The organism is Azoarcus sp. DN11 (assembly GCF_003628555.1).
Classification (GTDB): domain Bacteria; phylum Pseudomonadota; class Gammaproteobacteria; order Burkholderiales; family Rhodocyclaceae; genus Aromatoleum.
Map to the genome: position 1 here is coordinate 3976084 of NZ_CP021731.1, position 56457 is coordinate 4032540.

General features: G+C 61.9%; 52 protein-coding genes, 2 pseudogenes and 2 riboswitches (2 of these 56 cut by a window edge). Of the genes and pseudogenes, 16 read left to right on the top strand and 38 right to left on the bottom strand.

The features are described 5' to 3' along the window. The 20 genes from CDA09_RS18405 to CDA09_RS18490 form a co-directional block, all read right to left on the bottom strand. Positions 1 to 1324, bottom strand: the 5' portion of a protein-coding gene (locus tag CDA09_RS18405) for a flippase (RefSeq protein WP_121429976.1). The gene continues 182 nt to the left of window position 1, outside the view; 1324 of the gene's 1506 nt are visible here — the first part of the coding sequence; it begins with the start codon at positions 1322 to 1324; its stop codon lies beyond the left edge, outside the window. Positions 1325 to 1525: 201 nt separating this feature from the next. Continuing rightward, on the bottom strand, positions 1526 to 2647 hold the full coding sequence (locus CDA09_RS18410) for a glycosyltransferase (RefSeq protein WP_121429977.1): 1122 nt from the start codon (positions 2645 to 2647) through the stop codon (positions 1526 to 1528). A 19-nt stretch (positions 2648 to 2666) separates the two neighbouring features. Beyond that, positions 2667 to 3818, bottom strand: a complete 1152-nt coding sequence (locus CDA09_RS18415; RefSeq protein ID WP_286164493.1) for a glycosyltransferase family 4 protein — start codon at positions 3816 to 3818, stop codon at positions 2667 to 2669. A gap of 2 nt (positions 3819 to 3820) precedes the next feature. Beyond that, positions 3821 to 4714, bottom strand: coding sequence for a GDP-mannose 4,6-dehydratase (locus CDA09_RS18420; protein WP_121429979.1), 894 nt, complete (start codon positions 4712 to 4714; stop codon positions 3821 to 3823). An 11-nt stretch (positions 4715 to 4725) separates the two neighbouring features. After that, positions 4726 to 5760 (bottom strand): GDP-mannose 4,6-dehydratase, encoded by a 1035-nt coding sequence (gene gmd / locus CDA09_RS18425; RefSeq protein WP_121429980.1) that lies wholly within the window; start codon positions 5758 to 5760, stop codon positions 4726 to 4728. Between the two features lie 138 nt (positions 5761 to 5898). Then, positions 5899 to 7983 carry a DUF7024 domain-containing protein gene (locus tag CDA09_RS23205; RefSeq protein WP_128106583.1) on the bottom strand — a complete coding sequence of 695 codons (2085 nt, stop codon included), beginning with the start codon at positions 7981 to 7983 and terminating at the stop codon, positions 5899 to 5901. Positions 7984 to 8002: 19 nt separating this feature from the next. Next, complete coding sequence (locus CDA09_RS18430; RefSeq protein ID WP_174718459.1) at positions 8003 to 8344, bottom strand: DMT family transporter; 342 nt, start codon at positions 8342 to 8344, stop codon at positions 8003 to 8005. After that, positions 8341 to 9051 carry a class I SAM-dependent methyltransferase gene (locus CDA09_RS18435; RefSeq protein WP_121429981.1) on the bottom strand — a complete coding sequence of 237 codons (711 nt, stop codon included), beginning with the start codon at positions 9049 to 9051 and terminating at the stop codon, positions 8341 to 8343. Before CDA09_RS18435 ends, CDA09_RS18430 begins: the two co-directional genes overlap by 4 nt. Beyond that, positions 9041 to 10033: a glycosyltransferase family 2 protein gene (locus CDA09_RS18440; RefSeq protein WP_121429982.1), complete on the bottom strand. Its 993-nt coding sequence runs from the start codon at positions 10031 to 10033 to the stop codon at positions 9041 to 9043. Before CDA09_RS18440 ends, CDA09_RS18435 begins: the two co-directional genes overlap by 11 nt. Positions 10034 to 10484: 451 nt before the next feature. Continuing rightward, positions 10485 to 11039: a dTDP-4-dehydrorhamnose 3,5-epimerase gene (gene rfbC / locus CDA09_RS18445; RefSeq protein ID WP_121429983.1), complete on the bottom strand. Its 555-nt coding sequence runs from the start codon at positions 11037 to 11039 to the stop codon at positions 10485 to 10487. Positions 11040 to 11049: 10 nt separating this feature from the next. After that, complete coding sequence (rfbA, locus tag CDA09_RS18450; protein ID WP_286164494.1) at positions 11050 to 11934, bottom strand: glucose-1-phosphate thymidylyltransferase RfbA; 885 nt, start codon at positions 11932 to 11934, stop codon at positions 11050 to 11052. 301 nt (positions 11935 to 12235) lie between these two features. Further along, the gene (gene rfbB, locus CDA09_RS18455; RefSeq protein WP_121429984.1) at positions 12236 to 13291 is read right to left on the bottom strand and encodes a dTDP-glucose 4,6-dehydratase; all 1056 of its coding nucleotides are present in this window, start codon (positions 13289 to 13291) and stop codon (positions 12236 to 12238) included. A 164-nt stretch (positions 13292 to 13455) separates the two neighbouring features. After that, positions 13456 to 13905, bottom strand: coding sequence for an Ig-like domain-containing protein (locus tag CDA09_RS18460; protein ID WP_121429985.1), 450 nt, complete (start codon positions 13903 to 13905; stop codon positions 13456 to 13458). Between the two features lie 21 nt (positions 13906 to 13926). Then, positions 13927 to 17016 carry a glycosyltransferase gene (locus CDA09_RS18465; RefSeq protein ID WP_121429986.1) on the bottom strand — a complete coding sequence of 1030 codons (3090 nt, stop codon included), beginning with the start codon at positions 17014 to 17016 and terminating at the stop codon, positions 13927 to 13929. Between the two features lie 57 nt (positions 17017 to 17073). Beyond that, on the bottom strand, positions 17074 to 18423 hold the full coding sequence (locus tag CDA09_RS18470) for a class I SAM-dependent methyltransferase (RefSeq protein WP_121429987.1): 1350 nt from the start codon (positions 18421 to 18423) through the stop codon (positions 17074 to 17076). Position 18424: 1 nt separating this feature from the next. Then, positions 18425 to 18577 (bottom strand): hypothetical protein, encoded by a 153-nt coding sequence (locus CDA09_RS23400; protein ID WP_164844439.1) that lies wholly within the window; start codon positions 18575 to 18577, stop codon positions 18425 to 18427. Between the two features lie 285 nt (positions 18578 to 18862). Beyond that, entirely contained in the window at positions 18863 to 20083 is a 1221-nt protein-coding gene (locus CDA09_RS18475; RefSeq protein ID WP_121429988.1) for an ABC transporter ATP-binding protein, read from the bottom strand. Next, positions 20061 to 20876, bottom strand: coding sequence for an ABC transporter permease (locus CDA09_RS18480; RefSeq protein WP_286164231.1), 816 nt, complete (start codon positions 20874 to 20876; stop codon positions 20061 to 20063). The genes CDA09_RS18475 and CDA09_RS18480 overlap by 23 nt, the downstream gene beginning before the upstream one ends. After that, on the bottom strand, positions 20873 to 22336 hold the full coding sequence (locus CDA09_RS18485) for a mannose-1-phosphate guanylyltransferase/mannose-6-phosphate isomerase (protein WP_121429989.1): 1464 nt from the start codon (positions 22334 to 22336) through the stop codon (positions 20873 to 20875). The genes CDA09_RS18480 and CDA09_RS18485 overlap by 4 nt, the downstream gene beginning before the upstream one ends. Before the next feature lie 192 nt (positions 22337 to 22528). Beyond that, positions 22529 to 23536: an NAD-dependent epimerase gene (locus tag CDA09_RS18490; RefSeq protein ID WP_121429990.1), complete on the bottom strand. Its 1008-nt coding sequence runs from the start codon at positions 23534 to 23536 to the stop codon at positions 22529 to 22531. A 263-nt stretch (positions 23537 to 23799) separates the two neighbouring features. Between CDA09_RS18490 and waaA the strand changes: the two genes are divergently transcribed. Both waaA and CDA09_RS23405 read left to right on the top strand, forming a co-directional pair. Further along, positions 23800 to 25065, top strand: a complete 1266-nt coding sequence (waaA, locus tag CDA09_RS18495) for a lipid IV(A) 3-deoxy-D-manno-octulosonic acid transferase (protein ID WP_121429991.1) — start codon at positions 23800 to 23802, stop codon at positions 25063 to 25065. 280 nt (positions 25066 to 25345) lie between these two features. Next, positions 25346 to 25495, top strand: a complete 150-nt coding sequence (locus CDA09_RS23405) for a hypothetical protein (protein WP_164844440.1) — start codon at positions 25346 to 25348, stop codon at positions 25493 to 25495. Positions 25496 to 25783: 288 nt separating this feature from the next. Here the strand turns inward: CDA09_RS23405 and CDA09_RS18505 are convergent, their stop codons facing one another. From CDA09_RS18505 to CDA09_RS18540, 8 genes are all read right to left on the bottom strand, one after another. After that, positions 25784 to 26020, bottom strand: coding sequence for a DUF1902 domain-containing protein (locus CDA09_RS18505; protein WP_121429993.1), 237 nt, complete (start codon positions 26018 to 26020; stop codon positions 25784 to 25786). A gap of 47 nt (positions 26021 to 26067) precedes the next feature. After that, entirely contained in the window at positions 26068 to 27381 is a 1314-nt protein-coding gene (locus CDA09_RS18510; protein WP_121429994.1) for a TolC family outer membrane protein, read from the bottom strand. Between the two features lie 29 nt (positions 27382 to 27410). Further along, positions 27411 to 27734 (bottom strand): rhodanese-like domain-containing protein, encoded by a 324-nt coding sequence (locus tag CDA09_RS18515; protein WP_121429995.1) that lies wholly within the window; start codon positions 27732 to 27734, stop codon positions 27411 to 27413. Positions 27735 to 27745: 11 nt separating this feature from the next. Continuing rightward, the gene (locus CDA09_RS18520; protein WP_121429996.1) at positions 27746 to 28399 is read right to left on the bottom strand and encodes a protein-L-isoaspartate O-methyltransferase family protein; all 654 of its coding nucleotides are present in this window, start codon (positions 28397 to 28399) and stop codon (positions 27746 to 27748) included. 67 nt (positions 28400 to 28466) lie between these two features. Continuing rightward, the gene (locus tag CDA09_RS18525) at positions 28467 to 31688 is read right to left on the bottom strand and encodes an efflux RND transporter permease subunit (protein ID WP_121429997.1); all 3222 of its coding nucleotides are present in this window, start codon (positions 31686 to 31688) and stop codon (positions 28467 to 28469) included. After that, entirely contained in the window at positions 31685 to 32773 is a 1089-nt protein-coding gene (locus CDA09_RS18530) for an efflux RND transporter periplasmic adaptor subunit (protein ID WP_121429998.1), read from the bottom strand. The genes CDA09_RS18525 and CDA09_RS18530 overlap by 4 nt, the downstream gene beginning before the upstream one ends. Further along, positions 32770 to 33417 (bottom strand): TetR/AcrR family transcriptional regulator, encoded by a 648-nt coding sequence (locus CDA09_RS18535; protein ID WP_121429999.1) that lies wholly within the window; start codon positions 33415 to 33417, stop codon positions 32770 to 32772. The genes CDA09_RS18530 and CDA09_RS18535 overlap by 4 nt, the downstream gene beginning before the upstream one ends. A gap of 242 nt (positions 33418 to 33659) precedes the next feature. After that, complete coding sequence (locus CDA09_RS18540) at positions 33660 to 35018, bottom strand: carbonic anhydrase (RefSeq protein ID WP_121430930.1); 1359 nt, start codon at positions 35016 to 35018, stop codon at positions 33660 to 33662. 162 nt (positions 35019 to 35180) lie between these two features. Then, positions 35181 to 35362, top strand: a riboswitch (yybP-ykoY riboswitch). A gap of 1 nt (position 35363) precedes the next feature. Between CDA09_RS18540 and CDA09_RS18545 the strand changes: the two genes are divergently transcribed. The 3 genes from CDA09_RS18545 to thiC all read left to right on the top strand — a co-directional run bounded on the left by CDA09_RS18545 (position 35364) and on the right by thiC (position 39083). Then, positions 35364 to 35942, top strand: a complete 579-nt coding sequence (locus CDA09_RS18545) for a TMEM165/GDT1 family protein (RefSeq protein ID WP_121430000.1) — start codon at positions 35364 to 35366, stop codon at positions 35940 to 35942. Positions 35943 to 36052: 110 nt separating this feature from the next. Further along, a riboswitch (TPP riboswitch) is annotated at positions 36053 to 36156 on the top strand. 69 nt (positions 36157 to 36225) lie between these two features. After that, complete coding sequence (gene thiD, locus CDA09_RS18550) at positions 36226 to 37062, top strand: bifunctional hydroxymethylpyrimidine kinase/phosphomethylpyrimidine kinase (protein ID WP_121430931.1); 837 nt, start codon at positions 36226 to 36228, stop codon at positions 37060 to 37062. A 104-nt stretch (positions 37063 to 37166) separates the two neighbouring features. Further along, entirely contained in the window at positions 37167 to 39083 is a 1917-nt protein-coding gene (thiC, locus tag CDA09_RS18555) for a phosphomethylpyrimidine synthase ThiC (protein ID WP_121430001.1), read from the top strand. Positions 39084 to 39145: 62 nt separating this feature from the next. Here the strand turns inward: thiC and CDA09_RS18560 are convergent, their stop codons facing one another. Then, positions 39146 to 39619: a metallophosphoesterase family protein gene (locus CDA09_RS18560; RefSeq protein ID WP_121430002.1), complete on the bottom strand. Its 474-nt coding sequence runs from the start codon at positions 39617 to 39619 to the stop codon at positions 39146 to 39148. Positions 39620 to 40067: 448 nt separating this feature from the next. Here CDA09_RS18560 and CDA09_RS23770 point away from each other — a divergent pair. From CDA09_RS23770 to CDA09_RS23410, 3 genes and pseudogenes are all read left to right on the top strand, one after another. After that, positions 40068 to 40124 (top strand): annotated as a pseudogene (locus tag CDA09_RS23770) (hypothetical protein); the annotation flags it as partial. A gap of 46 nt (positions 40125 to 40170) precedes the next feature. Beyond that, positions 40171 to 40788 (top strand): c-type cytochrome, encoded by a 618-nt coding sequence (locus tag CDA09_RS23700; protein ID WP_286164236.1) that lies wholly within the window; start codon positions 40171 to 40173, stop codon positions 40786 to 40788. 133 nt (positions 40789 to 40921) lie between these two features. Next, positions 40922 to 41062, top strand: a complete 141-nt coding sequence (locus CDA09_RS23410; RefSeq protein WP_164844441.1) for a hypothetical protein — start codon at positions 40922 to 40924, stop codon at positions 41060 to 41062. Between the two features lie 71 nt (positions 41063 to 41133). Here CDA09_RS23410 and CDA09_RS18570 read toward each other — a convergent pair whose 3' ends face one another. The 6 genes from CDA09_RS18570 to CDA09_RS18595 all read right to left on the bottom strand — a co-directional run bounded on the left by CDA09_RS18570 (position 41134) and on the right by CDA09_RS18595 (position 46470). Beyond that, positions 41134 to 41934, bottom strand: a complete 801-nt coding sequence (locus CDA09_RS18570; protein WP_121430003.1) for a thiazole synthase — start codon at positions 41932 to 41934, stop codon at positions 41134 to 41136. A gap of 157 nt (positions 41935 to 42091) precedes the next feature. Next, a complete protein-coding gene (thiS, locus tag CDA09_RS18575; protein ID WP_121430004.1) occupies positions 42092 to 42295 on the bottom strand; it encodes a sulfur carrier protein ThiS in 204 nt (67 codons plus the stop codon). Further along, entirely contained in the window at positions 42292 to 43266 is a 975-nt protein-coding gene (gene lipA / locus CDA09_RS18580; RefSeq protein ID WP_121430005.1) for a lipoyl synthase, read from the bottom strand. Before lipA ends, thiS begins: the two co-directional genes overlap by 4 nt. 71 nt (positions 43267 to 43337) lie before the next feature. Beyond that, complete coding sequence (locus tag CDA09_RS18585; RefSeq protein WP_121430006.1) at positions 43338 to 44453, bottom strand: acetoin dehydrogenase dihydrolipoyllysine-residue acetyltransferase subunit; 1116 nt, start codon at positions 44451 to 44453, stop codon at positions 43338 to 43340. After that, positions 44453 to 45463, bottom strand: a complete 1011-nt coding sequence (locus CDA09_RS18590) for an alpha-ketoacid dehydrogenase subunit beta (protein WP_121430007.1) — start codon at positions 45461 to 45463, stop codon at positions 44453 to 44455. The genes CDA09_RS18585 and CDA09_RS18590 overlap by 1 nt, the downstream gene beginning before the upstream one ends. A gap of 32 nt (positions 45464 to 45495) precedes the next feature. Next, the gene (locus CDA09_RS18595) at positions 45496 to 46470 is read right to left on the bottom strand and encodes a thiamine pyrophosphate-dependent dehydrogenase E1 component subunit alpha (RefSeq protein ID WP_121430008.1); all 975 of its coding nucleotides are present in this window, start codon (positions 46468 to 46470) and stop codon (positions 45496 to 45498) included. A gap of 425 nt (positions 46471 to 46895) precedes the next feature. Here CDA09_RS18595 and CDA09_RS23840 point away from each other — a divergent pair. From CDA09_RS23840 to CDA09_RS18610, 4 genes and pseudogenes are all read left to right on the top strand, one after another. Then, a pseudogene (locus tag CDA09_RS23840) lies at positions 46896 to 48626 on the top strand (sigma-54-dependent Fis family transcriptional regulator); the annotation flags it as partial. 176 nt (positions 48627 to 48802) lie between these two features. Continuing rightward, positions 48803 to 48940, top strand: coding sequence for a helix-turn-helix domain-containing protein (locus tag CDA09_RS23710; protein ID WP_286164495.1), 138 nt, complete (start codon positions 48803 to 48805; stop codon positions 48938 to 48940). 105 nt (positions 48941 to 49045) lie between these two features. Next, positions 49046 to 49285 carry a DUF4160 domain-containing protein gene (locus tag CDA09_RS18605; RefSeq protein ID WP_121430009.1) on the top strand — a complete coding sequence of 80 codons (240 nt, stop codon included), beginning with the start codon at positions 49046 to 49048 and terminating at the stop codon, positions 49283 to 49285. Further along, positions 49257 to 49514 (top strand): DUF2442 domain-containing protein, encoded by a 258-nt coding sequence (locus CDA09_RS18610; RefSeq protein WP_121430010.1) that lies wholly within the window; start codon positions 49257 to 49259, stop codon positions 49512 to 49514. The genes CDA09_RS18605 and CDA09_RS18610 overlap by 29 nt, the downstream gene beginning before the upstream one ends. Positions 49515 to 49531: 17 nt before the next feature. Here CDA09_RS18610 and CDA09_RS18615 read toward each other — a convergent pair whose 3' ends face one another. Further along, positions 49532 to 50437, bottom strand: coding sequence for a LysR family transcriptional regulator (locus CDA09_RS18615; protein WP_121430011.1), 906 nt, complete (start codon positions 50435 to 50437; stop codon positions 49532 to 49534). Between the two features lie 176 nt (positions 50438 to 50613). Between CDA09_RS18615 and aliA the strand changes: the two genes are divergently transcribed. Genes aliA through CDA09_RS18635 form a run of 4 tightly spaced genes read left to right on the top strand, consistent with a single transcriptional unit; the run spans position 50614 to position 54656 of the window. Then, positions 50614 to 52257 (top strand): cyclohexanecarboxylate-CoA ligase, encoded by a 1644-nt coding sequence (aliA, locus tag CDA09_RS18620; protein WP_121430012.1) that lies wholly within the window; start codon positions 50614 to 50616, stop codon positions 52255 to 52257. Between the two features lies 1 nt (position 52258). Beyond that, entirely contained in the window at positions 52259 to 52702 is a 444-nt protein-coding gene (locus tag CDA09_RS18625) for a MaoC/PaaZ C-terminal domain-containing protein (protein ID WP_121430013.1), read from the top strand. 37 nt (positions 52703 to 52739) lie between these two features. Continuing rightward, positions 52740 to 53207, top strand: a complete 468-nt coding sequence (locus CDA09_RS18630) for a CBS domain-containing protein (protein ID WP_121430014.1) — start codon at positions 52740 to 52742, stop codon at positions 53205 to 53207. A gap of 54 nt (positions 53208 to 53261) precedes the next feature. Next, the gene (locus tag CDA09_RS18635; protein ID WP_121430015.1) at positions 53262 to 54656 is read left to right on the top strand and encodes a GntP family permease; all 1395 of its coding nucleotides are present in this window, start codon (positions 53262 to 53264) and stop codon (positions 54654 to 54656) included. 41 nt (positions 54657 to 54697) lie between these two features. Here the strand turns inward: CDA09_RS18635 and CDA09_RS18640 are convergent, their stop codons facing one another. Together CDA09_RS18640 and CDA09_RS18645 are read right to left on the bottom strand one after the other, a co-directional pair. Then, complete coding sequence (locus tag CDA09_RS18640) at positions 54698 to 55138, bottom strand: c-type cytochrome (protein ID WP_286164237.1); 441 nt, start codon at positions 55136 to 55138, stop codon at positions 54698 to 54700. A 95-nt stretch (positions 55139 to 55233) separates the two neighbouring features. Then, positions 55234 to 56457, bottom strand: partial view of a pyrroloquinoline quinone-dependent dehydrogenase gene (locus CDA09_RS18645; RefSeq protein ID WP_121430016.1) — the 3' portion only. 438 nt of this gene lie beyond the right edge of the window; the window shows 1224 of its 1662 coding nt (coding positions 439-1662); the start codon falls outside the window, past its right edge; its stop codon occupies positions 55234 to 55236.

Below are 56457 nucleotides of genomic sequence, written 5' to 3' on the forward strand. Positions count from 1 at the left end.
GCTGGGATCGGTGCACCTGGCCCTTCAGCACTGGCAATTGCCGCGCGACAAGGGCATTGAGAATCACCGTATCAGCGAGCGCGCGCAGCGTCCAGGCGGCTCCCACGCCCGCAATGCCATAGGCTCCAGCCATCCACCACAAAAGAACCAGATAGAAGACTAGTTCCACGAAGTGGGCCTTGGCAACCAGATCAGGGCGGCCCGACGCCTGAAGCACCGCAAAGGCGGGCTGCGCCATGACATTGATCAAGCACCCAGCTGCGAGCCATCGCACTACAGGTGTCGCTGCGTCGCGAAAATCCGCCCCAAGCCATATCAGGAGAACTTCCGGCGCCAACAAGAATGCGCCGGCCGTTAATGGCAACATCGCCCAGAAAGCAGCGCGACCGGCAGCAGCGAAAAGAACGGTCAGTCGCCGCGACTCTCCGCCATGGGCGGCCGACATCGCGGGGAAGGTCACACCCATGATGGCTTGCGGAAGCACCTGCATCCGCATAAGAATTTCATAGGGTGTCACGTAGTAGGTCACGGCCGAAAGCCCCAGGATGGCGCTCACAAAAAACCGATCCAGGTAGGTCATCAGTGGCCCGACGATATTGGTTACTGTCAGCCACCCACCAAAGCTTAACAAAGGGCGTATCTGATTTTTGTCAAGCAACACAGGTCTGCGCAACTCCGCGCACACATTCGCCGCGGCCAAAAAGTAGAAAAACATTGCCACAACGCGGCCGATTAGCAGCGCCACGGTAGCCCAGACAATGCTCGGCGAAAACAGCGGCGTAACCAGGGGCCCTGCGAAGGTAAGCACGCCTAACGGGACCCGGATCGCGGCAATAGCCTTGAAGCGCTGATGGGCTTCCAGAAGCCCCGCCAGCGCTGCCGTGAGAATGACAAACGGAATTCCGACTGCGAGGATACGAAACGCCCCAGTCGCTTCGTTACTAAGCACCTCCGGCACCTGCAGTAAGTTCACCAGAAACGGACTGAAGATAATCAGCAACGCTGCGCCGCACATCCCGAGCACAGCAAGCAGTGCAAACGCGGTCCAGATCAGAGGGCCAAGGCCAGTCAGTTCATTTCGTCCCAAGCGTTCGGAAACCACTTTGGTGAGTGCGCGCCCAAGTCCCAGATCGAAAAGACTGAAGTACCCTACCCCCATCCAGACAATCGCGAGCAGCCCAAAACGCTCCTTGCCCATGCCGTCGATCAGCAAAGGAATGGCAAACACGGCCGCGAGCATTGGCGCAGCCATACCAACGAGATTCCAGAACGCGCTGCGGGCGAGAAGGCGCCCCGAGGTCAGATCGCCGACGGACAAGGTCATTCAATTGCTCGGATCATGCAGGGGGCGAACTCATTAAATCAGGTGGCGGCAGGCAACCAGTCCACGTAGCACCAAACTCGGGGCTATGAAACGCGTTGAACATATTCGCTGGGCAGAACTTCCGATACGCCGCTGACACCCACCAACCACGCAGAAACGAGGAAGCCGTGCGTCACGCTGCCATGAGTCAGAGCGCATCGCTCATCGCGCAACATCCCGAAATAGCCGAGAATACCCTAAGCCCAGCGTCGCCCCGGAAAACATTCGCTCATACCGCGACCTCGCGGCACGACCCATCTTCGCTGTCAGTTCATCATCGGCCAGCAGACCATTCATAGCCTCAGACAACGCTTGCGGAGAATTTGGAGGCACAACGAGGCCGGTTTCGGCGTGCACGTTGACAAAGGAAGTCCCGGTACCTAACTCACACGAGATCATCGGCTTACCATGCATCGCTGCCTCGACGAGCACCATGCCGAAGGCCTCGGAACGCAGGTGCGACGGCAACACCAACCCGCGGCAGCGCCGTATCAAGGCCACCTTCTCCTCGTCCGACACTTGCCCGGCAAACACGACGTTTCCCGCGCCTACGCACGCGACGAGATTGCGCAACGCGTGCTCCTCTGGCCCGGATCCGGCGATGACGATCTTGGCACCGACACCGCCGGCCGCCTGTACCAAGCTAGGCAGCCCTTTGTAATATCGCAGTACACCCACAAAAAGGAAGTAAGGCTCAGCTTCCTGAAGCTTCAAGCGGTTGAAAACCGCATCATCGCCGCACTGCGAACAGGACCGTTCATCGATGCCAGGGGGGATGACTCGGACCCGGTCACGGATCACCGCACTAGACAGCACTGGGCTGGTTTGAACATACGCAGGTGCGTTCGCCACAATGGCCCGCATGTCATGCAGGGTTCTCCACATCAAAGGCGAATAGAATTTGCCCATCCACTGCTGACGTACGATGTCTGAAATGTAGGTCAGAACCGCCGGCTTTCCCCGAGGCACGACGCAGTGAAGCAGGTCTGCAAACGGCCACGGGAAGAGGTAGTGAATGACATCCGCCTCGCAAGCGAGCCGCCGAAAGCGTGCGAACGCCGCGATACTGCCTAGATCACACGACGCCGGAGCCGCCCACGAGCGCTGCCGCACGACCCGCGCCTCGGGCCGGGCAAGCTCGGCAGGATCCGGCGCGGGAGAAAGAGTAAAAATCGTATTTTCCACCCCGAAAGGCTGCACCGACAGACAAATTTGTCGGATGGCCTCCTGAAGCCCGCCTGGCGGATCCGGGAAATAGGTGCGATAGACGTGCAGAACCTTCATCGATTGATCCGGGCAACAATCAAAGTTCGACGGCTGCACGATATGCGGCAACCGTTTCCTGGGCGCATCTTTTCCAACTGAATTGCTGCGCCCTATCCAGCCCCTTCCGGATCGCCTCGCCACGCCATACCTCATCCTCCAACCCGCGCGCAATCAGATAACCCAAGGCGTCCACGTCCTCGGCCGGACACATGGCCGCGGCGTCACCTACCACCTCAGGCAGAGAGGACGAATCCGAGCACACAACAGGCACGCCCGACGCCATTGCTTCCAGCACCGGCAGGCCAAAGCCTTCGTACAAGGACGGAAATGCGAACAGCCGCGCGCCGGCATACAGCAGCGGCAAATGCTCTGCCGGCACGAAACCGAGATAACGCGCCCAACCGGCCCGCTCCGCTTCCCTGATACGCGCGTGAATTCCGTCGCTGCGCCACCCCTCGTACCCGGAAAGCACAAGAGGCCACCGCTGGCGCGCACACTCGGGGAGCAATCCATACGCATCAAGCAACGCATCGAGATTCTTCCTCGGCTCGATCGTGCCTGCGTAAAGACTATATCCGCCGCCCGCCAAACCGTATGTCCCCAAGGTATGCGCCAGCTCCGCCGCACTGCGCCGCCGGAAGTCCGCCGAGCACGCGAGCGGCACGGCACGAATACGCTCGATCGGCCATCCGAAATAGGCTGCGAGTTCGCGACGTGTGAACTCCGAATCGGTAATCAGCACGGCGGCCCGTTTCAGGGACTGTCCGATTTCTGCCTGCATGTATCGTACCCTCTCGGGAGGGTGACAATGGCCCCATGTAAACGGCGAGAGGTCGTGCATCGTCACGACCCCTCGGCCGCGAAACGGCGGTAAGTAGAAATTCGGGCCATGAAACACATGGTCCTCCAATCCTCGCAGGGCGCGCGCCTTGAGCTTTGGAGCGAAAAACCGATAGAGCTCGACGATCGCTCGGCTCTTCAACGCAGCCCTGCGAACACCCACTCCCGATTGAGGCGAGATGCCAACCGGTGACGGTGACGGTGACGGCAATGCTTCCGCAAACCGCCTACCGAAAAAAAACCGGAGATCCGTGACCTCCGGCAGCTGTTGCAGATGACTCGCGAGTTCGTAAGTGTAGCGGCCGATTCCGGTCAGCGGATACCGGATCGCGTCGATGGAAAGAATCACCTTCAAACAGAGGCCCCTTCGAGCATCCACCGCAGCGTCTCTTCAAGTGGTGGGCTATCCCACTCGCCGATCAGCTTCCGGAGCTTCGCAGGATCCCCGCCAAGCCTCCGAACCTCATTCGCACGAACAAACGCCGGATTCACTTCCACGCGCATCGACTGCCCGGTGATCGCCTCCGCCATCGCCAAGGCCTCTCGCAGTGAATGGGTGCGGCCGGAACACACGTTCACCGTTTCACCCACCGGGCACACCTCCAGGAGCCTACGGTAAGCGCTTGCCACGGCCCGCACATCAGAAAAATCGCGCGAGACGTCCAGGTTGCCGAGCTCGATCACCTCCGCCCTGCGCTGGAAGTGCGCGACAATCTTCGGCAACAGAAACGAATCGGCCTGCCCGACGCCCGTGTAGTTGAACGGTCGCGCGATGACGATTGGCAGCCGATCCATCCACAAGCGCGCCATATTCTCCATCGCGAGCTTGCTGACAGCATAGTCATTGGCGGGGCTCGGCGGCGTCGACTCACGGAGCACCCCCTCGTTAGCGTTGCCATACACATTGGCGCTGCTGGCGAGCAGCACGCACTCTGGCGGCTGCTCCGCAGGCGCGAGCACGGACAACAGGTTGCGCGTGCCGATCAGGTTGACACGATAAAACGCGTCCGCGTCACCATGCCCGACGAACGCAAGCGCAGCCAGGTGCACCACCGCGTCGGGCCGCACCTCCTCGACCACGCGCCTCAGACTAGCAGCGTCAACCAGATCCGCACGTCGATATCTGGCATCACCGACCGCCTCATGCGCACCTGTGCCCCAGACCTCCCAACCATGTGCGGCAAGTTCGGCGGCAACATACCGGCCGGTGAAGCCCTTGACCCCCGTGACCAGCACACGCTTCATTACGCCTCCGGTCAGAACGAGAACCCGCGTTCGTTGCGGCGAATATCGCCTTCGACCATCATCTGGCACAACTGCTCCAAGGTCGTCTTCGGCTCCCACCCGAGCTCACGCTTCGCCTTTTCAGGATTGCCGATCAGCAGGTCCACTTCCGCGGGGCGATAGAACTTCGGATTCACTTGCACCAGCGTACGGCCCGAAATGCGATCGATACCCACCTCCTTGTCCTCCTTACCCTCCCAGTACAGATCGTAACCCACGGCCCTTCCGGCCATCGTCACGAAATCGCGCACCGTTTCGGTCCGGTTGGTCGCAAGGACATAAGTATCAGGTTTATCGGTCTGCAGCATACGCCACATACCTTCGACGTACTCCTTCGCGAATCCCCAGTCGCGCTTAGCATCGAGGTTGCCCAACTCGAGTCCATCCAACTTCCCGAGCTTGATCTTCGCGATGCTGTCGGACACCTTGCGCGTCAGGAACTCCCGTCCGCGCAGCGGCGACTCGTGGTTGAACAGGATGCCGCTGGCTCCAAAGATGCCGTAGCTCTCGCGGTAGTTAACCGTCATCCAATGCGCGTAGAGTTTGGCTACGCCATACGGGCTACGCGGATAGAACGGCGTCGACTCGACCTGCGGGATCGCCTGGACCTTGCCGAACATCTCGGAGGTGCTCGCTTGGTAGAAGCGGATCTCCGGATTTACGATGCGAATCGCTTCAAGCAGATTAAGGGGACCGATACCGGTAATCTCCGCCGTCGTGACTGGCTGTTCAAACGAAACCCCGACGAAACTCTGCGCCGCCAGGTTATAAATTTCAGTAGCCCCCGTAGTTTTCAGCAGCCGAATGCTAGAGGAAAGATCGGTAAGATCGTGTTCGATCAGATGCAGATTCGGGTGTTGCTCGATTCCCAACTCCTCGATACGCCAGAAATTTACTGAACTGGTCCGACGGTACGTACCGTGAACCGCATAACCCTTCTCAAGGAGCAGCTGGGCCAAATACGCCCCATCCTGACCAGTAATTCCAGTGATTAGTGCCTTCTTCATGGTTCCAACCCGCCGTAATCAAAATTTACAATCTTCAGTTTATTCAAACACGACTTGACCGGAGATAGATCATCCCCGAATTCTCGCCCCAGCCACTACCCCTTATGGCTAGGGATGGTCTGATATTTCGTGGCGCGCTCAGTTTTTGACAGGCACGATCTTCATTTCAACAAATCCGATACCTAAATTCCGATCATCGGGACTCTGTCCTTGCGAAAATACTTTCGGAGAGATGGGATTAGGTACACTTATTGTTAACAGATTTGATCGCGTTGGATTATCAACTGGAATAATATTTCGCGCGTCACCTACGCCAGTTATTCTAAATTTAGTGGAATCGTCACCAACACGAGCCTCAAAATCTTTACCAATATTGGAACCAAAAGCGCGCGCTGTCAAATGAAGATTAAAACTCTCTGGAAGCGGAATGTTAAATTCAAAAACGACCGTTTTTGCTATAGACCAAGTTCCCCAACTTTCAAAACTTGACAAACCTTGCGCATCCAAAATACGACCACTCCAATTCGTTTCATTCAGGAATGGGACATGCATGTACGCCATATCGATATCACCATCTCTAACAAAACTCCAAATTTTGGAGTTTAAATCAAGCTTGCAAAGATTTGAAATACGATGCCGTTTTGCATAATTATATATGCGTTGTTCATAGTCCGATGCATTGGGTCTGGAGAAATTAACGCCCGGCGGGTTAAAAGACGCAAAGCCGTTTACCGTCGGAATTCCAGCAAATTGAGCGATTAACATGGCGGAAACATTGTGAGCATAAATATCAGCAAAACCACCTAAATTTTCCTGCCCGCTCCACCCTGAAACATAGAAGGCACGACAATCTTTATGGGGCAGACTAGGCAATGAAATACGCTCTAGTTCCGCAACTCGATCCAGAAACAATGGTGGCTTATTAAATTCCTCGGCAATCAGCAGGGCGCATAATGGCAGCATAGCAATCAGACCGATGCGGCGCGTAGCAAGGAATTTTATTGCTATTATTACGACAGGAAGCGCCAATAAAATTAGGAAAGCAGAAACAACACGAAGTGCTTTAGCGCCAGGAAAAAAATGAAAAATAAAATACCAGGCACTTTTTCCTGAAATATTTATAGTCAACAACAGAGAAATAATTGTAGCAATCGCGAGCGACCAAAGAATTGCATTATTTGCGCTGGCATGGCGATCCTGGTTATTCCTAATAACCTGAAAACACCCCAGAAGAAACAATGAAAATATTACTAGGGGAAAACCAGTGTTGTAATATTCATCAGCTGGAGAATAACTAGGCGAAACATATGTTAATAAATAATTATATAGCCTGCCCCACAAAAAATTTTCCGTACCGACCTGCAGAACCCCTTCAAAGGGAACGGTCCAATGCAGCGCTTCTGCGTATGTTCGAACACCAGTTTCGATAGATTTTAGAGCAAAAACATAAATGAATGGCAACAACGAAATGACTGCGGCCGCAAAAACAAAAAAAACGGAACCCCAGTCACTAATCAATTTCTCTTTAAAAGCCCGGCAGTCGCCAACAGTAAAAAAAATCACACAAGCAAATACTGCAATATAGAGTAGAAAAAACCAAGCCATATAGAAGCATGTCAAACACCACGCCCCATAAAGAACGCCTGCGAGTACGCCATTCGTCCTGAATCTTCTCAAGTTACCAGAATCGAATGCGATGTACATACTCCAAAGCATCAATGTCATTATGGGAAAAAGAGCCACGGTGGCTAACTGGATCCTCGAGCTATGGACGGTCATCCCATTGCTTAATGTGAACAAGACGGCCGCAAGCAGCGACCAGTAAACCCCAAAAGAAAATACTCTTTTGCAAAGCAGGTAAGCACCAATAAAGCCGACAGATTTAATAACCAAATTTGATAATTCGAAAGAAATAAATGGATCCAACCCTGCTAGCCGAAAGGGAAGATACATCAGCCCATTTATTAAATATGCATCGGTATAAGCAATCGAATTTTTGTACGGAAAGTAATATCCAACATCGGTCCAATCAATATCACCCAGGAAGAAGCGATACCAGTGCTCTAAGATTGTCGTAGATATAACTGTGTCAAATCGCTCGCCGGACAGTATGCTGAATCCGTTATGTATTTGGTATCTTATCAAAACAAAAAGACAAAATGCCAAAGATGCAAAGATCAAGAAAAAGCTTTTGCGAGAGCCTGGATTGATCCAATCGTTCATATACTCGCCGGCTCCGATTTCAGGCTTTAACAGTAATGAATATACCAACCATGATTATGGCAACACCAATAAAGTATTGAGGTTGGAACCGCTCACCAAATACAAGATGACTTCCTAACGGCACCAAAACAAATGCCAAAGCCATCAACGGATATACTCGGCCCAATTCAACCTTCTGTAGAACCCAGACCCACGCGACTGATGTGGCTCCGTACAAGCACATTGCAGCAAAAAGTATTGCTGCAGGTTTAATGGCGAAAAAAGTGCCGCTTTCCGATAGCGCGGTTGCGCTTACCTTGAATAAAATCTGACCAACTGCCAAGCCAACCACACAAAGAGTTGCGGCCACGTAGATAATCATTGGCCTTCTTCCCGCTTATCAAGCGTCGCATGAAAAGAAAAAAATAAATTCAAATCGATCGACGGAATCGGGAATGGCCACCACGCCTCTCTTGACCCAGGAAAATAATGACGCAGAATCGCAATAAGATTGTTACAGGAGTTGACGTGCTCTCTTGCCATCACATAATCATATGCAATCCCCCGTGCTACTGCATTCTTTCGCGGTCCAAAGTGTCGCCCTAGCCTCCAAGTCATTCCCGGGTCGGTGGGAATCAGAATTGATATAATTGCGCTATGCTTGAGAACCCTGCGCCACTCTTTTAGCGCCAAGTGAGGTTGGTAGATGTGTTCAAGAACATGGGTAGCGACAAGCCTGTCGAATGTGTTGTCAGGATAAGCAAGCTCACTTCCTGTTTGAACTTCAATAGTTACGTTTCCGTTATGAATGCCGGCAAGTTTCCTCTTGGCAACTTCTAGTGTTTTTGGATCGAGATCAGTGAGCGTGTACTGGTCAAAGCTGTGACGAACAAACGGTAAATGTTCTCCAGTACCAGCACCCACTTCAAGTACGCGGCCAAAATGCGCGTGATCGTCAAATGCCTTTTCTACTAACTTGTGGCTTGCACGCATTACTGAAGATTGCAGCGGACTTGAATAATTCGATTCGTCGTACACTTCGGAAAATTTTTCCCGATATTCACTCCAGGCTTTATCTTCATTTAGCATTAAATTCTCCAGATATTTCTGCGCGCATCTTTCCGGTGCTCCCATGAACAGGCCGAACGGGCACCGAAGACACGTCGTATCCAATAAAGCCTAACAGGAACTGAATGCCAGCGAGAATAGGCAATGCAGACAGCATCACCGTACCGGCTGGCGTGGGAAAGCCGGCCTGGGCAGAATGCATCCAATGATAGCCACCATAAATTGAGCCAAAGCCAAGTAGAACAAGGCCAACCGGCAACTCGATTGAAGCAAGGGACATGTCTCGGAGGTAGTAGTTATAAAAAATCCGCTTCGAAAAATTCCGCACGTGCTTCGCAAAAAACTCACCGATAATCTTGGATACCTTCAGGTTACTTACTTCGTCGCCGTACTTTGCATCCATTGGCACATCAACAACCACTGCGCGAAGCGCATTTAGCCTAAAGAGAATGTCCGTCTCGAAGAAGTAACGTCGACTAATTTTACTGAACGGCAGATGACGAGCAACGTCAGCATGAATGGCCGTGTAGCCGTTTGTCGGATCGAAAAGGTTCCAATAACCTGACGACAGCTTGCACATTAGCGAAAGCACCGCGTTGCCGAAGAGGCGTAAACTTGGCATTGAGCGCACGTTATCGAGATCGAAAAAGCGATTACCTTTTGTGTAATCTGCTTCGCCGTTAGCAATTGGAGCCACAAAATTCATGATCAATGCTGGATCCATTTGTCCATCGCTGTCGATCTTGACCAGAAAGCTCATACCATCTTTAATGGCGGCCTTGTAACCGGTCATAACAGCCCCGCCTACACCCTGGTTCTCGGAATGCTTGATTACGGAGACACGATTATCTTTACAGTTAGCGGTCACAAAATCACCTGAGCTATCTGGGCAGCAATCGTCAACGACGTAAATCCGATCCACTTCGGGGCCAATCTCATCTATCACACCCAAGATGTGATTACGCGCCTTGTAAGTTGGGATAACGACTGCAATTTCTTGCATAATGCCAGTCCGCTTATTAGTATCAACCAAGCCAATGGTCCTTGATCTGTAATATCGGTCAGCGTGCGTGGAAGGCACTCCCAAAACCGGCTCAGTGCCGTTTCCCGTGGAAATTGACTTCTCACAACAAACATGACGATCGGTGGTACAACCCCTTGAAGTGCCCGTCTTGACGAACTTCTGAATCGCATGAGCATCAACGCAAATGAGGATCTCGGCGAAGTTCCGCAGCATCATCTGTCGCAGCAACTAGTGGTCTGCTTCGTAAATCAAGGGACTAGACGAAAGCGATGGATTGGGGCTTGTGGCAAGGCGCAAACCGCAGCAATAGCTAGGATGAGCAACGCCGTCACGGGCCGCAAGACGCGCTTTCGTGTCCCGGGATTTGCGAAGCAGACTACTAGATGCAAAAAACACCGCTACGACGCGCAAGACGGCGTCCCCATCCACCTTACTCAAATACAAATATATCGGCTTCGAACAACCCTACCCCCTCCTGATCCTTGCCAGACAACACTGGACTACCGTTGATCGGCCAATCTACGCCAATCGTCGGATCATTCCACTGGATGCACCGATCGTGTTGCGGAGAGTAAAAATCTGTGGTTTTGTAGAGAAATTCGACGTCATCGGAGAGGCTCACAAAACCGTGCGCGAAACCGGGCGGAATCCAAAGCTGCATCTTGTTTTGCGCCGAGAGGGTCGCACCGACCCACTTGCCGAAGGTAGGCGAGTTCCTTCGAATATCGACCGCGACATCGAAAACTTCACCGACGACAACGCGCACGAGCTTGCCCTGCGCCTTTGGCGGCAACTGGTAATGCAGACCGCGCAGGACGTTCTTTTGTGAGCGGGAGTGGTTGTCCTGGACGAAGTCCGGATCCATTCCAGTTGCTTCGCGAAATTTCTCCCGGTTATAGCTCTCGTAGAAGAAGCCTCGGTCGTCGCCAAAGACCTGGGGTTCCAGAATGAGGACGTCGGGAATCGCTAGCGCAGTTACCTTCATCGTCGGCTCCTTAATGCAGGGGTTCGCCGAGCAGGCGCAACAAATACTGGCCGTAGCCGTTCTTGGCTAATGGAGCGGCTAGCTTTTCAAGCTGCGCGCGGTCTATCCAGTTCTGGCGCAGGGCGATCTCCTCGGGGCAGGCCACTTTCAGGCCCTGCCGTTTTTCGAGCGTGGCTATGAACTGGCTAGCCTCGAGCATCGACTCATGAGTACCTGTATCAAGCCATGCATAGCCGCGGCCCATGATTTCGACCGATAGAGAACCCTGCTCAAGGTAGCACCGGTTAAGGTCGGTGATCTCCAGTTCGCCGCGTGCCGAGGGCGTAAGGGCTTTCGCCAATTCCACCACCTGTCGGTCGTAAAAATAGAGGCCGGTGACCGCGTAGTTCGATTTCGGCGCCCCAGGCTTCTCCTCAAGACTGACCGCTTTGCCGGCCGCATTGAATTCGACCACTCCGTAGCGCTCCGGGTCATGCACGTGGTAGGCGAAGACAGACGCGCCGTCTGTGCGTGCCGTAGCACTGCCGAGCAGCTTGTGAAAGTCGTGGCCATAAAAGACGTTGTCGCCGAGGACAAGGGCGGAGATATCGTCGCCGATGAACCGCTCGCCAATGATGAAAGCCTGCGCGAGGCCGTCCGGCGAGGGCTGCACTGCGTAGCTCAAGTTAAGCCCCCACTGGGCGCCATCGCCGAGAAGCTGGGCGAAGCGCGGGGTATCCTGCGGAGTTGAGATGATCAGGATGTCCCGGATGCCCGCCAGCATAAGCGTGCTCAACGGGTAGTAGATCATCGGTTTATCGAAGACCGGCAGTAACTGCTTCGAAACCGCGAGGGTCGCCGGATGCAGGCGAGTTCCGGCGCCGCCGGCGAGAATAATGCCTTTACGTTTCATGATCATGACTTTTCTATATCTAATAGTTCAGGCGTCGCAGTGGGTGCCGGCCCACGCGCCAGACAGCGCACATAGATCGTGAGGAGAAGGAGATCTAGGCCGGGGGAACTGCGGAGCGTACTTCTATCGAACCGCGAGCAGACTTGGCGCGTGACCTGAGTCGAACGACTCGCGAACGGAATCGTCAAGGTCGTTTCGAGCGGCAAACGCAGCGACCGACCCAGTGCAACGAGTACGCCGGGCGGCATCGACACGCTCAGCTCTGCATTGCAGACCTCGGCGTCCTTTCCAAGCAAAAGACTCTTCATTCGTATTGCTTGCTCACCCAGTCGCGGTAGGCGCCGCTGGTCACCCCGGCAACCCAGTCGGAGTTCTCTAGGTACCATCGCACGGTTTTTTCGATGCCCGTTTCGAAGGTTTCGGCGGGCCTCCAACCCAGTTCGCGCTCGAGCTTGCTCGCGTCGATCGCGTAGCGCCGATCGTGACCCGGCCGGTCCTTCACGAAGGTGATCTGCGTCCGGTAGCTCACCCCGTCGGCGCGCGGGCGCAGCCGGTCGAGGATATCGCACAGCGTTTGGACGACCTCAATATTGGGCTTCTCGTTCCAGCCGCCGACGTTGTAGGTTTCTCCCACGCGGCCGTGCGCAAGCACCTCACGAATGGCGCCGCAGTGGTCCTTGACGTACAGCCAGTCGCGAATCTGCCGGCCGTCGCCGTAGATCGGCAGGGCCTTGCCAGCCAGCGCGTTGTGGATGACCAGCGGGATCAGCTTTTCCGGGAAGTGGTAAGGGCCGTAGTTGTTCGAGCAGTTCGTACTTAGCACCGGCAGTCCGTAGGTGTGGTGGTACGCGCGCGCAATGTGATCCGACGCGGCCTTGGACGCCGAGTACGGGCTGTTCGGCTCGTAGCGGTTGGTCTCGGTGAAGGCCGGTTCGGTGGGCGTCAGTGAGCCGTAGACCTCGTCAGTCGACACGTGCAGGAAGCGGAAAGCGGACTTGTCTGCGTCATCGCGACCGTTCCAGTAGGCGCGCACCGCCTCGAGCAAGCGGAAGGTGCCAACAATGTTGGTCTGGATGAAGTCTTCCGGCCCATGAATCGAACGGTCGACATGCGACTCGGCGGCAAAGTTCACAACGGCGCGAGGCCGGTACTCCGCGAGCAGGCGCGAGATCAGGTTGAAGTCGCCGAAGTCGCCGCGCACGAAGACGTGGCGCGCATTACCCTGGAGGCTCGCCAGGTTCTGCAGGTTGCCGGCGTAAGTCAGCTTATCGAGGTTGAGCACGGGCTCGCTGTGCGTCATGCACCAGTCGAGCACGAAGTTGGCGCCGATGAAGCCGGCGCCGCCGGTAACCAAAATCATGTTAGAACCTTCTGCTATAAATTATCTTCAGCGATAAACGTCAGGAACTGCGGTCACAGAATCCGCGTATCCCGCGACGAGCAGCGCCACGCCTAACGCTGTGCACTCAGATCGCCGATCCGACCTGAAGCGACTCGGCGGTGGCGTTACAGAACTGCCGCGAGTCAATTCACGACCTGGACGACCGAAGGCGTCTGGCAGAACAAGATCCGATTCTCGTCCTTTTGGGCAACCGCCACGCTGTAAGTCCCCTCGGGTAGGTCACCCAGCGTGACGTCGACCGAATAGCCAGCCGCTTCGAGCGTGGGATTCTTAAATATCGAGGCGACGTCGGGACGCTTGAGGTCGCGCTCCGCCTTAACTGATTTGCTCGTTCGCCCATCCTGCGTCGTGAAAATGATTTCGACTTCCTTCGGTACGGTCTGCGACAAGGTATTAAAGGCCCAGCCCTCGATACGAACAGCCTGGGCCTTGCTCACGCCCGCGCCGGCTGCCGGGACATCCAGGCTACAGGCGCCAGGCAGCGGCCTAACCACGACCGGAGGTGGTTCCTTGACACATCCGGCTGCGACGACGACGACGGCTGCGAGTAGGAAGAAGTGGCAATTTTTCATGAATATGTCCAATGACCGAGATTACAGACCATATCGTTGCGCCAAGAGGATCAGGCGGGAACGATATTGTCTTCCGATTTCTTGCGCGGAAAGTTGGGCACGGATCGATTGCTCCGCGCGTTTTCCGACTTCCTGCACCAGGGTAGGTTGGTCCAGCAGGCGCGTCAAAGCCGATGCTGCGTGCTCGATGTCCGCCTCTGCCCATAACTGCCCAGGCTCATAGACCCCCACTGCTTGCTCAAGAGTCTTTAGCTCGTAATTGATAGGGAAAGAGTTCATCGGAGTCATGAACTCCATATTGGCAGACCACCCCGTTGCAATAACCGGCTTCCCGAGATACATCATCTCGGCCGGCCCAAGCCCGAACCCTTCGGCTCGATGCAGAGAGATCAAGCAATCACAAACACTTTCCAGATCGTACACCTCCTGCCGCGTAAGAAACCGGTCAACAAAAACCACATTCTTTATGTCGGCGACGCTCTGCTTCAGCGCGGCGTACTTTTCAGGGTACTTATCAGCATTGATCGTCTTTACGACGAGAAAGGCGTCTTGGCGATTCGCTGCGGCCAGCCGAAAAGCGGCGAGTGACGCCTCGGGATTTTTTCGATACTGGTACGAATGAAAATCGTACATGAGCAACACGGCAAAACCATTCGCGGGCAAACCGAAGTCTTTCCTGGTCACGCCCGTGGTCGTTTTGAAATCAATGACATGCGGGACCTTGAAGACAGGAACTGGCGAAATCTTGGCGACGGCATCCTGCACAAAGGCCGACGGAACCCAGACCTCCGCTAATTCCTCAAAAGCATTCAAATAGCTCAAAGGTAATTCCGGCTGCTCCCAATGCCAGTAACCAATCCGCAATGAGCTTTTGTGGCCTACTCGCCTGAGATAGTCAAGTGTGCGCGGAGTCTGATCCGCATTTACATATACGATATCAATCGGAAACTTGTCGCTGACAGCAGCATCAAGCGCCGACTTGTCGCGCTGCATATTCTCGCTCTGGTAGCCAACGTCGATCACGGAATACGGGATGCCTCCCCCAACGGCACCTCTTGCAAAGGATCGCGCGCCCTCGCCTACTCCGAGTTCTGCCGCAATGTACCCGACGATATTCACTCCGGGCGGACGACGGTATTCGGCAGGAGACAGGTAGGACTTTGGGCGGGAACAGTCAAATAATTTGACGTCACCGATATTCAGTCCTTTCAGGCGCCACGCCAACTGTCGATCATCTCCATTCAGACCGATCTGGCTAGGAATAAATGACTTATCTGATTCGACTCGAAGCGCAACGGCACGACCTTTCTGAGCTGCCGGCAAAAAGAACTGAATTTCAAAATCGCCAGCAGCATCTAACACACATTGATGTAACAATTCCTCGCCGACCATGAATTGCAGTTGCATCGATGCGCCGCTGGACGCCTTGGCAATGAACTCTGGAAAGTATGCGCCGGTAACTACAACCCGGTCTCCTGGCTCCCCGCAAAGCGGAACCGCCACACTCTCTGAAACCCAAAACCCACCTTCTTTTGCATCAGAGTCAGGCGGGTAAATTCCAGTGAACGCAGGTATCGCGACACGCCCAGATTGAACTGAAACAGATTTCGCTTCGTGCAAAATCGGACCACGCAAGACGGAAGTGCGATCTCCACTTGCTCGGAGGATCCTCGAGACGAGCCTTGGGTGCTGCTTGCTCTCCGAAGACAATCCAATTGACACCAGCGCACGAACAAGCCCAATCCGAGATCGGCAAAGACGTGCGTAGTGCCTAAGTGCGCTCGCGTCAGGCTCGCGTCCAAGCATGTTTCTAAATAACCTCTCAGCCCTATAAACACCAACGTGGTCCACATGCTCCGTACTCGTTCTGCCTACTAAAGCGGATCCCGCCTCAGCCTGATCCCACTTCGATACGACTCCCCTGTGAAAACCGATGACTGAAGGCGGAAAATAAGTTTCCCCTTCCACTGCGAACCAACGGTAGAAATCCTTGATGCTCGAAGCGGCATTTAGTGAGAATGCCCGTTGAAGATCGGGGCGACTCTTCCACGTAGCCAACATCGCATATGTTGGCTGAACGGACGTACCGGCAGCGGTGGGAGTCTGCACCATGGCATCCGCGCGCTCGAAGGGATGATCGCCCATCAAACCTCGAAGTCCATCGTCCTCCCTGTAGAGTCGTCGAAAGATTTCGGGTACAGGGGTGCCATCGGCGAACCGACCATACGCGTAAGGAAACCTTGCATACTTTTTTGCACCATTCTCAAGCACACGCGAGGCATATGCTTCAGCCAACTCCCTTGCCGGACCGAGTGTAAAGAGTGTAAAACGGTTCTGATGCTTAGAAAAACGTTCCGGCTTCTCCGGATTGAATCCGCTGTAATGAAAAAATACGAGGGATTCTCCATCGACCTCCCACTGGCCTTTCGCAGTCTTTACTACGTTACGCTGGGCCAAGTTCCAATATGCAACGTTGTAGCCCGGATGACGCAAGATCGCAACCCGATCAAAGAGACCTGGCACAAGATCAATCCAGCTTTGGTCGACAAAGATTCCGCGATCGTGGTCCACCACGCATTCACGCAAGAGCTTTCCTTGCCACCAACTGACAAAAGCATGACTATTTTGCGAATTTTTTAGCGAGCAAAAGCCGAAATTATAAGTTCCCGCTCTCCGGATATCGAGCTCAGAGGGGCTCTTATCGTCGCAAATTGGGGCCAAAAGGTGAGGAGTTACAACTATGTCCGCGCCTGCTTCGTGGAACTCGGATACCTCTATCAAAGGTCTATACAGCAAGATATCCGGATCGATGTACGTAACCGAGCCATACTCCTTCCGGAGAAGGAACTCAAACGCCCAAGGTTTAACTGCAGTATTCAGCTCGAGTATCGAATACTGAAAAATAAACCGTTCCCGATCGGGCAGATCAATATTTTCGAGCGAAATTGATGCAAATTCGTTTTGCAAATTCTCTGCCGGTGCCATATCGCGATCGACAATCACGCAGAAGAGATCAGCATTTGGCTCGTTTACTCGAACGCTCTGCAGCAAAGTCCGCGCAAAATGCAGGTAGTTATTCGAAACGATCGTAAAGATGGCTTTTCTTGTCATCGAATTTGTCAACAGTATTTATATAATCACTCAATCCATCGGGGTCGAAATAGCACGTCAGCTATTCTGCCCCCCCCTTCCACTCCCTTCCACAACTGGCGGTCGAAGCACCCTGAATAACCAAAACTTGGCATATTTTTCAATTTTGGCGGTCAATGACTCGATTTCGGCACTAAGCCGACGAATCTCCTTGCCCTGCGAAATTGCTTCTTCTTCCCGAACACGTACGATCGTCTCTAGCTCTTGACGTACCAATTTAAGCTCATCGCTTTGCGCACTCGCGCGCACCTCACTCTCACGCGCCGAACCTGTCAGTCTTGCGACCTCTTCTGCATGCGCTTGCTTCGTCGCTTCTAGCTCTTCGCGCGCACGCGATAGCTCATCCTCATGCGCACGTGCGTACGCCTCTGACTCACGCGCCCAAGCGGTCAACCGAACAATCTCATCCTGATGCGCGTGCTTTGTCGTCTCTAGCTCTTCGCGCACACGCGAAAGTTCGACGCCTTGCGCAAGCGCAAACTTCTCAGACTCGCGTGCCAAGTTTGTTAGCGCTGCAAGTTCATCCGCCGCAGCCGCAAACCTGTCTATCACGCGCGCCACGTGATCCGTCACACTCGCTGCGCTGGAAAATCTCTGCTCCAACATCTCGAACCGCCGCTCCAACTTTGCATCGAACCGATTCGCCAGTTGGTCGAGTTCGATTCCGTACGATTGCGCAAAGGGTTCGTCGAAGTCAGCCATGATCGGCGGCGCAGCGGATTTCTGTGCCACGATCGCATAATCCGGGCTTGCACCGCAGAACACGTCAATGAGGTCTACGCTTTCCTTGCCGACCAACGCAGGTTGTTCCTGAAGACGCACAATTTTGATTCGCGCAAAGCCGTAATGCTCGGGCAGGAATTTAAGCAATAGGGGAGGTATCGGCCGCTCATGGGTAGGATCAAGGTAAAAGTTTGTCGTCCCCACTGCGACATTTTCTGGATTCGGCGTCTCAAGTATCAAAAGCCCGCCGGGTTTCAGGACACGCAGAGCCTCTTCGACCAAGACCTGGAGATCGGCAAACGGTAGGTGTTCAACAAAATGAAAGCCAGAAACGACGCACTGCGATTCGCCAGCGAGCGTTCTTAGGAAGGCGATCGCGTCCTGTTTGACCGTCTTCAAGCCTAGACCGGAACACGCGGACAGCATACCTTCTTCGATATCGACGCCGACGGCATCAAAACCCTTTTGCTTCATCAATTGGAGCCACTCGCCGCGCCCGCAACCAAGATCAACGGCGGCCGACTCGGGATAAACTGCGCGGAGAGGCTCAACAAACGGGAGATAAACTTCAAGTCGATCTATGATGGACTCGCGAGAACCACGATACCGGTCTTCAAAGGCGCGATAGAAACCGTTTTCACTCATCTCAGGCTCTCAGTTCGTCGAATATCTTGATGTCGAGAATCTGCCCCTCCTCGGGCAGCTGGATCTCGGAAATGAACTTCCAGCAATCGTGGAAAGCCGCAATTCGCGCCGTCGCGAGATCCCGCACCTTACGCTCCACCAGAAAATTCCCCATTGTGGCAATCGGTTAGCCGCGAAGATCTGCTGTAAACCACTCACAAGCGCAACCGTCGGACTCCATATCATCGCACAGTGAATTCCGGCCGACAGCACCGCAAGGGGTAGACGCGAGCAAAAAGCAAATTCTGTGTGGAGTAATGCCGCGCGAACCGACGGCGCATCAATTGCCCACAATATTTGCCTCACGCCATCCTCGGGTCCGTCAAACGACACTATTTGATCCAGCCTTTCGAGTACGAATTGACCGTCTATATATTTAAAAAATCTGGAAAATCGCGGCTCACCGATAGCACTCCATTGTCGGCGGAAGCCACGCCGCGCCAACAAATAGGTCTTTGTCAATGTTGATGACGTTGAAAACAACCGCAAGGTCTCTCCACTCATAATTCTTGCCGATGTGGGTGTCGGCGGTGTGCAGGGCGGCCGCGATTGAATACGTTCCTGGCCCCAGGTTGGCTGGAAACCCAAACATGAACGTAGTAACGGCTCCAGCCGGAACATCTGTTAGCTTACGCTTCAGATGGTGAGTGTTGGTGCCGAATACAGGTTGCCCAAATCTGTCCTTTATCATGTAGCCAAGTACGAGCTCCGGAATGGCCACCTTGGCCTCGACAACCACCTTCAGTTTGACCGGCTTACCAACACTGACGACTTCGATGCGTTCGTTGTTCTCATCGAGAAGGTCAATTTCGATAATTGCCGCCTCGCCAGAACCAGAGATCGTTTGCACCTTGCCCGAATCGATAACATGCTGTCGTACCGTTTGATTTTCGCGCTCCGCGAGCATTGCGTTGTAGTAGTCAATGACGGCTTCGGGTTCCCCCTCCATTGCAAGACGCCCTCCATTGAGCAGAATGGCGCGATCACAGATGGATTGGATGGCACCCTTATCATGTGAAACGATCAGCAACGTTGTACCTTGGTTTCGAAACTCACGAATGCGATCGAAGCTCTTATGCTGAAAGTAGGCATCTCCTACTGAAAGTGCTTCGTCGACGATGAGCACGTCTGGCCTTTGCGCGGTCGCCACGCTGAAGGCGAGCCGCATCTGCATGCCACTGGAGTAAACACGAACCGGCTCGTCGAGGTAGTTGCCGATTTCGGCAAAAGCTTCAATCTCCGGCATGAGCCGAGTAATTTCTTCCATGCTGAGGCCGAGAAGCTGGCCTGCCATAAATACATTCTGCCGTCCTGTGAAATCCGGATGGAAACCCATGCCGAGTTCGAGCAGCGCTGCAGTGCGTCCGGCGACGTGGATGCTACCGCTGGTAGGCTGTGTGGTGCCCGTGATCATCTTGAGTAGAGTGCTCTTCCCCGCTCCGTTGATACCGAGAATACCTACAGCCTCTCCTGCGTTAACTGTGAACGAAACGTCCCGAAGCACCCATTTAAGGGTATGGTGCCGTTTGTGAGAAGGCGTAATCCACTCCAGCAAACGTGACCAGCGCGTGGGATACTGTTTGTATGCCTTCCCAAGATTAACTACGGAGATGGTACCCATCAGAGTTCATCCACCATTTCGCCGGCATGGCGACGGAAGAGCGCCAGCCCGGTCGCACAGAAAAAAGAGCCAGCGAGGATACCGGCCACAGGGTTTCCCACTGCGGCCAACGGTTCGCCGTCAAGACCTGCTGAAAACTGTTCATGAGCGCGGCCATCGGGTTCCATACCATGCCGTCACGAATTCCCTCAGGCAAGGCCGTCGCCGGATAGACAATCGGAGTGAGCCAAAACCAGAAGGTGATGAAGATTCCGAAGAACTGGCCGATGTCGCGAAAGAAGACGTTGAGCACGCCCAGCGTGACCCCCAGCCCAATCGAAAAAAGGACGAGGATCGCCAGCAGGGGCAGCATCGCCCAAAAGGCATCGCCTGGAAAGTTTCCGGAAACCAGCAGGAAGACAGTGAACAGGCCGAAAACGATGGCAAAGTTGAGCAGTGCGCTCAGGATGATGACTACCGGTAGGCACATGCGCGGAAAGCTGAGCTTCTTCAAAAGGTTCGCGTTATCGAGAAAGACGTTCTGACCGCGTCCGATAATCTCAGCGAACAGGCCCCAAGTGAGAAGGCCCGCGCACAGGTAAATGCTGTAGGCGAAGCCGTTGTCGACGCCGGGGAGCCGGGCGCGCATGACCTCGGCGAAGATCACGGTGTAGACGAGGATCATTGCCAGCGGATTGAGCACAGTCCAGACGGCGCCCAGCATCGAGTTGCGGTATTTGGACTGGAATTCCCGTTTTACACTGCCAAGAATGAAGCCGCGATAACTCCACAGAGCTCTGAGCATTGCGTTCATGTCTTCTCACCCTCGTCCTGCGCGCGGCCGTAGGTATCCTCGAAACGCACGATGTCGTCCTCGCCGAGGTAGGTGCCTGACTGGACCTCAATGATTTCGAGCGGCACCTTGCCGGGGTTTGCGAGGCGGTGCACATGACCGAGCGGGATGTAGGTCGATTCGTTTTCCGACATCAGAAATACCTTTTCTCCGTTGGTGACCTCGGCGGTGCCCTTGACGACAATCCAGTGCTCGGCACGGTGATGGTGCATCTGCAGACTCAACTTTGCACCGGGTGTAACGACGATGCGCTTAACCTGGAACCGCTCGCCGAAGTCGATCGAGTCGTACCAACCCCAGGGGCGATAGATCTTGCGATGTGAGTCCGCGAGCGCGCGGCCTTCGGTCTTGAGACGGGTGACGATCTTCTTGACGTCCTGCGTGCGCGACTTGTCGACCACCAGCACCGCATCGGGCGTTTCGACGACTACGACGTTATTGAGTCCGACACCGGCGATGAGCCGCGCGCCACCGTACAGCAGGCTGTTCTCGCAACCTTCCAGTACGGTGTCTCCGTGGGATGCGTTGCCGGCGGCGTCCTTCTCCATGACGTCCCACAGCGCGTCCCAGGCGCCGACGTCGGACCACCCCGCGGACATCGGCACGACGACGCCGTCGATGCAGAGGTCTGAGTGAGCAGCGAGCTTCTCCATGACCGCATAGTCGATAGAGTCGGACGGGCATGCTGCGAACGCATCAGCATCGACGCGGAGAAAGTCGGCGTCCTGTTCGGCCCGTTCGAACGAAGTACTGCAGGCCTGCGCCATTCTCGGATTGAGCGCCGCCAGCGCCTTGAGCCAGACGCTGGCGCGCATCATGAATAGACCGCTGTTCCAAAGATATTGGCCCGACGCAACGTATTCACTCGCGCGATCGGCAGAGGGCTTTTCGACGAACGCAACGAGCTTGAGGGCGCCGTCGTCGCGGCGGCCGCCTGTGCGGATGTAGCCATAACCCGTCTCCGGGCGGGACGGGACGATACCGAAAGTCACCACTGCGCCAGCGCGAGCGGCCGGCAAACCTGCAGTTACGGACAACTGAAACGCGTCGCGATCGGTGACGACGTGATCCGCCGGCATCACGAGAAGGATGGGATCGCCACCACCAGCACACGCCGCGAGAGCGGCCAGCGTCAGCGCGGGGGCAGTGTTGCGACCAACCGGCTCAAGCACGATACGCGCCCCTGCAACACCAGAGGACCTGAGTTGTTCGGCTGCCATGAACCGATGCTCGGCGTTGCACACGACAATCGTCGGGTCACAACCGTCCTGGTCGTCCGCGAAACCTCCCAACCTGAGGGCCGTCTCCTGGAGCATTGTGCGCGGTCCCGAGAGGGCCAGCAGCTGCTTGGGCTGCTTCTCGCGTGAGAGAGGCCACAGACGGGTGCCTGAGCCGCCGGAGAGAATAACGGGAGTTACCATGAGTTCACCATATCGATTGCCGATTTCGATTCGATAATAAATTTCTTCGTCATAATCTCGACAAACATGAAACGCGTACGATTGCTCGGGTACGCCGAAGCTCGACATGTCGGAGATACTGAATCACCCGAAAAAACGTGGGATTATTGCATTGCGTCGAAATTGACGCCATGAGCCGAAAGTAATAAGAGATTACGTTTCATAGTAGGCGCGGTACCATTTGGCGAAGCGCTCTACCCCCTCACCGACGCTCGTGGCCGGGGCAAAGCCCGTCCAGACGTTAAGTTCCGACGTATCGGCGTAGGTCGCCGGCACATCCCCGTCCTGCAGCGGCATAAAATTCTTCTCCGCCTTCCGCCCGACGGCTGCCTCGATCGCCTCGATGAATGCCATTAGCTCGACCGGGTTGTTGTTGCCGATGTTGAAGACACGGTAGGGCGCGGCGCCACGGCCAGGGTCGGGATTGAGCGGGTCGAAGGTGGGGTCGGGTTCGGCGGTGCGGTCGAGGGTGCGGATGACGCCTTCGACGATGTCGTCGATGTAGGTGAAGTCGCGCTTCATCTTGCCGTGGTTGAAGACGTCGATCGGGCGGCCTTCGAGGATGGCTTTGGTGAAGAGGAAGAGCGCCATGTCGGGGCGGCCCCAGGGGCCGTAGACGGTGAAGAAGCGCAGGCCGGTGGTGGGGAGGCCGTAGAGGTGGCTGTAGGTGTGGGCCATCAGCTCGTTGGCCTTTTTCGTCGCGGCGTAGAGGCTGACGGGGTGGTCGACGTTGTCATGTTCGGAGAACGGCATCCTGGTGTTGCCGCCGTAGACGCTGGAGCTGCTGGCATAGACGAGGTGGCCGACCTTGTTGCGGCGGCAGCCTTCGAGGATGTTGGTGAAGCCGACGACGTTGCTCTCGATGTAGGCGTGCGGGTTCTGCAGCGAGTAACGGACGCCGGCCTGGGCGGCGAGGTGGATGACGCGGTCGAATTTCTCTTCGGCGAAGAGGCGCTCCATGCCGGCGCGGTCGGCGACGTCGAGCTTGACGAAGCGGAAGGCCGGGTGGGGCGTGAGGCGCGCGAGGCGGTCGAGCTTGAGCTGGGGGTCGTAGTAGTCGTTGAGGTTGTCGAGGCCGACTACCTGGTCGCCGCGGGCGAGGAGCACCTCGCTGGTGTGCATGCCGATGAATCCGGCTGCGCCGGTTACGAGGATCTTCATACGCCTTTCTTGCCGTTGCGGGAAAATAATCCGCGGATTATCTCATGCATGGCCGGGACCTTTGTTACAAATGATTAAGACCCGCCCTGATCTGCACGCGGGGGCGCCGATGCGTGGAAGTGGCGGACGGCGATAGGCTGGGCGGGACGATCTTTCGTCGGGAAATTCGCGCAATTCCTATCGCAGGGCCGCCCGCGGGCCGCGGCGATAAGCCGCATCCTGGCAGAGCGATATACTTGCCGTTTGGTTTTTCGTCGCCTTCGATGCCTGCTCGCCTCCCTTACGCGCTTTTGTGGCTGCTCGCCCTGCCCTTCGTGGTGTTGCGGCTGGTCTGGCGCGGACGGAAACAGCCGGGGTATCTGCAGCACGTCGGCGAGCGCTTCGGGCGCTACGGATGTCGCGCGCCGTTGCCCGTGATCTGGGTGCATGCGGTGTCGGTCGGCGAGACGCGGGCGGCGGAGCCGGTGGTGCGGGCGCTGCTGGCACGCTGGCCGGATCATTCGGTGCTGGTGACGCACATGACGCCGACGGGGCGGGAGACATCGCAGGCGCTCTTCGGCAAGGAGACGCGGGTGCTGCGCTGCTACCTGCCTTACGACCTGCGTCCGTTCGTGCGTCGCTTTCTACGGCACTTCCAGCCGCGGGCGGGCATCGTGATGGAGACGGAACTGTGGCCGACCCTGCTCGCTGCCTGCCGCAACACCGGCGTCCCCGTGGTTCTGGCGAACGCGCGGCTGTCGGAGCGTTCCGCGCGGCGCTATGCGCGCTGGCCGACGCTGACGCGGATGACGCTCGGCGCACTGGCGGCGATCGGGGCGCAGACGGAGTCCGACGCGCGGCGGCTCGCGGACCTGGGTGCGGACGGAGTGGAGGTCACTGGCAACATCAAGTTCGATATCGCACCGTCGGATGCGCTGATTGCGCGGGGAAAAGCCTTCCGGGAGCGTATCGGCAGGCGGCCGACGGTGCTCGCGGCGAGTACGCGCGAGGGGGAGGAGGCGCTGATCCTGCAGGCGTTCCGGGATCACGCGCCGAGCGAGGCGGTGCTGATGCTCGTACCGCGGCATCCGCAGCGCTTCGACGAAGTGGCACGCCTGGTCGAGGCGGGCGGATTCAAGGTGCAGCGGCGTTCGAACGAGATGCCCGTCGCCGCCGGTACGCGCGTGTGGCTGGGCGATTCGATGGGCGAGATGTTTGCTTATTACGCGGCTGCGGACGTGGCGCTGATTGGCGGGAGCTGGCTGCCCTTCGGCGGACAGAACCTGATCGAGGCCTGCGCGGTGGGCACGCCGGTGGTGCTGGGGCCGCATACGTTCAATTTCGCGCAGGTGGCCGAGTTGGCGATTGCGGCGGGGGCTGCGCTGCGCGCGGGCGACATCGGCGAAGGGATGCGAAGCGCGGCGGCGCTATTGCGGGATGAGGCGGCGCGTCGAGCGGCGGGCGAGGCGGGGCGGAATTTCGCTGCAGCGCATCGCGGGGCGACGGCACGGACGATGCAGATCGTGGAGCGGCTGTCTGCCGGCCCTTGAGCAGGCGAGGCAAGGCCGTTCAAGTCTTTCGAGCTCGCTCAGGACTGGCCTGCCAAAGCACTACCGGAGCCGGTCGAACCGGTGACGCCCGTTTGACGGTTGCACTGGCGATTTGTATAGTCCAAAGGAGTCAAGGAGGGCACAACCTCATGCGAATTCCCGCCGACAAAGCCCACATCGCATCTGACATCGTTGCCTCGCAATACGGCAAGGATGCGCGCATCTGGTTGTTCGGTTCGCGCGCTGACGACGGTCAGCGTGGCGGCGACGTGGACCTTACGTGGAAACCGATTCGGACGATGTCATGCGGAAGCTTCGCTGCAGGGCAGCTCTCACCGAGTTGTTCGACCTGAAGATTGACCTGATCGTAGGATCCGGCGACAAGCCGATCCATCGCATTGCAAAATCAACCGGCGTACGTCTGAAATGAGCGAGAACCTGGAAATCATCTACAGGAAGCTCGACCACCTGGCACGGATGCGCGCCGACGTTGCTGAATTGCGCTGATCAACTCGCCCCAAGCCCTTCGGGCCGGCTCATTGATCAGAAGTGTTTGGGCAGGCCAGCCTGCTTGAGGACGGCATTCGCCGTGTGACGCGACTTGATCTTGCTGTCGACGGGGAAATGGATACCGGTATGCGGGGAATGCCAAATATCGTGATCCCCCTTCCCCGCTCGGATGAAACGACAGCCGGCTCCGGGGCGAAATTTCCGCCCACTACCGAATACCACGGTGAGCGACGGAGAATTTCCGTGCCAATAGCTCGAAGGGCACTTCCGGGCCATCAGGGTAGCCATTCGCATCGAGCAACTCGGAGACCAGGATTTCCAGCTTGAGCGACAAGGCTTCAAGGGTTTCTGCCTCGGTTGCGAGACCGGGTACGTCATCGGATGTGGCGACCCATACGCCTGCATCAGCGTCCCATTCAGCGCGGACAAAAAGAATCTTGGGCATTGTGCGACCTCCGTCATGCATCCGGCCGGTGGACATTATCGCCTGAATCACTCGGCCAGCAGTGCGTCGATGACCTGGACGTCTTCTTCGCCGAGGGTGCCGGCGGCGGCCTTGAGGCGGAGCTGGGCGAGGATGGTGTCGTAGCGGGCGCGGGCGAGCTGGCGTTGGGTGTCGGCGAGCTGGGACTGGGCGTTGAGGACGTCGATGTTGATGCGCACGCCGACTTCGTAGCCGAGGCGGTTGGCTTCGAGGGCGGAGGTCGAGGAGATCTGGGCGGCTTCGAGGGCCTTGACCTGGGCCATGCCGCTGGTGACGCCGAGGTAGGCCTGGCGCGCGGCGAGCGCGGCAGAGCGGCGGGCGTCGTCGAGGTCGGCGTCGGCCTTGAGCTTGAGGGCGGCGGCTTCGCGCTCGCGCGACGACACGGCGCCGCCGGCGTAGAGCGGGACGTTGAGCTGCACGCCGATGGTGTTGGCGTCGGAACGCGAAGCGGCGCCGCCGAGGCTCGTGCTGAAACCGGCGCTGTTGCGCCCGTGCGTGGCGACGACGTCGACCGTGGGGTAGTGGCCGGCGCGGTTGCGCTCGACTTCGCGCACGGCGATCTCGCGCGTGATCTGCTGCGCCTGCACGCCGTAGGCGCCCTGCTCCGCGGCAGTTGCCCAGTCGGCGATGCTGTCCGGCTGCGGGCGGGACAGCGTGAGGCCGGGACGCAGGCCCGCGAGCGGCGACGGGTCGGTGCCGACGATCTGCACGAGCGTCTGGCGGCGCACGTCGAGGTCGTTCTGCGCGGCGATTTCCTGCGCGGAGGCGAGGTCGAAGCGCGATTGTGCTTCGTGCACATCGGTGATGGTGACGGTGCCGACCTCGAAGCTCGCCTTGGCGAGCTCGCGCTGTTCGGAAGCGGCCTTCTTGAGCTGCGACTGCGCGGCGAGCGCATCCTGCGCGTTGAGGACGTCGAAGTAGGCCTGCGAGACGCGCAGGATCAGGTCGTGGCGCGCCTGCCCGAGCTGGACTTCGGCCAGCGCGGTCTGCAGTTCGCCCTGCTTGTACTGGATCCAGTTCTGCCAGCGGAAGAGCGGCTGGGTGAGCTGCACGCCCCAGGCGTTGCTGTTGAACCTGCGCGTGCCGAAGAACGGGTTGTGCGTGTCGACGTCGTTCCAGGTCGAGCTCGCGTTCGCGCCGATGGTCGGCAGCAGCCCGGCCCGGCCCTGCACGACACGCTCCTGGCCCGCTTCGTACTGCGCACGGGCGGCGGCGAAGCGGGCGTCGTTGGCGACGGCGTCGCGGTAGACCTGCAGCAGGTCGGCCGACCAGGCGGTGGCCGAGAACAGGGAGGCGAGGCTCAGTGCGATCGCGCGCTTCATCGGTTTCTCCGGACCGGGTCGCGGTTGCGTCAGTACTGCGGCATGGTCGGATCGACCTGGGCCGCCCACGCGGCGACGCCGCCCGCCAGGTTGATGACCTTCGAGAACCCCTGGCGCTCGAGGAACATGCACACCTGCGCGCTGCGCCCGCCGTGGTGACAGATGACGACGATCTCGTCGTCCGGGTCGAGCTCGGTCTGGCGCGCCGGCACGGTCGCCATCGGCATCAGCAGCGAGCCTTCGATGCAACAGATGGCGAACTCGGCCGACTCGCGCACGTCGAGCAGCAGCGGCCTGTCCCCCTGGGGGTCGGCAAGCCGTTCGGCGAGTTCGGGGGCGGTCATCTGTCGCATACAGGGGCTCCTCAGAAGCGGAATCCGTCCTTGGGCTGCACGTTCTTCAGCATCGGGACGACGGTTTCGAACACGTCTTCGGTCTGGTACTGGTCTTCCGAGACGCGGGTGATCAGGCGGGCTTCCATGACCGGGGCCTCGCCGACGAAGGCGAACATGCGGCCGCCGACCTTGAGCTGGTCGAGCAGGCTCTGCGGCATCATCGGCAGGCCGCCGGAGACGACGATCACGTCGTACGGGGCGCGGCAGCTCCAGCCGCGGGCGGCGTCGCCTTCTTCGACGATGACGTTCTCGACGCCGGTGCGATTGAGGTTATCGGCCGCGAACTTCGCGAGCGCCGGCTCGATCTCGATGGAGCGCACCCAGTCGGTGCGGGCCGCGAGCAGCGCCGCGAAGTAGCCCGAGCCGGTGCCGATCTCGAGCACGGAATCCGAACGCTTGAGCGGCAGCGCCTGCAGGATGCGGCCTTCGACGACGGGCTTGAGCATGGTCTGACCGAGGCCGAGCGGGATCTCGACATCCGCGAAGGCAAGCGTCTTGTGGGCGGGAGGAACGAATTCCTCGCGCTTGACCGTCATCAGGAGGTCGAGGACGTCCATATCCAGCACGTCCCAGGGGCGGATTTGCTGCTCGACCATGTTGAAGCGGGCACGTTCGAAGTTCATGGCATTGGGTTCCTGCGCAAATATTAGCACACTCTAATTTAGCGTGCGAAATGTAAACTTTTGCATTTTAGCGCACTTGCTGCACCGCGGGCGTTGCCGCTTGCCCGCTCGGCATGGCTTCGGGTTCGCGCCGCACGCGGTACCACGCCGCGTACAGCGCGGGCAGGAAGATCATCGTGAGGACGGTCGCGACCGTGAGGCCGCCCATGATCGCGACCGCCATCGGGCCGAAGAAGGCGCTGCGCGACAGCGGGATCATCGCGAGGATCGCGGCGGCGGCGGTGAGCATGATGGGACGGAAGCGACGCACGGTCGATTCGACAATGGCGTCCCACGCGCTGCGGCCGTGCTCTCGATCCTGCCGGATCTGGTCGACGAGGATCACCGAGTTGCGCATGATCATGCCGGAGAGCGCGATCGTGCCGAGCATCGCGACGAAGCCGAAGGGCTTGTTGAACGCGAGCAGGAAGGTGGTGACGCCGATCATGCCGAGGGGCGCGGTGAGGATCACCATCGCGACGAGCGAGAAGCTCTGCAGTTGCAGCATCAGCACGGTGAGCACGGCAATGAGGAAGAGCGGCATGCCCGCGGCGACGGACTTGCCGCCCTTGGCACTCTCCTCGACCGAGCCGCCGGCCTCGATGCGGTAGCCGAGCGGCAGCGCGGACTGGATTCCGGCGATCTGCGGCGCGAGGTCGGCAACGACGACCGCGGGCTGCACGGGGCCGTAGAGGTTGGCGCGCACGGTGACGGTCGGGATGCGGTTGCGGCGCCAGATCACGCCTTGCTCGAAGCCGTATTCGGCCGTGGCGACCTGGGCGAGCGAGACGCTGCGTCCGTTGCCGACGGGGATGGCGAGGTCGGAGAGCAGCCCCAGGTGCACGCGCTCGGACTGGGCGCCGCGCAGCATCACGTCGATGGTTTCGGTGCCTTCGCGGAGTTGGGTGACGGCGAAGCCCTGCACGGAGGTGTTGAGAAAGGCGGCGATGTCCTGCGTCGACAGGCCCAGCAGGCGCGCCTTGTCCTGGTCGACCTTGAGGCGCACGCGCTTCGAAGGCTCTTCCCAGTCGAGATGGACGTTGGAGAGCTGCGGATGGGCGCGCATCCTCGCGGCGACGTCGTGGGCGATGCGCCGCAGTTCGTCGAGATCCTGCCCGCTGACGCGGTACTGCACCGGAAAGCCAACCGGCGGGCCGTTCTCGAGGCGATTGACGACGCCGATGAGTTCCGCCGGCGCCTGGTCGAAGAGCTCGATGAGCTTCGTCCGCAGGGCTTCGCGCGCTTCCGGGCCTTCGGTGAGGATCACGAATTGGGCGAAGCTCGTTTGCGGCAGTTGCTGGTCGAGCGGCAGGTAGAAGCGCGGGCTGCCGCCGCCAAGCCACGCGACGTAGTTCTCGATGCCCGGCTGCGCGCCGAGGAAGGTTTCCAGACGCTTGACGGCGCGCTCGGTGGCCTCATGGGACGCGCCTTCGGGCAGGCGCAGGTCGACGAGCAGCTCGGGGCGGGTCGATTCGGGGAAGAACTGCTGCGGGACGAAGCGGGCGAACACGACCAGCGAGGCGGCGAACGCGAGGATGGTGAGCGCAATGACGAGCCAGCGGTGCGCGACGCAGGCATCCACGACGGCGCGAAAGCGCGTGTAGAAGGGCGTGTGGTAGATCGCGTATTCGTCGTGCAGCTCGTGCGCATGGGCGTCGCGTTCGGCCAAGCGCGCACCGAGCCGCGGCGACAGCCGCCCGAGCAGGCGCGCGAGCACCGGCGGTTTGCCGCGCTGCGCATGGAAGTCGGGCAGGATGTGGTAGCCCAGCCACGGGACGAAGAGCACCGCGGCGATCCACGACACGAGGAGCGCGATCACCGTGACCTGGAAGATCGAGCGCGTGTATTCGCCGGTCGCCGATGCGGCCGTCGCGATCGGCAGGAAACCCGCGGCGGTGACCAGCGTGCCGGAGAGCATCGGCATCGCGGTCGAGACGTAGGCGGCGCTCGCGGCCTTCGCGCGTTCCCAGCCCTGCTCCATCCTGGTCGCCATCATCTCGACGGCGATGATGGCGTCGTCGACGAGCAGGCCCAGCGCGAGGATCAGGGCGCCGAGCGAGATCTTGTGCAGGCCGATGTCGAAGAGGTGCATGAAGAGGAAGGTGATCGCGAGCACCACCGGGATGATCACGAGCACGACGACGCCGGTGCGCAGGCCGAGCGACAGCAGGCTCACCGCCATGACGATGACGACCGCCTCGGCGAGCACGCGGACGAACTCGCCGACCGAGCGCGACACGGCGCGCGGCTGGTCGGCGACGCGTTCGAGGCGCACGCCGACGGGCAGTTGCGCATCGATGCGCGACATGGCTTCGTCGAGGTGGTGGCCCAGTGCGATGATGTCGCCGCCGGCGCGCATCGACACGCCGATCCCGAGCGCGTCCTCGCCCTTGAAGCGCATGCGCTCGCCGGGCGGGTCGGCGAAGCCGCGGCGCACCTCGGCCACGTCGCCGAGGCGGAAGCTTCTGCCCTGTGCGCGGATCACGGTGTCGCGGATCGCGTCGAGGCTCTCGAAGGCGCCGCTCGGGCGCAGCCACACGCGCTCATCGCGGGTGTCGAAGAACCCCGCGCCGGTGGTCGCGTTCTGGGTGGCGAGCGCGCCCGTGATGTCGCGCACCGAGAGGCCGAAGGTGGCGAGCTTGGCGTTCGAGAGTTCGATGTACACGCGCTCCGGCTGCTCGCCGAAGAAGCTCACCTTGGCGACGTCGGGCACGCGCAGCAGCTCGCCGCGGATCGCCTCCGCGTAACGCTTGAGGGCGGCGTAGTCCATGCCTTCGCCGACCAGCGCGAACACGTTGCCGTAGGTATCGCCGAACTCGTCGTTGAAGTTCGGGCCGCGCACGCCCTGCGGCAGCGTTTGGCTGATGTCGCCGATCTTCTTGCGCACCTGGTACCACACGCCGGGGATCTCGCGCGCCGGCGTCGAGTCCTTGGCGACGAAGAACACCATCGACTCGCCGGGGCGCGAGAAGCTGCGCAGCACGTCGACCTGCGCGACTTCCTGCAGCTTCTTCTCGATCTTGTCGGTGACCTGGCGGGCGACTTCCTCCGCCGCGGCGCCGGGCCATTCGGTGCGAATCACCATCACCTTGAAGGTGAAGGGCGGATCTTCCGACTGACCGAGGCGCGTATAGGAGAACATGCCGACGAGGGCGAGCACGGCCATCAGGTAGAGCACCAGCGGCTGGTGCCGCAGGCCCCAGGCGGAGATGTTGAAGCGCCCTTCGTCGAAGTCGCGCGGGGTCGTCATTTGCCGGCATCCAGCGCGACCGCGGCGGTCTCGTCGACCGCACGCACGCTTTCACCTGCGACGAGGCGATGCACGCCGGTCAGCACGACGCGCGCATCGGCGGGCAGCCCGCCGAGCACGACGACGCCGTCCTCGCGGAATTCGCCCGTCTGCACCTCGACGGGGACGAGGCGCGAGGCGCCATCGACGGTCCAGACGGTCGCACGACCGTCGACGCGGGTCACCGCCGTCAGCGGCAGCACGGCCTGCCCTGCGGCGGCGGCGGTGAAGGCGACGTTCGCGGTGGCGCCGAGCGGCAGCGCGTCGTCGGCATCCGCGACGGCGACGCGCACGGCGTAGGAGCGCGTCGCGGCGTCGGCCGCGGGGGCGATCTCGCGCACGGTGGCGGCGTACATACGGGCGGGATTCGCCCAGGCGCGCACCGCGGCCGGAACACCGGCGCGCAACTCGGCGACGCGGCTTTCCGGCACGTGGATCAGCACTTCGCGCTGTTCGGGGCGGGCAACGCGCAGCACGGGCTGGCCGGCAGCGACGACCTGCCCGACCTCGGCGGGTGCGGCCGTGACCACGCCTTCGTGCGCGACGGTCAGCGCGGCGTAGGCTGCCTGGTTGCCGGCCGTGGCGCGTTGCGCGCGGGCCTGGCGCAGCCGCGCCTCGGCCGCCTGCAGGGTCGTGCGCCGGCCGTCCAGCGCCGAGGCGCTGACGAAGTTGCGCGCATGCAGGTTCTGCACGCGCTCGAACTCGACGCGGGCGAGCGCGACGTCGGCCTCCGCCGCCGACACCTGGGCCGCAGCCGCCTGCTCGGCGAGCTTGACGTCCTGCGGGTCGAGGCGCGCGAGCACCGTCCCGGGCCGCACGATCGCGCCGACATCGACGTTGCGCTCGATGAGCTTGCCGCCGATGCGGAACCCGATGTCCGCCTCGTGGCGCGCACGCACCTCCCCGGTATAGACGCGCAGCTCCGGGCCACTGCCGCCCGCGACGCTGCGGACCAGAACCGCGCGCAGCGGCTTCTCGGCAGACGGAGGCCCCGAGCATCCCGCGAGGAGGGCAGCGAGCAGGATGCCCGCCAGTTTCGTCTTCATTGCGCGTCTCCAGCGGCAACCGGGGCCATCAGGCCGTTCAGGATCAGGTCGAAGTAGGTCTTCAGGTATAGCCCGGCGTCGGCTTCCTCACCGCAGCGGGGGCCGAAGGAGTGACGCCACATCGCGCGATAGACGAGGGGCGCGATCAGCACGCTGCTGATCGCATCGAGATCGACTGCGCGAAACACGCCACGCGCGATGCCGCGCGACACGGCGGCACGCAGCAGCGCCGTGCCGCGCTGGATCACTTCACGCTGGTAATAGGCCGCAACGTCCGGGAAATTGCCCGCTTCCGACATCATCAGCTTGGGAATGCCGCCCAGCTCGGTGCTGCCGATGCGCTCCCACCAGCCAGACAGGATCGCGCGCAGCAGTTCGAGCGGATCGTCGTGCTGCTCAAGCAACGCTTCGCCGGCGTGCAGCGCGGGGACGACCCCTTCCTGGATCACGGCCTTGAACAGCGCGTCCTTGCTGTCGAAATACAGGTACAGGGTGCCCTTGGAAACGCCCGCGCGCTCGGCGATGTCGTCGAGGCGCGTGGCCGCGAAGCCCTTCTCGACAAACAGGGAAAGGGCGGCGGCGGTGAGCTCCTGCGGTCGGGCTTCCTTGCGGCGTCGGCGGCGTGCCTGCTGCGTCTCGGTCATCGGTTCGATCCATCGGATGATGCACTGGGCGGCACGTGCAGGAGGAATCCATTGGCACGTACCCAGTCATTTACACGGCAATTCAATGCCCCCGTTCGCCCCGAGCCCTTCGTCAAGCTCAGCCCGACAACGGTATCGGGTTACCGGGTTAATACTAACTGACTGGTTAGTAATTTACTTGCTCGAATCGCGAAATTCAAGTTCAGACGCTTGTGAGGGAGGCAACGGCGGGAGAATCCGGATCAGCGCGACTCGAGGACCAGTCGGCCGTTGTTCGGCTGGATCGGGCGACCGTTGCGGGCGTAAAGGCGGGTGAAGATCGCGAGCTGGTCGGACGAAAGCTGGAGCGGCTCCTTCATCACGGCCCACAGCACGCCTTCGGTGCAGGGCGGCTCGTCGAGCGAGCCCATGAACAGGTAGTGTCCCGCGGTCGCGGGGAGGAGGCTTGCGGGGTCGATCCTCACCGGCGGCGTGTAGTCGGAACCGCGCTCCAGCGGCAGGTTGTTCCACAGCGTCTGGATCAGCGGATGCGCGCGATCGCCGCTTTCGAGCGATACGGCAACGATGGCGATGTTCCCAGCCGCGTCGCGGTGATGGAAATGCACGACCAGGTCGGACGCCGGCCCGCCGATGCGCTCGTCCGCGGGGCGGTGGAATTCGAAGAACTCCAGCTCGTAGCGCCGGCCGCGCAGCACGACGCCCATGCCCGGCTCGACATGCACGCGCAGCGTGCGGCCGGTGTCGGCGATGCGGAAGCTCGTTTCGCGGTAGTCGAAGCGCGGGGCCTCGAGATCGACCACGATGCCGTTGCGCGGATCGATCGGCGACTGCCGCTTGCCCTGGGCGCAGGTCGCCCATTCCGGACGCAGCGAGCCCCACTTGTCGGGGCCGCGCTCGCCTTCGTAGCTCCAGTCCGGGCGCGGCAAGCCCGTTTCGATCGCTGGCCGCACGGACGCGTGCGCAAGCGCAGCCTGCGTCGTGGTCGCGGGCGCCGCGTTGCGCGACACGGTCGGCTTGGCAGCACTCCCCGGCGCCTTGTCCCTCGCCTGACGCGCGATGCGCACGCGCTCCCGGGTCGGGACATCGACGGGCGCCGCGGCGGACCGGGGCAAAGGGACCAACGGCGCAGCGTCCGCGTCGACCGTCGCGGCCTCGGCGATCGCCGTGACGGCGCGCGCAACCTTCTTCAGATCGCTCGCCGACGGCGGCTTGCACACTTCCTGCCAGAGGCGCTCATCGACGCTGTTGCGCGCCGCCAGCACCGGGCGCTCGTCCAGCCCGCTCTCTTCCCGCAGCACGACGTGGCGGTCGTCCATATACACGCGCTTCAGCGTGAAGAAGCTGCGGTTATAGCAGTCGTAACGGTTCAGCGCCTTCACCGACGCAAACCCTTCGATCGCGGCACGTTCGGGCGAAAGCACGATGCGGCCCCACGCGACCTTCTCGCCGCCGTCGGACTGGATCACGCTCGACCGGTCGATCTCGACGATCCGCTCGCGGTCGCGCACGACCACGTCCCAGGCCGGCTCCGCGCACGCCGCCCCCGCCGGCAGCAGCAGGATCGCGAGCAGTGCGCAAAGGATGGGAGGACGAACAGTCATGGCGGATGTGGCGAAAAACAAGGGGCGACGAGGACCGGATCCTGCGGCGAAGCCGGATCCTCCACGAGGAAATCTTCGGCAGCGGCCGGCGAATCTTTAGCGCGCTTTTTTCCGTCGCGCCTGCCGCCCCCCTTCCCTCGCCTCGTCCGCGCAGTTACAATCCGCGCCGTCATTAGGGAGTAGCCGCCTCCGATTCCCTCGGAGGGACCACGTCAACAAACTTGCCCGTCCGGGCATGGCGTGGCCAGTCCTCGGACCTGGCGAGACTTTTGGCCGCATGCTCTCCGTTAGTTTCGGGCCGGGGAGGCGTGCGGTCATCGGTCATGCGCCGGCCCGGAGAACCTGATGAACTTCCCTCTCGAACCCCTCGCGGTCTCCACCGGCATCGTCGCGCTCGCTGAAATCGGCGACAAGACGCAATTGCTCGCCTTCATGCTCGCGGCACGCTTTCGCCGCCCGTGGCCGATCATCGCCGGCATCTTCATCGCCACCATCGCCAATCACGCTTTCGCCGGCGCGGTCGGCACCTGGATCACCACCTTGCTCGGCCCGGACATCCTGCGCTGGGTGCTGGGGCTGTCCTTCATCGCGATGGCGGTGTGGATGATGATTCCGGACAGGCTCGACGAAGACGAGATCACCGCGCCCAAGTTCGGCGTGCTCGCCACGACGATCGTCGCCTTCTTCCTCGCCGAGATGGGCGACAAGACGCAGATCGCGACCGTCGCGCTGGCTGCGCAATACGACGCGTTCGCCGCAGTCGTCACCGGCACCACGCTGGGCATGATGATCGCGAACGTGCCGGCGGTGTTTCTCGGCAACGGCATCGCCCAGCGCATTCCGGTGAAGCTCGTGCACGGCATCGCCGCTTCGATCTTCGGCGTACTCGGCGTTGCAGCGCTGATCGGCGTCGGAATGCGTTGAGGCACTGCCGCCGTCCTGCAGTCGTCCAGCCCGGCGCGGACAACTGCAGGACGGCGGCCTCCCCGGGCGGAAAAGCGCTTGCCTGCACGGACCGGCTCCGGTAACGTTCAAAGTTCCGTTAGGGGTGCCCGCATGTATCGGATGTGCGGGCTGAGACAGTCCCTTTGAACCTGATCCGGGTCACGCCGGCGTAGGGAAACGCATTCATGAACACCCGCAAGTCCGCTTCGTCCTTCCCCGCTTCGAGTCGCGCGTCCGCCCGCAGCAAGCATCTGGTGCGCCGATGAGCCACGCGATCCCGAACGTCGTCTCCATCGCCGGCGTCGACCCTAGCGGTGGCGCGGGACTCCTCGCCGACCTCAAGGCCTTCTCGGCGCTCGGCGCCTACGGCTGTGGCGTCGTCGCGGCGCTCACCGCGCAGAACACCCAGGCTGTCACCGGCGTGCATGCACCGCCGACCGATTTCCTGCGCCTGCAGATCGACACCCTGTTTGCCGACGTCAAGATTCACGCGGTGAAGCTCGGCATGCTGGGCAGCGCAGACATCGTCGCGACGGTGGCGGACCGGCTCGCGCATTTCGATGCGCCGAACGTCGTGTGCGACCCGGTGATGGTCGCGAAGAGCGGCGATCACCTCCTCGCCCGCAACGCCGTCGCGATGCTGATCGAGGCGCTGCTGCCGCGCACCTTCCTGCTGACGCCGAACCTGCCGGAAGCCGGCGTGCTGCTCGAACAGCGTCCGCCCGAGACCGTCAAGGAGATGTATCGCGCCGCCGAGCGCCTGCGCGAGATGCTGCCGCTGTCCTCCGAGCGCTGGGTGCTGCTGAAAGGCGGCCATCTGCCCGGCAGCGAAGTCGTCGATCTGCTCTTCGACGGCGACCGAATGATCGAGCTGCCCTCGCCGCGCATCGAAACGAAGAACACCCACGGCACCGGCTGCACGCTCGCCTCGGCGATCGCCGCGCTGCTGCCGCAGCGTGCCGGCGGCTTCCGCCCGGTCGAAGCCGCCGTACGTGACGCGCGCGACTACCTGCTGCGCGCGATCGCCGCCTCTGGCGCGCTGTCGGTGGGCAGTGGCCACGGCCCGGTCCACCACTTCCACGCGCTGTGGCGCGGCTGAAACGCCGAACCCGACGCAACCCGAAACCGCCCCCCGCCGCGCCGTGCGGCCCTTGATCTGCCGAAACACATAAGCCGTCAAGCGAATCCCCAGGAGACAGCACCATGAACGCCACCGAAAAATTCATCGCCGCGAAGGCGCACGTCGACGAGGCCGCGATCGCGCCGCTGCCGAACTCGCGCAAGGTCTATGTCGAAGGCTCGCGCCCCGACATCCAGGTGCCGATGCGCGAGATCTCGCAGGCCGACACCCCGACTGCGTTCGGCGGCGAGAAGAACCCGCCGATCTTCGTCTATGACACGTCCGGCCTCTACACCGACCCGAGCGCGAAGATCGACATCCGCTCCGGCCTGCCCGCGCTGCGCCAGCAGTGGATCGAGGAGCGCGGCGACACCGAGGTGCTCGGCGACCTTTCCTCCGAATTCGGCCGCATGCGCGCCGCTGACCAATCGCTCGACGAACTGCGCTTCCCCGACCTGCATCGCCATCCGCGCCGCGCCAAGGCCGGCGCGAACGTCTCGCAGATGCACTACGCACGCAAGGGCATCATCACGCCCGAGATGGAATACGTCGCGATCCGCGAGAACATGAACCGCCGTGCCTACATCGAGACGCTGCGCGCCGCCGGCCCGACCGGCGAGAAGATGGCGAAGCTGCTGACCCGCCAGCATCCGGGCCAGTCCTACGGCGCGGCTATCCCCGAGGAGATCACGCCCGAGTTCGTGCGCGCCGAAGTCGCGCGCGGCCGCGCGATCATCCCGAACAACATCAACCACCCGGAAAGCGAGCCGATGATCATCGGCCGCAACTTCCTCGTGAAGATCAATGCCAACATCGGCAACTCGGCGCTCGGCTCGTCGATCTCGGAGGAAGTCGACAAGATGACCTGGTCGATCCGCTGGGGCGGCGACACGGTGATGGATCTGTCGACCGGCAAGAACATCCACGAGACGCGCGAGTGGATCATCCGCAACAGCCCGGTGCCGATCGGCACGGTGCCGATCTACCAGGCGCTCGAAAAGGTGAACGGCAAGGCCGAGGAACTCACCTGGGAGATCTTCCGCGACACGCTGATCGAACAGGCCGAACAGGGCGTCGACTACTTCACGATCCACGCCGGCGTGCTACTGCGCTACGTGCCGATGACGGCGAACCGCATGACGGGCATCGTCTCGCGCGGCGGCTCGATCATGGCCAAGTGGTGTCTCGCGCACCACAAGGAAAGCTTCCTCTACACGCACTTCGAAGACATCTGCGAAATCATGAAGGCCTACGACGTGGCCTTCTCGCTCGGCGACGGCCTGCGTCCCGGCTCGATCTACGACGCGAACGACGACGCGCAGCTGGGCGAGCTGAAGACCCTCGGCGAGCTCACCGACATCGCGTGGAAGCACGACGTGCAGACCATCATCGAAGGTCCGGGCCACGTGCCGATGCACCTCATCAAGGAGAACATGGATCTCCAGCTCGAGCACTGCAAGGAAGCGCCCTTCTACACCCTCGGACCGCTGACGACCGACATCGCCCCCGGCTACGACCACATCACGAGCGGCATCGGCGCGGCGCAGATCGGCTGGTACGGCACGGCGATGCTCTGCTACGTGACGCCGAAGGAGCACCTGGGCCTGCCGGACAAGAACGACGTCAAGGAAGGCATCATCACCTACAAGCTCGCCGCGCACGCTGCCGACCTGGCGAAGGGCCACCCCGGCGCGCAGATCCGCGACAACGCCTTGTCGAAAGCGCGCTTCGAGTTCCGCTGGGAGGACCAGTTCAACCTCGGTCTCGACCCGGACAAGGCGAAAAGCTTCCACGACGAGACGCTGCCGAAAGAATCCGCCAAGGTCGCGCACTTCTGCTCGATGTGCGGCCCGCACTTCTGCTCGATGAAGATCACGCAGGACGTGCGCGACTTCGCGGCGAAGGAAGGCCTCAAGGAAGAGGACGCGCTGGCGAAGGGGATGGAAGTGAAGTCGGTCGAGTTCGTGAAGGCCGGCGCCGAGGTGTATAGCAAGATCTGACGCCGCACGTCGACACCATCGCCGATGACGGGCCGCCCGGTGCGGCCCGTTTTTTTGCTCCCTCAGCGAGTCGTGGGAATCGGCAGCCCGACGATGCGCGCGGACACCTCATCCCCTTCGATAACCAGTTCGGCGACCGCAACCGGCAAGGTGAACCGGCGCGGGCCCGCGCTGCCCGGATTCACGTAAAGCACACCGTCCCGGCCCTCCACGCGCGGTTTGTGCGAATGGCCGGAAACCACGACGCGGACTCCCGCCACGGCGGGATCGAGCGCGAGATCCGCGAGATCGTGGATCACGTGGATCGCCACGTCCCCGACACGCAAAGTCTCCGTTTCGCGCAATCCGCAGGCCCAGTCGCCGCGATCGTTGTTGCCGCGCACGACCGTGAGCGGGGCGATCCGCGCGAGGGTGTCGAGGATCGCCGGCGCACCGATATCCCCGGCGTGGATGATGCGGTCGCTACCGGCGAGGGCCTCCCGCGCCTCGGGGCGCAGCAGGCCATGCGTGTCGGAGATCAGGCCGATGCGGTACATGGGGACTCCCGGATACAGGCTCAGGTCGGATGGAGATGATTCCGTCCAGCATGGTAACCCCCGAGCCCAAACCGGGCATTCCTGAAGTTGGCACTGTTGCATTCGGCAGGTCGAGTAAATAGAGTTATATAAGCAGTTAATAATTTACCGACAGAGAGGAAGCATCATGAAAGCACGTATCACCACGGCGGGCCTCGGACTACTGCTGGCTGCAGCGCCGGCATTTGCCCAGGAAGCCCAGAAAGTCAGCCTGATCGACCGTCCGCCCCCCGCGCTCGACAAGCTGCCGAACGACGCCTATGGCGATCTCGTGCGCTACGGCCACGAACTCACGACCCGCACTTTCGCGGTCATCGGGCCGGAAGTGCAGGATCGCAAGATGCGCCTTGCCGGCAACAACCTCGCCTGCACGTCCTGCCACCAGAACGACGCGACCAAGCCCTACGCGATGCCCTGGGTGGGCGTCGCCGCGACCTTCCCGCAGTATCGGGCACGGGAAGATACGGTCAGTTCGGTCGAGGAACGCGTGAACGGCTGCATGGAGCGCATGCATGAACGGCAAGCCGCTGCCCCTCGACTCGCGCGAGATGAAGGCCTTCGCGAGCTATATCCACTACGTGTCGCGCGGCCTCCCGGTCGGTGCGAAGCTCGAAGGCGCGGGCGCGAAGCCGATCAAGGTACCGGACCGGCGCGCCGACCTCGTCGCCGGAGAAGCCGTGTATGCCAGGACCTGCGCCGTCTGCCACGGCGTGGACGGACAGGGCCAGCGCCGCGGCAAGGCGGGCGACGCCGAGGGCTACACCTTCCCGCCGCTGTGGGGCAACGACACGTTCAACAACGGCGCCGGCATGAACCGCATGCTGACCGCCGCCGCCTTCATCAAGCACAACATGCCGCAGGGCACGACTCATCAGGCGCCGGTCCTCACCGACGACGAAGCCTTCGACGTCACCGGCTACGTACTGTCGAAGCCGCGCCCGATCATGTCCGGTCTCGAGTCCGACTTCCCAGCACGCTGGAACAAGCCCGTCGATGCCGCCTTCCCGCCCTACGTCGATGGCGCCTCCGCCGACCAGCACCGCTACGGTCCCTACCCGCCGCTGATGGATCTGGCGAAGCAGCGTGCCGAGGCGAAGAAAGCCGCCCGGGACGCCGCAGCAACACGCTGAAGGCCTGCGCCGGCGTCTGCAGCGGGTCGAACTTCACCCCCCGCTGCAGATCCAATTCATGCCCCGTTTCCGCATCCCTGATCCTGAAACGGGAGCGCCTGAACAAGAATCCATCCCCAAGGAGGACAGCATCATGCGCAAACTGTTGATCGCGGCCATTTCTGCGCTCCTCGCGCTCAGCGCGGGATGTGCGACCACCGGCGGCACCAGCGGCTCGGCCTCTACCAGCATGCCGCGCAGCGGCGGCGGTGGAGGCGGCGGAGGTGGCTACTGACCGGGGCCCCGCAAGGGGCCCTGAAGTCTCCTGTTTCACCCTTGGGGCCGCTTCAGCGACCCGTGTCTTTTCTACCCTATCAACCCGCTCATTGGCGAACTCGGAGACGCGCTGTAGAACTTGCGCGGCATTCGCCCGGCGAGGAAGGCCTCGCGCCCCGCAACGACCGCCTTGCCCATCGCGTCGGCCATCCTGACGGGGTCTCCGGCGGCTGCGATCGCGGTGTTCATCAGCACGCCGTCACAGCCCAGCTCCATCGCAATCGCCGCATCCGACGCGGTGCCGACGCCGGCATCGACGATCACCGGCACTTTGGCGCGATCGATGATGAGGCCGAGGTTCCATGGATTGAGGATGCCCATGCCGGAGCCGATCAAGGACGCTAGCGGCATGATCGCGACGCAGCCGAAATCTTCGAGGATGCGCGCCTGCACGGGATCATCGGCGCAATACACCATCACGCGGAAGCCATCCTTCACGAGGCACTCGGCGGCGCGCAACGTCTCAGGCATGTTCGGGTAGAGCGTATCGCGGTCGCCGAGGACTTCGAGCTTCACGAGGTCGTGGCCGTCGAGGAGTTCTCGTGCGAGGCGGAGCGTGCGGATGGCGTCCTCGGCCGTGTAGCAGCCCGCGGTGTTCGGCAGGATCGTGAAGCGGTCCGGCGGCAGCACGTCGAGAAGATTCGGTTCGCCCGGCTGTTGGCCGATGTTGGTGCGGCGGATGGCGACCGTGACGATCTCGGCGCCGCTGGCGTCGAGCGCGGCGCGGGTGTGCGCGAAGTCGCGGTACTTTCCGGTGCCGACCAAGAGGCGCGAGCGATAGGTGCGCCCGCCGACCACGAGCGGGTCGTCGCCCGCGGACAGTGTGTGCATTTCCCTTGCGTGCATCCTTCAGCCTCCCCCGACTGGTGTGCGCGAAGTCGCGGTACTTTCCGGTGCCGACCAAGAGGCGCGAGCGATAGGTGCGCCCGCCGACCACGAGCGGGTCGTCGCCCGCGGACAGTGTGTGCATTTCCCTTGCGTGCATCCTTCAGCCTCCCCCGACTGCGATGACGATTTCGATGCGGTCGCCCGCGTTGAGCGCGACTTCGCGGTAGCGGCCGCGCGGCACGATGTCGCCGTTGAGTTCGACGGCGATACGCTTGCCGGTGTGGCCGAGCGCTTCGACGAGGTCGATGACGCAGCCGCCGCCCGGGATCGGCATCGCGCGGCCATTCACGACGATTCCGGTCATGCGGCAGTGCCCTCAGCCGCTATTGCGCCACGGGTCGCAGCATGGGCCACGGCATCGGCGCGGTAGGACGAGCGCACCAGCGGCCCCGCGGCGACTTCGGCGAACCCCATGTCGAGCGCGGCCTCACGCAGGCTCGCGAAAGCTTCGGGGGACACGTAGCGGTCGACCGGCAGGTGCGCGCTCGACGGGCGCAGGTACTGGCCGAGCGTGACGATGTCGCAGTCGTGCGCGCGCAAGTCGCGCAGCGTCGAGAGGACTTCGTCGTCGGTCTCGCCCAAGCCCAGCATCAGTCCGGATTTTGTGGGCACTTGCGGCAGGCGGCGCTTGACGGTCTGGATCAGCGCGAGCGAGCCGGCGTAGTCGCCACCGGGCCGCGCGGCGCGATAGAGGCGTGGCAAGGTCTCGATGTTGTGGTTGAAGACGTCCGGCGGTGACGCGGCGAGGCGGTCGAGCGCGACGGCTTCGCGGCCGCGGAAGTCCGGCGTCAGCACTTCGATGCGGATGCCGGGAACCGCCGCACGCACCGCCGCGATGCAGTCGGCGAAATGGCCGGCGCCGCCGTCGCGCAGGTCATCACGATCGACCGAGGTGATCACGACGTAGCGGAGCCGCATCGCGGCGACGACCGCGGCGAGCTCGTGCGGCTCGTCCGCGTCCGGCGCGAGCGGCCGGCCGTGGGCAACGTCGCAGTAGGGACAGCGGCGTGTGCAGATGCTACCGAGGATCATGAAGGTGGCCGTGCCATTGCCGAAGCATTCGCCGATATTCGGGCAGGCGGCCTCTTCGCACACGGTGTACAGGCGATGCTCGCGCAGCACGGCCTGCAGCCGCAGCACTTCGGGCGTGCCTGGATCGCGCGCGCGCAGCCAGCCGGGGCGCGGCGCGGAGGCGACCGCTGGATCGATGCGGACCGGGATGCGCGCGAGCTTCGCAGCGCCGCGTGCGCCCGTTCCGGGAATGGTGGATTGCATACGGATTTCTCCTGGAGCGTGGACCGGGTGCTCGATGTGCCCCCGGTCCTTGCCCGTACCTGACCGCCGGCTTACGCGTCGAGGAAGCGTGTGATGAGGCGATTGACCTCGTTCGCTGCTTCCATCTGCACCATGTGGCCCTGCCCCGCCAGCACTTCGACGAGTGCCCGCTTGCCCGCGGCATGCGCGTGGGCCACCGGGATGATCTGGTCGTTCTCACCCCAGATCACCAGCACCGGCTTGCCAAGATCCGATGCAACCGACGCCAGCACCGTCGCCTGGCGCCCATGCTCGAAGAGCGTCCCGGAGATCGTGCGCAGCGCCACGTCGACGCCTTCGAGGCGCTTGTACTTCAGCATGTCGTCGATGAGCTGGCGCGTTACGAGGCCCGCGTCCGAGAAGAGCTGGGTCAGCACGGGTTTCAATGCGCGGCGGTCCGCGGCCGCGACGAAGCCGTCGATGTAGGCGCCGTTGATCTCGTCACCGAGCGCCGCACTCGCGATCAGCGTCAGCGATTTCACGCGCGCGGGCGCCGCCTGCGCGACGGCGAGCGACACTGCGCCGCCCATCGAATGGCCGACGAAGTGCGCGGACTCGATCCCCTCCACGTCCATGAAGCCGGTCACGGCGGTGGCGAGCGTCGCAAGCGAGCCGTCGCCAACGTCCTTCGCCGATTCGCCGTGGCCCGGCAGGTCGAGCGCATACACTGCCCGATCGGCCGCCAACGCTTCGTGGTTGAAGAGCCAGTTGTTGAGGTCGCCGCCGAAGCCGTGGATGAGGATCATCGGCTCGCCACCCTCCCCCCGTTTCAGATAACGCAGCCTGCGACCACCGACTTCGATCTTCTCGGGCTTCGGCCCGGCATCCTCGTCTTCCCCGCTATCCGGCGTGAAGTTCGCGAGAAAGTCCGCGACCGCCGCGTCGATCTCCGCATCCGGCACCTCGGCGTCCGCGACGATGCCGAGCAGCCCGCCCACCGGCAGCACGTCCTCGGCCGACGCGATCTGCCGGCGCAGCACGCCTGCGACCGAGGCCTCGACCGCGCCCGCGATCTTCTCGCTCTCGACCTCGACGATCTCCTCGCCCACGGCGATCGCGTCGCCGACCTCCTTCAACCAGCCGTTGACCTTCCCCTCCTGCATCGAGAGGCCCCACTTCGGCATGGTGAGCTTGTGAATCGTGGGCATCAGCGGTACTCCTTGACTCGGGTGACGGCCGCTTCGATGCGGGCCGGACTCGGAACGTAAAGATCTTCCAGCGCGTCGCTGAAGGGCACGGGCACGTGCGGCGCGGTGACCTGCTCGATCGGCGCCTTCAGTGCGCCGAAGGCCTTCTGCGCGACGATGCCGGCGATGTCGGAGGCCATGCTGCAGCGGGGCGTCGATTCATCGACGATCACGAGGCGCCCGGTCTTCTCGACGCTTTCGAGGATCGTGTCCTCGTCGAGCGGCGACGTCGTGCGCGGGTCGATCACTTCGCAGTGGATGCCTTTCTTCTGCAGCGCCGCGGCGGCAGTCAGCGCCTGATTCACCATCCGCCCGAGCGCGACGATCGTCACGTCATCCCCTTCGCGCGCGACGTTCGCCTCGCCGAAAGGCACGGTGTAGCTCTCCTCCGGCACGTCGCCTTCCATCGTGTACAACACCTTGTGCTCGAGGAAGATCACCGGGTCGTTGTCGCGGATCGACTGGATCAGCAGGCCCTTCGCATCGTAGGGGTTCGACGGCACGACGACCTTCAGCCCGGGGATGTGCGTGAACATGTTGTACAGGCACTGCGAGTGCTGCGCCGCCGCGCGGAAACCCGCGCCGTACATCGCGCGGATCACGACCGGCGTCTCGGCCTTGCCGCCGAACATGTAGCGGAATTTAGCCGCCTGGTTGTAGATCTGGTCGAAGCACACGCCGATGAAGTCGACGAACATCAGCTCCGCGACCGGGCGCAGTCCGTTGCACGCGGCACCGACCGCCGCGCCGACGTAGCCGGATTCCGAGATCGGTGTATCGAGCACGCGCCCCGGGTACTTGTGGAAGAGTCCCTTGGTGACGCCGAGCACGCCGCCCCATGCGTCCTCCTCGCCGGGCGCACCGGCGCCGCCGGCGTTGTCCTCGCCCATGATGATGACGCGCGGGTCGCGCCCCATTTCCTGGTCCAGCGCCTCGTTGATGGCCTGCTGGTAGGTGCTCCTTCTTGCCATTTGAATGTCTCCTTGGAATTCTTCGAGGGCGCTTAGTACGAGACGTAGACGTCGGTCAGGAGCTCGGCCGGCGCGGGCTTGGGATCGGCCTTCGCGCGTACCACCGAGTCGTCGATCATCGACTTCACCTCGCGGTCGATCGCGTCGAGCTGCTCGTTCGTGATCTCGCCGTCGGCCGTCACGCGGCGGCGGAACTGCAGCAGGCAGTCCTTGGTTTCGCGCAGCTTCTGCACCTCACCCGACGCGCGGTAGGTCTGCTGGTCGCCCTCGAAGTGGCCGTAGTAGCGGGAGAGCTTCACTTCCAGCAGCGTCGGTCCGCCGCCTTCACGGGCGCGCTTGATCGCCTCGCCTGCCGCCTGATGCATGGCAAAGAAGTCGAAGCCGTCGACGATCACGCCCGGCATGCCGAAGGCCGGCGCGCGGTCGGCGATGTTCTCGCAGGGCACGGAGTACTTCGACGAGGTCGCCTCGGCGTAGCCGTTGTTCTCGGCGATGAAGATCGCCGGCAGATTCCACACCGCGGCGAGGTTCATCGCCTCGAAGATCGTCCCCTGGTTGGATGCGCCATCGCCGAAGAAGCACACGCCAACGTCCTTCGTGCCGCGCAGCTTCGCCGCCAGCGCGGTACCGCAGATCAGCGGGCCGCCGCCGCCGACGATGCCGTTCGCGCCGAGCATCCCGACCGACAGGTCCGCGATGTGCATCGAGCCGCCCTTGCCCTTGCAGGTGCCGGTGGCCTTGCCCCATATCTCCGCCATCATCCCGACCGGATCCACGCCCTTCGCGATGCAATGGCCGTGGCCGCGGTGGGTGCTGGCGATATAGTCGGCGCCCGTCAGGTGCATGCACACGCCAGTCGCGGACGCTTCCTCGCCGGCATACAGATGCACGAAGCCGGGAATCTCGCCGGTGGCGAAGTCGGTATGCACGCGCTCCTCGAACTCGCGGATCGTGCGCATGATCCGGTAAGCCTTGAGCAGGCTCTCGCGGTTCAGTGTCTCGCTCATCATTGCTCCTCACTTGGTTGAAAGGTTTCGAGTCCCGCAGCGCCTGCGCCGGCTACCGACCGCCCCCGGAGGCAGCCGCCGCATGCCGCGGACCTGAGCTGCCTTCCGCACGGCGCGTGCCAGCAGCGCGGCGAAAGGCCTCACCTGCCGTTCGACAAACCGCACAACCAACTGAAAAACCTGAAAAAAACTCAGACGAGCCGCTGCGCACGCCCCTCAAGGAAAGGCCCGAAACCGCGATTTCGGACGCTCTCCACCCCGCCCGCTGAGACACCCGGCCCGCGATTCCGCAGACAGCTGTCTCAGCCGAGTGAGACACCTGTCCGCATTGATTTCGCCTCGGGCCGGGAATACGCTGAAAGCAAAGGAAAAAGCACTTCTATCCAATACACCCGGCGCGGGATGCTGGAGACGAGAGGAAGGCAATGAGGAGACCTCAGGAGATCGTCCAGCACGTGGGACGCGTGATCGACGTCGTCGAACGCGGACTGCCGTTGGGGCTGGACAGTAGTTTCGAGCGACTCGCGCGCTCGTGGCGACGATCGCTCAGCACCCACCAGGTCGACCCGGCGCTCGCAACCACGCCGCGCGTCGTCACCGCCCAGGAATTGCGCGAGCACCGCGACCGCATCGACGCCTTCATGCGCATCGCACGCGAAGGCATGGACCGCCTGCACGCGCAGCTGCGGCCCGTGAACTACTGCGTGCTGCTCACCGACGCCGACGGCGTCACCGTCGACTTCCGCACCGTCCCCGAGCTCGACCGCGAATTCAAGGCCGAGGGCTTCCGCGTCGGCACCTGCTGGTCCGAGGCGGCCGAAGGCACCTGCGGCGTCGGCACGGCGCTGATCGACGGCCAGCCGATGCTCGTCCATCGCGACGAACACTTCCGCTCGCACAACATCGCCTTCAGCTGCAGCTCGGTGCCGATCTTCGGCCCCGACGACCGCCCCGTCGCCGTGCTCGACGCGACCGCGCTGCACGCGCCGGCGCAGCGCGAGAGCCAGCTCCTCGTGTATCGCCTCGTGCTCGACCGCGCGCAGCAGATCGAGAACGCCTTCGCCTGGTACACCCTGCGCCCCTACTGGGTGCTGCAGCTCGGACGGCTCGCCGAATACCTCAGCGTGCAGACCGACTACCTCGTCGCCTTCGACGACAGCGGCCGCATCGTCGGCGGCAACCGCCGCGCGCGGCTCGAACTGTTCGACGGCGACGGCAGCCCGCCGCCCGTCTTCATCCACGACCTCTTCGAATGCACGACGAACGAGATCCTCGCCGCCGCCCACGGACAGCCGGGACAAGCCTTCCCGCTGCGCCTGACGACCAACGGCGAACGCCTCTTCGCGATCCTGCGCGCGCCTGCGCCACGCAGCCGCAGCGGCCTCGCGCTACCCACCGTAGTCGATGACGCTGCGGCCGACGACAGCGCCTGCACGCAAATTCCCGGCTTCTCGCATCTCGCGCTCGACGACGCCCGCCTGCGCGGCAACGTCGAACGCGCACTGAAAGTCGCCAACCGCGACATCCCCGTGATGCTGCTCGGCGAGACCGGCACCGGCAAGGAAGCCTTCGCCCGCGCGATCCACGACTACAGCGAGCGCCGCGACAAACCCTTCGTCGCGCTCAACTGCGCGGCGATCCCCGAGACACTGATCGAAAGCGAACTCTTCGGCTACCGCGACGGCGCCTTCACCGGCGCACGCAGCAAGGGCGTGCGCGGCAAGATCCTGCAATCGGACGGCGGCACCCTCTTCCTCGACGAGATCGGCGACATGCCGCTGCAACTGCAAAGCCGCCTGCTGCGCGTGCTCGCCGAAGGCGAAGTGCTCCCGCTCGGCGCCGAAACGCCGCTACCGGTGCGCCTGCACGTCGTCTGCGCGACCCACCAGGACCTGCCCGATCTCGTCCAGCAAGGCCGCTTCCGCGAGGACCTCTACTACCGCCTCAACGGCGCCGTCTTCCTGCTGCCGCCGCTACGCGAACGCGAGGACATCCGCAGCGTGATCGGCAAGGTGATGCGCGAGGAAGCCGCCGCGATGGACCGGCCGACCCTGCGCCTCGCCCCCTCGACACTCGACGCACTGGCCCGCCACGACTGGCCCGGCAACATCCGCCAGCTGCGCCACGCGATGCGTTACGCGTGCGCGATCGCCGACGGCGACACCGTCGAGCTCGAACATCTGCCTCCGGACCTGTTCCGCGCTCGGGTCTGCGCGCACGCGGCCGCGTCACGCAGCGACGCCTTCGACGACGCCCCCCGCTACGCCTTCCCTCGCACAGCGACGCGCCCCGCCGCCCCTTATCGAACGCCGACGCCGAACTACGCGCCCAGATGCTCGCGGCGCTGCGCCGTCATCACTGGCAAGTCACCGTCACCGCACGCGAACTCGGCATGTCCCGTGCGACCTTCTACCGCAAGATGGCGCGGCTGCAGATCGTCAGTCCGAACCGAAGGGAGTTCGATGCGTGACGAGGTACCCCTGAGGATCCGCATGAACGATAAGCCCAGGGCACGCCTGCTTGCGTTGCTTCGATAGTGAGGCGGCATGCGCAGAACGCGGTGTAAAGTACAAACATGGCACCCACCGTTCTGCGCGAAGGTCAGTTCCGTCTCTTTTTCTTCTCTCGAGAGGAACCGCGCATCCATGTCCATGTGTCTCATCCTGACGGTGAGGCAAAGTATTGGCTGACGCCCGAAGTTCACTTGGCTACGTCTGTCGGCCTGAACCAGCGGCAGCTTCGCGAAGCCCAATCGATCATTGAAGCCCACCTTGGGGAGATTGCAGATGCCTGGCAACGTCATTTCGGCGCCTGAAGTTACCCATGTGTCGAAACATGGTTTCTGGCTGTTGCTCGCCGATGAAGAACTTCTTCTTCCGTTCGAACTGTTTCCCTGGTTCAGACGCGCCACGATAGAGCAACTCACCCACGTCGAATGGCCGTCACCTGACCATCTCTACTGGCCGGACCTGGATATCGATCTCTCGCTCGAGTCGATCCGCCGCCCTGACGCCTTTCCTCTAGTCTCGAAACCAGCGGACTGAACGCAATATGGACTAGGTCACCCGGCGCGGCGGAACAACTCCGGCCGCGCTTCGATCATCTCGCGGATGAAGTCCCACACGACGCGGGTACGCTTGAGCCGCAGCAGGTCTTCGGGCGCCGTGATCCACAGCGTCCGCGTCACGAGTGACTGTCCGGGAAACACGCAGACCAGATCGTCGGACAGGTCGGCGACGAAGGGCGACAAGGCCACGAGTCCCATTCCTGCCGCCGCGGCCTCGCGCTGGGCCAGCACGCTGGTGGAGGTGAAGCTCCTGTTGGGATGGGGCGTGAGCTCTTCCAGCACCCGGAAGAAGCCGCTCAGCGACCCGTCGTGGATGTAGTCCACGAAGCTGTGCTCGGCGAGATCGCTCAACTGGTGGATGGGCGGATGGGAGTCGCGGTAGCCGGGTGAGCAGTAGATGGAATAGTCGACCTCGGTCAGCCTCGCCACCTTGTAGCGCCCCACCTCGGGTGGATCCAGAGTGATCAGGATATCGACTTCGCGTGCGACGAGGCTCGGATACTGAGGCTGAGGGATTAGCTGGACCTGGAGCTCGGGGTGCTCGCGCCGCAGTTTCGTCAGGCCGGGTGCGATCAGGTGAATGCCAACGCCCTCCGGACTCCCCACGCGCACCGTCCCCTTCACCCTCACCCCCAGGCCCGCGCTCTCCTCGACGGCCTCGAGCAGAGCGCTTTCCATTCTTTCCGCATGCGGGATGAGCGCCTGGCCAGCGTCGGTCAGCGAATACCCGGTGCGTCGGCGATCGAACAGGACCACGCCCAGGTCGGCCTCCAGCCGGTCGATGCGGCGCGACACCGTGGAGTGTTCGATGCCCAGCCGCTCGCCTGCGAGGGAAATCGTGCCTTGGCGTGCGACCGCAAGAAAGACACGGAGGTCGTTCCAGTCAGGTAGTGAGTCCATGCGGGACATTGTGCATGGATGCACAAACCGTGTGCAAGCCCTTGCTTTGGCGGGAAAAAACCGACGCCGATAATCCTTGCACAAGCCCCCCGATCCCGAGCGCTCGCACGAGTGGCACGCGCAGTGCGGCCCTGAATCGATTCGGCCACCAACGTCCAAATAACAGGAGACAACCCATGGAATTCGACGCAGTCTTGCTCCCCCCTCGTCGTGCGGCCTGCATTGCCGCGGGACTCTGGCCCGATCGCACAATCAATGACGAACTGGACGCCTGCGTGGCCGAGTTTCCGGACAAGCTTGCGCTGACCGCGATGCGCGCCGAAAGCGGTGAGGTGCGGCGTTTCACCTACCGTGAGCTGGCGGCGCTGGCCGATCGCGTGGCCGTGGGTCTGTCCCGCCTGGGCGTAGGTCGCAACGACGTGGTGGCGATGCAGTTGCCCAACTGGTGGCAGTTCACGGTGCTGTATCTCGCCTGCACGCGCATCGGCGCGGTGGTCAATCCCCTGATGCCGATCTTCCGCGAGCGCGAGCTGTCGTTCATGCTCGGACACGGCGAGGCGAAAGTCTTCATCGTGCCGAAGACCTTCCGCGGCTGTGACCACGAGGCGATGGCGCGCGCGCTGCAGCCGGGCCTGCCGGCACTGCAGCGCATTGTCGTCGTCGACGGCGACGGCCCCGACTCCTTCGAGGCGCTGCTCACCGCGCCGGCCTGGGAAAAGGAACCCGACGCCGCGGACATCCTTACGCGCAGCCGCCCCGGCCCGGACGACATCACGCTGCTGATGTACACCTCGGGCACCACCGGCGAGCCGAAGGGGGCGATGCACTCGGCCAACACGGTGATGGCGAACCTCGTGCAGTACGCGCGCAGGCTGCAACTCACCCACGACGACGTCGTCCTGATGGCCTCGCCGATGGCTCACCAGACGGGCGCGGCGTACGGAATGATGCTGCCGATCCTGTTGCGCGGCCGTTCCGTGATCCTCAACAAATGGGAAGCCGCGAAGGCGATCGAGCTGATCCGGTCCGAAGGCGCGACCTTCACGATGGCTTCGACACCCTTCCTGACCGACCTGACGAAAACCGTGCAGGAGCTGGGGCTGCCGGTGCCGACCCTGAGAAGCTTCCTCTGCTCCGGCGCGCCGATCCCCGGCCCGCTGGTCGAGCAGGCGCGCAAGGTTCTCGGCACCAAGATCGTGTCCGCCTGGGGCATGACCGAAATCGGCGTCATCACGATGATCGACCTCGACGATGACGACGAGCGCGCCTGCTCGACCGACGGCAAGGTGACCCACGGCGCCGAGATCCGGGTCGTCGATGAAGACGGCGTGGAGCTTCCGCGCGGATCCGTCGGCCGTCTCGTCGTGCGCACGTGTTCGGCCTTCGGCGGCTACCTCAAGCGCCCCCAATGGAACAACGTGGATGCCGACGGCTGGCTCGACTCGGGCGACGTCGCGAAGATGGACGAGGACGGTTACATCCGCATCAGCGGCCGCAACAAGGACGTCGTCATCCGCGGCGGCGAGAACATTCCGGTGTTCGAGATCGAGTCCCTGCTGTATCGCCATCCCGCCGTCGACCAGGTGGCGATCGTCGCCTACCCCGACGAGCGGCTCGGCGAGCGCTGCTGCGCCGTCGTCGTGCCCAAGCACGGCCACACGTTCGACTTCGCATCGATGGCCGACTTCCTGAAGGCACAGAAAGTCACCCTGCAGTACATCCCGGAGCGGCTGATCGTGCGCGACGAGATGCCGTCGACGGCGACGGGGAAGATCCAGAAGTTCAGGCTGCGCGAGCTGTTGCGCAACGGGCTGCTCTGACATGGACACGTGTTACGAGGACGTCAACATAGGCGTCGAGCACGTTTCCCCCGGCAGGACCATCACTGAAGCCGACATCGTCGCCTTTTCTGCCTTCACGGGTGACTGGTTTCCCCTGCATTCGGACGAGGAGTACAGCAAGCGCGGACCGTTCAAGACCCGGATCGCCCAGGGGCTCCTTGGCCTGGCCCTGACCGAGGGGATGAAGTTCCGCATTCCCGAGTTCATGAGAATGGCCTACGTCGCCTCCCTGTACTGGAACTACCGATTCACGGCGCCCATTCACATCGGTGACACGCTGCGGCTCAAGGTTCGCATCGACAGCAAGCGCACGACCAAGAATCCGGAGCGCGGCCTCGTCGTCGAGTACATCGGCATGCTGAATCAACGCGACGAATTGGTCGGAGAGGGTGAGCACGGCCTGCTGATCCGCTGTCGTTCATAAGCGAATTTCACGAAAACAAAAAGGAAGGAGACAAGCAATGGAAAAGATCGTAAAGACCGCCAGACAACTGGTGGAGAAGACTGGACGCCATGTGGTTTCGGTCGCACCGGACGAAACTGTCATGACGGTGCTGCAGGCGATGGCCGACAGGGACGTCAATGGCGTCCTGGTCATCGACAAGGGGCAGCTGGTCGGCATCGTCACCGAGCGCGACTACGCCTTGAAGGTGGAACTCAAGGGCCGCACGGCCAAGGACACCCGGGCGCAGGAGATCATGACCCAGGACGTAATCTGCGCCTCCGCGGACGACTCCTGCGAGCGCTGCATGGAAGTCATGCACAAGGAGTGGGTGCGTCACCTCCCGGTGATCGAGCAGGGCAAGGTGATCGGCATGCTTTTCCTGCGCGACGTGCTGAAGGAAGTCGTCGCCGAGGACGAGCACCTCATCATGGATCTCGAGCGCGAGCGCATCGAGTCGGGTGGCAATACCGGCGGCAGCTACTGAGCCGGCATTGGCACCCCAACGCACTCGCCCCTAACCGCACTCGAGAGTCCTCAAATGTACGATTTCATCGTCGCCGTCGCGGCGCTGGCCTTCCTCATGTTCGTCGCCTACCGCGGATTCAGTGTCATCCTTTTCGCACCGGTGGCCGCGCTCGGCGCGGTGCTCTTGACCGATCCGTCGCTGGTACCCCCCATGTTTACCAGCGTGTTCATGGACAAGATGGTCGCCTTCGTCAAACTCTACTTCCCGGTCTTCCTGCTGGGGGCGGTGTTCGGCAAGGTGATCGAACTGTCGGGCTTTTCGAAGTCCATCGTGGCGGCCGTCATCAAGCTGGTGGGACGCGAGCGGACGATGCTCTCCATCGTGCTCGTCTGCGCCATCCTGACTTACGGCGGGGTATCGGTGTTCGTGGTGGTCTTCGCGGTCTACCCCTTCGCGGCCGAGATGTTCAGGCAGGCCGGCATCCCGAAGCGCCTCATCCCGGGAACCATCGCCCTGGGCGGCTTCACCTTCACGATGGACGCGCTGCCCGGCTCGCCGCAGATACAGAACATCATCCCAACGACCTTTTTCAAGACCAACACCTGGGCGGCTCCCTGGCTCGGCATCGCCGGCGCCGTCTTCATTCTCCTGGTGGGTCTCACTTATCTGAACTGGCGGCGCAAGCAGGCGGCGGCCCGAGGAGAAGGCTACGGCGAGGGCCACCACAACGAGCCCGAGGCGTATGCCGACGAGGCGCTGCCCAACCCGTGGATCGCCATGCTGCCGCTGGTGATGGTGGGGGTGCTGAATCGGGTGTTCATCGGCTGGATTCCGCAAGCCTACGGCGCAACCCACGAAATGACGCTGGCGGGTGGCACCAAACCCATCGTCACAGAAATCTCGAAGATCGCGGGCATCTGGGCCGTGGAAGCGGCACTCCTGGTGGGCATACTCACCGTGCTGGTGTTCGCCTTCAAGACGGTCAGCGCGAGGTTCGCCGAGGGCACCAAGGCGGCGGTAGCGGGCTCGCTCATGGCCTCGATGAACACCGCCTCCGAATATGGCTTCGGTGCCATCATCGCAGGCCTGCCGGGCTTCCTCATCATCGCCGACGCACTGAAGGCCATTCCCAATCCGCTGATCAATGAGGCGATCACGGTCACCACGCTGGCGGGCATCACCGGCTCCGCCACGGGCGGCATGAGTATCGCGCTCGCGGCGATGGCAGAGCAGTTCATCGCCGCTGCACACGCCACGGGGATCCCGCTGGAAGTCCTTCACCGAGTGGCCTCGATGTCCAGCGGCGGCATGGACACCCTGCCCCACAACGGCGCCGTCATCACCCTGCTTGCAGTGACCGGCCTCACCCATCGCCAGTCCTACGGCGACATCTTCGCCGTCACCTGCATCAAGACCGCGTCGGTGTTCGTGGTCATTGCTTTCTACTACCTGACCGGCCTGTATTGAGGACGCGACCGGGGGTCTTGGGGCCGCAGCGCGATCTCCCGCTACTGCGCCCCCAAGTACCGCAAATACGCCACCAACTCCCAAATCTGCTCCGCACTGAACGCCGCTCCCCACGGCGGCATCACATCCGCACCGACGCGCCCCTTCGTGATCGTCTCGAACATCACAGGCACCGGCAGATCCTTGCGCCCCTTGAAATCCGGTGCCCGGCCGCCGACGCCCTCGAAGCCGTGGCAGTAGCCCGCGCAGGTCTTGTTGAAGCGCTTGCGGCCGGCTTCGATGCGCGCCGAATCGTCGAGCGCGAACGGCGCTTGCGGCTCGCCGACGGCGACATTCGCCTCAGTTGCAACATCCCGCGGCGGCGGCCCAACCGCCACGCACTCGAAAGACAGCCCCGCGCATAGCGCCAGCACCGCGACGGCCTGCCCCAACCGCTGGCCGCGACGGGAAAACGTCATCCCAAACATCATCGATTTACCCATGGCAATTCCCCAGAAAAAACGGGGCGGCGATCCTTAACCGCCCCGCGAACAAGAGCGGGAGCCAAGACCCGCCCAAGGAGGAAGACGAAAAGCGTTCAGTCGACCGTAAAGGCGATCAGCGCCGCGCCGCCCGGCAGGTCCTTGATCTGCGGGTAGGCGCCGGCGAGGAAGCCCGGCGCGTGCGAGCCCAGCCCGGTCGGCACGACGATGTACTGGCGCCCGCCCGCCGCGTAGCTCACCGGCCCGCCGCGCAGCCCTGAGCCGGCGTTGAAGCGCCACAGCTCCTTGCCGTTGTCGGCGTCGTAGGCGTAGATGCGCCCTTCCATGTCGCCGGTGAACACCAGCCCGCCCGCAGTGGTCAGCACGCTGGAGAGCGGCGGCATGTCGTAGCGGATGCTCCACTTGACCTTGCCGGTCAGCGGATCGCGCGCGTCTAGCCGGCCGTGCGGCTTGTCGGCGGGCGGCGGCACGAGCTTGATCTCGTCGATGCCGAGCGACAGCGACGAGATCGCCGTGAGGTTCGCCGGATCGTCGCGCCCGGCGACAACCTCGTTGCACACCTCCATCGCGTGCGAGTACCACAGGCCCGTCTGCGGGTTGTAGGCGCCGTGGTTCCAACTCCGCGCGCCGAGCAGGTTCGGGCAGAAGAGTTTCTTCTTGCCCTCTTCCGGATACACCGGGTCGATCAGCCGTCCCGTCTTCGGGTCGATGCCCTTCACCCAATTCACGTTCTGCGCGAACTGCCACACGTTCTCGAGCTTGCCGTCGTCCTTGTCCATCACGAACACGAAGCCGCTCTTGTTCAGATGCACGATCACATCCTTGCCGTCCGCGCCCTTCACCATCAGCGCCTCGTAGGCCGAGTCGAAATCCCACGAATCGTGCGGGATCTCCTGCCGCGCCCACTTCAGCTTGCCGCTCTTCGGGTCGAGCGCGAGCAGGCTCGCCGTGTACTTGTTGTCGCCCTTGCGGTCGGCGTTGAAGTAGTCCGGCGCCGCGTTCGACGTGCCGATGTAGATCGTATCGGTGCGCGGGTCAAAGGTGCCCGGCATCCACGCGCTGCCGCCGCCGCGCTTGCGGCTGTCGCCCGGCCAGCTCTCGGGGTCGTCGCGCAGGATGTCGAAGGTCCACGCGGGCTTGCCGGTGTCGGCATTGACCGCGTAGATCTTGCCGCTGATCGGCTGATCGCCGCCCGTCGTGCCGCCGAAGAGCACATCCCCGGCAAGCTGCGGCGGCGCCGAGAAGAGCGCGCCGTATTGCGACTTCTGCTCCGTGAGCTGCGTCGACCAGAGCTCCTTGCCGGTCTTCTGGTCGAGCGC

Excerpts from the sequence above, each read along its gene's own strand:
- rfbC (WP_121429983.1), bottom strand. The coding sequence starts at position 11,039 with ATGAAGGTAACTGCGCTAGCGATTCCCGACGTCCTCATTCTGGAACCC.
- CDA09_RS18640 (WP_286164237.1), bottom strand. The coding sequence starts at position 55,138 with ATGGGTAAATCGATGATGTTTGGGATGACGTTTTCCCGTCGCGGCCAG.
- CDA09_RS18540 (WP_121430930.1), bottom strand. The coding sequence starts at position 35,018 with ATGACTGTTCGTCCTCCCATCCTTTGCGCACTGCTCGCGATCCTGCTG.
- CDA09_RS18535 (WP_121429999.1), bottom strand. The coding sequence starts at position 33,417 with ATGACCGAGACGCAGCAGGCACGCCGCCGACGCCGCAAGGAAGCCCGA.
- CDA09_RS18570 (WP_121430003.1), bottom strand. The coding sequence starts at position 41,934 with ATGCACACACTGTCCGCGGGCGACGACCCGCTCGTGGTCGGCGGGCGC.
- CDA09_RS18475 (WP_121429988.1), bottom strand. The coding sequence starts at position 20,083 with ATGGGTACCATCTCCGTAGTTAATCTTGGGAAGGCATACAAACAGTAT.
- CDA09_RS18625 (WP_121430013.1), top strand. The coding sequence starts at position 52,259 with ATGGACACGTGTTACGAGGACGTCAACATAGGCGTCGAGCACGTTTCC.
- CDA09_RS18520 (WP_121429996.1), bottom strand. The coding sequence starts at position 28,399 with ATGAACTTCGAACGTGCCCGCTTCAACATGGTCGAGCAGCAAATCCGC.
- CDA09_RS23710 (WP_286164495.1), top strand. The coding sequence starts at position 48,803 with ATGCTCGCGGCGCTGCGCCGTCATCACTGGCAAGTCACCGTCACCGCA.
- CDA09_RS18485 (WP_121429989.1), bottom strand. The coding sequence starts at position 22,336 with ATGGTAACTCCCGTTATTCTCTCCGGCGGCTCAGGCACCCGTCTGTGG.
- CDA09_RS18420 (WP_121429979.1), bottom strand. The coding sequence starts at position 4,714 with ATGAAGCGTGTGCTGGTCACGGGGGTCAAGGGCTTCACCGGCCGGTAT.
- CDA09_RS18470 (WP_121429987.1), bottom strand. The coding sequence starts at position 18,423 with ATGAGTGAAAACGGTTTCTATCGCGCCTTTGAAGACCGGTATCGTGGT.
- CDA09_RS18505 (WP_121429993.1), bottom strand. The coding sequence starts at position 26,020 with ATGCCCAAGATTCTTTTTGTCCGCGCTGAATGGGACGCTGATGCAGGC.
- waaA (WP_121429991.1), top strand. The coding sequence starts at position 23,800 with ATGCCTGCTCGCCTCCCTTACGCGCTTTTGTGGCTGCTCGCCCTGCCC.
- CDA09_RS18545 (WP_121430000.1), top strand. The coding sequence starts at position 35,364 with ATGAACTTCCCTCTCGAACCCCTCGCGGTCTCCACCGGCATCGTCGCG.
- aliA (WP_121430012.1), top strand. The coding sequence starts at position 50,614 with ATGGAATTCGACGCAGTCTTGCTCCCCCCTCGTCGTGCGGCCTGCATT.
- CDA09_RS18510 (WP_121429994.1), bottom strand. The coding sequence starts at position 27,381 with ATGAAGCGCGCGATCGCACTGAGCCTCGCCTCCCTGTTCTCGGCCACC.
- thiS (WP_121430004.1), bottom strand. The coding sequence starts at position 42,295 with ATGACCGGAATCGTCGTGAATGGCCGCGCGATGCCGATCCCGGGCGGC.
- CDA09_RS18490 (WP_121429990.1), bottom strand. The coding sequence starts at position 23,536 with ATGAAGATCCTCGTAACCGGCGCAGCCGGATTCATCGGCATGCACACC.
- CDA09_RS18460 (WP_121429985.1), bottom strand. The coding sequence starts at position 13,905 with ATGAAAAATTGCCACTTCTTCCTACTCGCAGCCGTCGTCGTCGTCGCA.
- CDA09_RS23700 (WP_286164236.1), top strand. The coding sequence starts at position 40,171 with ATGAACGGCAAGCCGCTGCCCCTCGACTCGCGCGAGATGAAGGCCTTC.
- thiD (WP_121430931.1), top strand. The coding sequence starts at position 36,226 with ATGAGCCACGCGATCCCGAACGTCGTCTCCATCGCCGGCGTCGACCCT.
- CDA09_RS18605 (WP_121430009.1), top strand. The coding sequence starts at position 49,046 with ATGGCACCCACCGTTCTGCGCGAAGGTCAGTTCCGTCTCTTTTTCTTC.
- CDA09_RS18590 (WP_121430007.1), bottom strand. The coding sequence starts at position 45,463 with ATGGCAAGAAGGAGCACCTACCAGCAGGCCATCAACGAGGCGCTGGAC.
- thiC (WP_121430001.1), top strand. The coding sequence starts at position 37,167 with ATGAACGCCACCGAAAAATTCATCGCCGCGAAGGCGCACGTCGACGAG.
- CDA09_RS18465 (WP_121429986.1), bottom strand. The coding sequence starts at position 17,016 with ATGACAAGAAAAGCCATCTTTACGATCGTTTCGAATAACTACCTGCAT.
- CDA09_RS18480 (WP_286164231.1), bottom strand. The coding sequence starts at position 20,876 with ATGAACGCAATGCTCAGAGCTCTGTGGAGTTATCGCGGCTTCATTCTT.
- CDA09_RS18615 (WP_121430011.1), bottom strand. The coding sequence starts at position 50,437 with ATGGACTCACTACCTGACTGGAACGACCTCCGTGTCTTTCTTGCGGTC.
- CDA09_RS23410 (WP_164844441.1), top strand. The coding sequence starts at position 40,922 with ATGCGCAAACTGTTGATCGCGGCCATTTCTGCGCTCCTCGCGCTCAGC.
- CDA09_RS18595 (WP_121430008.1), bottom strand. The coding sequence starts at position 46,470 with ATGAGCGAGACACTGAACCGCGAGAGCCTGCTCAAGGCTTACCGGATC.
- CDA09_RS18610 (WP_121430010.1), top strand. The coding sequence starts at position 49,257 with ATGCCTGGCAACGTCATTTCGGCGCCTGAAGTTACCCATGTGTCGAAA.
- CDA09_RS18515 (WP_121429995.1), bottom strand. The coding sequence starts at position 27,734 with ATGCGACAGATGACCGCCCCCGAACTCGCCGAACGGCTTGCCGACCCC.
- gmd (WP_121429980.1), bottom strand. The coding sequence starts at position 5,760 with ATGAAGAAGGCACTAATCACTGGAATTACTGGTCAGGATGGGGCGTAT.
- CDA09_RS18435 (WP_121429981.1), bottom strand. The coding sequence starts at position 9,051 with ATGCTAAATGAAGATAAAGCCTGGAGTGAATATCGGGAAAAATTTTCC.
- CDA09_RS18630 (WP_121430014.1), top strand. The coding sequence starts at position 52,740 with ATGGAAAAGATCGTAAAGACCGCCAGACAACTGGTGGAGAAGACTGGA.
- CDA09_RS18440 (WP_121429982.1), bottom strand. The coding sequence starts at position 10,033 with ATGCAAGAAATTGCAGTCGTTATCCCAACTTACAAGGCGCGTAATCAC.
- CDA09_RS18410 (WP_121429977.1), bottom strand. The coding sequence starts at position 2,647 with ATGAAGGTTCTGCACGTCTATCGCACCTATTTCCCGGATCCGCCAGGC.
- CDA09_RS18560 (WP_121430002.1), bottom strand. The coding sequence starts at position 39,619 with ATGTACCGCATCGGCCTGATCTCCGACACGCATGGCCTGCTGCGCCCC.
- CDA09_RS23400 (WP_164844439.1), bottom strand. The coding sequence starts at position 18,577 with ATGGGGAATTTTCTGGTGGAGCGTAAGGTGCGGGATCTCGCGACGGCG.
- CDA09_RS18530 (WP_121429998.1), bottom strand. The coding sequence starts at position 32,773 with ATGAAGACGAAACTGGCGGGCATCCTGCTCGCTGCCCTCCTCGCGGGA.
- CDA09_RS18525 (WP_121429997.1), bottom strand. The coding sequence starts at position 31,688 with ATGACGACCCCGCGCGACTTCGACGAAGGGCGCTTCAACATCTCCGCC.
- CDA09_RS23205 (WP_128106583.1), bottom strand. The coding sequence starts at position 7,983 with ATGAACGATTGGATCAATCCAGGCTCTCGCAAAAGCTTTTTCTTGATC.
- CDA09_RS18635 (WP_121430015.1), top strand. The coding sequence starts at position 53,262 with ATGTACGATTTCATCGTCGCCGTCGCGGCGCTGGCCTTCCTCATGTTC.
- lipA (WP_121430005.1), bottom strand. The coding sequence starts at position 43,266 with ATGCAATCCACCATTCCCGGAACGGGCGCACGCGGCGCTGCGAAGCTC.
- CDA09_RS18585 (WP_121430006.1), bottom strand. The coding sequence starts at position 44,453 with ATGCCCACGATTCACAAGCTCACCATGCCGAAGTGGGGCCTCTCGATG.
- CDA09_RS18430 (WP_174718459.1), bottom strand. The coding sequence starts at position 8,344 with ATGATTATCTACGTGGCCGCAACTCTTTGTGTGGTTGGCTTGGCAGTT.
- rfbB (WP_121429984.1), bottom strand. The coding sequence starts at position 13,291 with ATGATTTTGGTTACCGGCGGCGCCGGCTTCATCGGCGCCAACTTCGTG.